Here is a 57,671-nt window from a genome sequence, read left to right on the forward strand (position 1 = left end):
ACTGGGTACTGCTTCAACGTGAAACCAAATTTCTCTGACAGAGTTTCCATAATCGGAATGGATTCCTTGCCATACGCGATATCCAGATAGACGAGCGCGATAGTTTTATCTTTCAGGTTGTCCAGACCACCGATTTGGTCACCAATATACTTAACGATACCTGTTGCCTGACCCCAGTAGTTGGTCATCAATGGGAAAACCCATGGGAAAGCAGTTCCGATACCCGCGTCAGCACGACCATAACCCATTGTCATCAATGGAATTTTATCTGTACGTGTACGATCTGCCAGCGCGTAGGTAACACCAGTAGAATATGGCTGATAAATCAACGCACCGTTGTTTTTGTTTTTGGTCCGCTCATAGCATTCCACACCACGGTCAGTGTTGTAACCGAACTCGCATTCCTCAACGATCACTTTGGCGCCATTCACACCGCCATCGCGCTCATTAATCATCGCCCAGTAATCAACCGCCCCATTGGCTGTCGGCACACCACCTGGTGCAAATGGACCTGTACGGTAAACCAGTTTTGGCAGATAAAGTGTATCTTCCGCAAAAGCTGGCGCTGGTGCAGTAAACGGTGCAGCCAAAACTGCTGCTCCCAAAGCACCGAGTACAAATTTCTTCAAACTCATATTTTCCTCCCAGAGTTACCCTTGTTAATTCACGGAATATTCCGCCAAGAGAGTGAATTCCATTACCACTAAGGCAATACAGATACTCTGACCGCCTTTTGGAAACAGATCAATATGGAAACGGCCAGGTTCTCAGTTTCTCCTTACCGATGGTCCATAGTCTTGCAAGCCCGTGCGGCTCCACAATCAAGAAAAAGATAATCAGGACACCAAACACCATGAATTCCAGGTGAGCAACCATGTCAACGCCAATATTCCAACCAATCATAGGGGGAACGTTATTCAGGAAAATTGGCAAAAGCATGATGAAAGCAGCCCCAATGAAGGACCCAAGGATACTGCCCATACCGCCAATAATCACCATGAACAGAATGGCGAAAGAACGATTGATGCCAAACGCCTCTGGCTCAACAGTGCCCAAATGCACGAAAGCCCAAAGTGCACCGGCTACGCCGCAGAAAAATGAACTCACCGCAAAGGCAGATAACTTTGTCTGAAGGGGTTTAAAGCCGATAATTTCAGCAGCAATATCCATATCGCGAATAGCCATCCAACCACGTCCGATGTGGCTTCTCACCAGATTCTTGGCTGCCAATGCAAGGATTGCAACAAACGTTAGGGTGAATAGGTACTTTTCAGCCGCTGTATCAAACTCATACCCCATAATGATGAGCGGAGGTGCTGTAATCACGCCTGAAGGACTGTAGTTTGTAAACCAGCCAACTTTAATAAACACCCACTCGATAAAGAACTGAGCCGCCAATGTCGCAACCGCCAGATAAAAGCCCTTAATGCGCAAACTGGGAATACCAAACATAATACCAACCAGCGCAGCCATGACACCAGACAGTAATATTGTAATGACCAGAGGCATTGTCCCTTCAAAGCCACCGAAAGTGAAGGTGAAGGTAGCAAATTTATAGGCAGCAAACGCACCAACCGCCATAAACCCGCCTGTACCCAATGAAATCTGCCCGGCATATCCTGTGAGGATATTCAGACCAATTGCAGCAAGAGCAAGGATAAGGAACGGCGTCATAATCGCGCCAATGAAATAATCTCCTGTGAACAGGGGAATTCCCACAAAGGCTATTAAAAGAATAATGCCCATGCCGATGCGATCCTGCAGGATCGGGAATATTGCCTGATCTTCCTTGTAGGAGGACTTGAACTGTCCAGCTTCACGATAAAACATATGCCCTAAACCCTCTCAATAATCTTTTCGCCGAACAATCCTTGAGGACGGAACAGCAGGAATACCATCGCCAACATATAGGCAAACCAGTTTTCAATCGCGCCGCCGACCAAGTCGCCAACGTAAATTTCCGCCAGCTTCTCACCAGCACCAATAATCAGTCCACCAACAATCGCACCGGGAATTGAAGTAAATCCACCCAGCATCAATACAGGCAACGCTTTCAAGGCAATCAGGCTCAAGCTGAACTGAACCCCGAGTTTGGATCCCCACATGATCCCGGCAACAAGACCCACGAGACCCGCAACAGTCCAGACAACGATCCAGATATAACGCAAGGAAATTCCAACGGACATGGCCGCCTGATGATCATCAGCAACAGCACGAAGCGCACGACCGATTTTGGTCTTATTGAAGAAGATAGCCAGAATGATAACCAGCGCACCTGCCGTCAGACCTGCCACCAGCTCCAATTGATCAATAAAAACGCCGCCGACATCAAATGCCCCATTTGGCAGTCCGATATCGAGGATTTTAATGTCACTTCCCCAAATTGTCTGGCCAAAACCATCTAGGAAGAACGTCACACCAATAGTGGCCATGAAAAGAATGATCGGCTCCTGATTGACCAGCTTACCAAGTACAAACTTCTCAACACACCAGGCGAGGGCGATCATAATACCCACGGTGATAATAAAGGCTATGGTCCAGTGAACGCCGAGCATTTCCTGCACACCCACAAGGCTGAGGGCCGCAAAAAGCATCATCGCGCCTTGCGCAAAGTTAAAAACGCCAGAGGCCTTGAAGATCAAAACAAAACCCAATGCTACCAGCGAATAAAGAGCACCTGTCAGCAATCCACTCAACAGGACCTCAACGAAGAACAAAAAGTCCAGCATAATAAAAACTCCTGTCTGGGATTAATGACCGCCGCCAAGATAGGCGTCGATAACTTTCTGATTGGATCGAACTTCTTCTGGAAGCCCATCCCCAATTTTCCCGCCATAATCCAGCACCATGACGCGATCAGAAATATCCATGACCACGCCCATATCGTGCTCGATCAGACAAATTGTGGTTCCAAATTCATCATTCACATCAAGAATGAAACGGCACATGTCTTCCTTTTCTTCAAGGTTCATGCCCGCCATAGGCTCATCAAGCAACAATAGCTCTGGTTCTGCAGCCAATGCTCTGCCAAGCTCAACACGTTTCTGAAGACCGTAAGGCAAGCGGCCAACCGGGGTCTTGCGAATTGCTTCAATCTCAAGAAAATCAATTATGTCTTCAACATAACGGCGATGCTCCAGCTCTTCTTTCTGGGCGCTCCCCCACCACAACATCGAAGAAAACAGGCCTGATTTCATTTTCAGATTACGGCCTGTCATAATGTTGTCGAGCGTGGTCATCCCCCGAAAGAGTGCAACGTTCTGAAACGTACGGGCAATACCCTGCGCCGCAGCCTCATAGGGCTTCATCTGGGATCGCTTCTGCCCTTTATAGGTAATCGTACCCTGCTGGGGGTGATAAAATCCGTTGATGCAATTCAGCATGGATGTCTTACCGGCACCGTTAGGCCCGATAATCGCCCGGATCTCCCCCTTCTTAATGTCAAAGCTTACATCCGAAATTGCCCGGACTGCACCGAAAGAGAGGCTGATATCCTCAACTTCCAGCAAAACCTCGCCCGGATTTACAGTTTGTTCAGTCATTTAAGTGTTACTCCCGGGTTTACGAAGCGGCACGCATTGCCGGATAGGTTGTCGCGTCTGCTATTTTAACTGTTGCTTTAAGTTGACCCTTACGGCCATCTTCAAATGTCATTTCAGACTGAATATCTGCAACCGACACATCACTAAACAGGGCAGTAATAAGGGGCTCATATCGCTCAGCAATAATGCGTCTGCGAACTTTCCGAGTCCTTGTCAGCTCACCATCATCCGCATCCAACGCTTTTGGCAGCACCAGAAAACGACTGATTTGAGCGCCCGCCAACTCGCTATCGATGGCAAGATCCTGGTTCACTTGCTCGACACACTCTTTGATTTGCGCATATACCTCGTCGCGGTTCGCCAGATCCTGATAGGATGCATAGGAAATACCGCGTCGTTCTGCCCAGTTGCCAACAGCCTCAAGATCGATGTTAATAAATGCTGTTACGGTTTCCTTGTCATTTCCATGACAAACTGCTTCCGAAATAAACGGGAAAAACTTCAGTTTATTTTCAATATATTGAGGCGCAAAAAGCGTTCCGTCCCGCAATTTGCCCACATCTTTCGCGCGATCAATGATTTTAAGCTGACCATCATCTGTCATAATACCGGCATCACCCGTGTGCACCCAGCCGGTTTCTGTCTTGGTTTCTTTAGTCGCTTCCTCATTCTTGTAATAGCCGACGAAAGCACCGGGGCTTTTGTACAGAACTTCACCGGTCGCTTCATCAATCATAATTTCACAACCTGGCGCTGGCGGCCCAACTGTATCAGGGCGAACGTCCTTGTCATTCTGTATGCAGACATACGCGCAACTTTCTGTTTGCCCATAAAGCTGCTTTAAGTTCACACCAAGAGAACGATAGAACTTGAACACCTCAGGCCCCATTGGCGCACCCGCAGTATAAGCAACACGAATTTGGCTAAACCCCAGAGTGTTTTTTAAAGGACCATAAATCAACGCATTACCCAGCGCATATTTAAGCCGATCCATCAGTGGAACTGGTTTACCTTCAAGGATTTCCACTCCACACTTCTTCGCGACGTCGATGAAATAATGGAAGAGCTTTTGTTTGATTTTGCTGGCATCCTCAATTCGGATCATCATCTGCGTCAGCATATTTTCAAATATTGCTGGTGGTGCGAAATAATATGTAGGTCCGATTTCACGCAAATCCGTCAAAACTGTTTCAGCATTCTCAGGGCAGTTTACTGAAAAACCAGCAGTTGCAGCTTGCGAATAAGAGAACAGGTGATCGCCCACCCATGCCATCGGCAGATAGGACAGCACCTTATCTTTTTCGGTCAAATTCTCGAACTCAACGGACAGGCGCCCGGCCTCCACCATGTTCCGAAAACTCAGCATCACACCTTTTGGGCGACCCGTCGTACCGGATGTGTACAACAGAGTCGCGATATCATCAGATACCGCCTTATCACACTCTGCATCGAAAAAATCAGGTGACTTGGCGTCTAAAGCCTGCCCAATTTCCTGCACCTCTGTGTAGGATTTGATAAATGGCTGCTTATAATGACGCATGCCTCTCGGCTCTTTATAAATGATATATTTGATCGTTGGGCATTGATCCATGATAGACAGGACCTTGTCCACCTGCTCCTGATCTTCAACTACAACAACCTTTGCCTCTGCGTGAGCCAACACATACTGGATTTCGTCAGCCACACCATCTTGATAAAGTGGGACCGGCAACGCGCCAATTGACTGGGTTGCGGAAAACACCCAATAAAGTTGCGGGCGATTTGATCCAATGATCGCAACGGCATCACCACGCGTGACCCCCAACTCGACCAGACCCAGACCAAATGACCGTGAATTATCATACACATCTTTCCAGCTATAAGTCTGCCAAATGCCAAACTCTTTTTCTCTGTAGGCTGGAACATCCGGACGCTCCTTAGCATTCCTGCGGATCAGCTTTGGAAACGTATCAAGCGCTGTATTTGTCATAGGCTCCCTGCATCCTTAACAAACGAGACATCAACCAAAACCGCTGACGCCTTAGTAAATATTATTAATTCAGGGAAATGAGCTTTTTATAGCCATACGACACCGGCTGCGCTCCAGACACACTTGTCCTTCACACTGTCACGCTTTTCTCCCTGTGATGCGGCCTTTTTGACCATCTTATTATTGGGCTTCTTTTTGAGCCGTTATTGATTGCATACCCACTTATCACATTAAAGGTCAAGTGAAAACGATTTTTGACTTAAAATTTATGGAAAAAATCAGGAAATACGTAAAATATAATAAATATAAGAAAAAAACAAACATTTGTATTGTAAGTAAAAATTACAAACAAATTCTCGCAAATGCAATAACAAAGTCAATTTAACTAAAACCAAAATTTCATTTCTTTGTATACTAACTTGTTTTTTATACGAGTATTTTTATATGTTCTATTTTTTACTTAAAATTACTTTATTTAAAAACAGGAAGAATGATCGGGAGAACGTTTTCATTAATTACTAAAAAATACTACTACAAGGTAACTATCCAAAAACGCTCTAAAATTTTGCGAAATTTTATTCCCGCCATAACATGCTCCCAATCTGGTCCAATGCATTTAAAGGGGAATTTCCCGCTATCGATAGTTTAAATTGCTGTTAGCGATTCACATAATTCAAATCACATTATTAAATAAGCTTGATCGAACTCTCTACTTCTGGAAAACAGGACAACACCGCATATATAGTGAATGCAAGCATTAGAAAAAGACGACAATTGAGACTAATTGAGCGTGAAGTGAGCGTTAAAAAATTGATCTGACCCCATAAGCCTTCATTTCACCCAGACACAAGGAGCGATATTTTGACGACAACCGGCCATGACAGTCTACAAACCCGGCGTTCTCTTGAAGTCGGAGGAAGAACATATGAGTACTACAGCATCCGGGCCGCCGAAGAAGCTGGCTTGGGGGACATGTCGAGACTGCCATTTTCACTAAAGGTGCTACTTGAAAATCTGCTTCGCCATGAAGATGGACGGTCAGTTACAACAGACGACATCAATGCGCTTGCCGGTTGGCTAAAAGCAAAAAAAGCAGACCGGGAAATTACATACCGCCCTGCCCGCGTACTCATGCAGGACTTTACCGGTGTTCCAGCCGTAGTTGACTTGGCTGCAATGCGCGATGCCATGGTCAAACTGGGTGGAGATCCAAACAAAATCAATCCACTCGCCCAGTGTGATCTGGTAATTGATCACTCCGTCATGGTAGACAAATTCGGATCTGCCAGCGCGTTTCGCGAAAATGTCGAACTGGAAATGGAACGTAATGAAGAACGATACGCTTTCCTTCGGTGGGGACAGAAGGCATTTAATAATTTCCGCGTTGTCCCGCCGGGAACCGGTATCTGCCATCAGGTCAACCTTGAATATCTGGCCCAGACTGTTTGGACTACGAAAGACCAGAACGGCAAGGATATCGCCTACCCCGACACACTAGTCGGCACCGACAGTCACACCACCATGATCAATGGATTAGCGGTTCTGGGATGGGGTGTTGGGGGCATTGAAGCAGAAGCGGTTATGCTCGGGCAGCCCATATCCATGCTTATTCCCGAAGTGGTCGGCTTCAGACTGGATGGCAAACTCAAAGAGGGCACAACAACAACTGATCTGGTACTCACCGTCACTCAGATGCTCCGCGAGCATGGTGTCGTTGGCAAATTTGTTGAGTTTTACGGGCCAGGGCTCGACCAATTGTCACTTGCAGATCGCGCGACGATTTCAAATATGGCTCCGGAGTACGGGGCTACATGTGGCTTTTTCCCGATTGACCGTGAGACAATAGATTTTCTATCCTTTACAGCCCGCAATCCAGAACGCGTTGCTCTGGTTGAAAGTTACGCTAAAGCCCAAGGCATGTGGCGCGATAGTGAAACACCAGACCCTGAATTCACTTCGACACTATCGCTGGACGTCTCAACAGTGGAACCCAGCCTTGCCGGCCCTAAACGTCCGCAGGATAGAGTGCTCCTCTCCAAGGCTTCCTCAGAATTCGTCAGCGCACTCCCCTCTCTTGCGGTAGAGACGACGAACTGGACAAACGAGTGCCGGTTAAAGGCGCTGATTATAGCCTAGGAAACGGTGATGTTATCATCGCTGCAATTACGTCCTGCACAAATACATCTAACCCCAGCGTGATGCTGGCTGCTGGACTGGTCGCTCGCAACGCACGTGCGCGAGGGCTGACCGTAAAACCATGGGTGAAAACTTCTCTGGCTCCAGGTTCAAAAGTTGTGACAGATTACCTTGTGAAAGCGGGACTGCAAGATGATCTTGATGCACTGGGCTTCAATCTTGTGGGTTATGGTTGCACAACCTGTATAGGCAACTCAGGTCCTGTAGCAGAACCTATTGCAAACGCCATCGCCGAAGGCGAACTTGTTGCCTGTTCAGTTCTTTCGGGAAATCGCAATTTTGAAGGGCGAGTTAGCCCAAATGCCAAGGCTAATTATCTTGCATCACCCCCTCTTGTTGTTGCCTATGCAATAGCAGGCTCCATGAATATCGACATTACAAAAGATCCCATCGCGCAGGATGCAGATGGCAAGGATGTTTATCTAAAGGATATCTGGCCAACTAATCAGGAAGTCACTGAAACCGTTCGGGCTACAGTCGATAGTCAAATGTTTGCGACCCAGTATGCAAACGTATTTTCAGGTGACGCCGATTGGCAGAATATCAAAACCGCAGAAGGACAAACTTACGCTTGGAATCCGGCTTCTACATACGTGCAACACCCGCCCTATTTTGAAGGAATGCAAAAAGAGGCTGGCGGGTTTAGCGACATTAAAGGAGCGCGAATTCTCGCATTATTGGGCGATTCCGTAACAACAGATCATATTTCACCTGCAGGCGCAATAAAAGCCGACAGCCCTGCTGGTGAATATCTGAAAAGTCATCAGGTTGAAGTCAAGGATTTCAATTCTTATGGCTCTCGCCGCGGCAATCATGAGGTTATGATGCGCGGTACATTTGCCAATATTCGATTACGCAATGAACTCGCTCCGGGAACAGAAGGTGGAGTTACGCGCCATATGCCGGATGGCAATCAGGTATGGATATTTGATGCCTCGATGAAATACCAACGCGAAGGTGTGCCACTTGTTGTCATTGCGGGAAAGGAGTATGGCACTGGCTCGAGCCGCGACTGGGCAGCTAAAGGAACCCGCTTGCTCGGGATAAAAGCAGTTATTGCCGAAAGCTTTGAACGAATTCACAGGTCCAATCTGGTCGGTATGGGCATACTACCTTTGCAATTTCCAGAGGGTGTGACCCGTAAGACCCTGAAACTTGATGGGTCAGAAAAAGTGAGCATTACGAGCATAGCGAACGGAATATCACCGCGCATGACTATTCCGTGTTCAATCACACGACAGGATGGAAGCATTGAAAACATCAGCCTGCTGTGCCGTATAGATACGGAAGATGAAGTGGAATATTACCGACACGAAGGTATCTTGCAGTATGTCTTGAGAAATCTCTCTGCTTAAAGCTTTAATCAAGCAGGGATCTACGAATAACGCTTGCGAACAAACTGGCGCTCAATACTGATCACTGAAGCTTGAATTGCGTGTGAGCGCAGTGCTCGGTATTGTTCAGGAATGCAGTCACATCTATTTTCCATATGCTTAGCCACGAGCCTTGTGCTATTTGCCGCAATTGGTCAGGCTCGTGATGCCAGGCAAGTGGACACAGTCATCGAACTTTATACTTCCCAAGGATGCTCATCTTGCCCCCCCGCTGACCAGCTTATGGGAACACTTACTGAAAACACAAGCGTTCTTGGACTTTCGTTCTCCGTTACTTACTGGGATTACATAGGCTGGAAAGATACTTTTGCCGACCCTGAAAACGACTTGCGTCAAACACTATATCGGGATCAAATGAATGAACGGTACGTTTACACTCCTCAGATGATTGTGGGAGGCATTTCTCATTTTGTTGGTTCCAGTAGTGAGCAACTTGAAACCCATCTGAAAACATTAAAAGGTCATGCCCGTAAAATTAATTTGAGCTGGCGCTTTATAGATGGCGACATAGAAATCATTCTTCCCCAAACCTCCACTGGGGCGACTCTATGGCAAATGGATGTCGATTATCGCAAGAAAGTGGACATAGGCCGCGGAGAGAACTCTGGGCGAAGTGTTACGTACCACAATATTGTTCGCAACATCGATAAACTGGGTGAGTGGGATGGCTCACCAACTACGTTGAGATTAAAACTCGACGATCTGCAGGCAAAGGGAAGAGATGCCTGCGCGCTCCTTGTTCAGGAACAAAATCATGGCCCGATCATTGGCGCTTTGATGATTGACCTTTAACATCCCTGGAACAGCTTAGGCAAAATTATGGTTGATTGCCTTTTGCGATTACCGCAATCTAGTATTTACGCACAAAAGCAAAAAGGAAAAGCGTAATGACTAAAGATGCTGTGCCTCTAAAGCCCGCCGCCACCGTTCTTCTTGTTCGCGATAACATTACCGAACTTGACAGGCTCGAGGTTTTTATGGTGGTTCGCCATCACCAAATTGATTTCGCCTCCGGCGCCCTTGTTTTTCCTGGTGGAAAGGTTGACAAAGCTGATCTTAAAAAAGAACTGGCCGACCACCTGCCTGCTGCACAACCACTAGATGATCCGCTATTGTCATTTAAGATTGCCGCCATCCGCGAAGCTTTTGAAGAATGTCATGTTCTCCTCGCACGTGACCGCAGTACCGGCCAATTGGTAAGTCCTGAAAAATTGGAGACTCTTACTGAAAAATATCGAAAAGACATGCAGGCAGGAGATATTGATATCCTTAAAATGGCTGATGCTGAAGATTTGGAATTAGCGACAGAAATGCTCGCTCATTATTCACATTGGCTCACCCCAACTTTTATGCCCAAACGTTTTGACACCCATTTCTTTATCGCTAAAGCTCCCCCGGAACAGTTGGCTGTCCACGATGGCGAAGAATCTGTCGATTCCGTCTGGATCGGCCCGCATGCCGCCATGGAAGGGGCAAAAAACGGAAAATACACAGTCATTTTTCCAACACTGATGAATATCGAATATCTGGCAAAATACTCGAGTGCCGACGAAGCAATCACAGATGCAAATCGCACCAAGACCGTTACAGTGTTGCCAAAACTTGAAAATACAGATGACGGGAAATTTCTGAACATTCCTGCAGAAGCGGGTTACAGCCTCACTCGCAGGAAAATTGACCCTATGATGGACCCAGATCAGAAAAGGAAGGCATAAATCAGAACTATATTATCGCGAGAACTGTTCTTAACCCCTTGAGGAGACCTTCCACAAACTCCCCGTTGCGTTGAGCAGACTTCGCCCAAGCTTCAATGATTTCAAAACTTGATCGGCTACGAGCAAGGTGCTCAGATAAAACTTTATACTCCTGACTACGCTGGTGAAAAGGACTTGCCTGTAGTGCCTGAATTTCACTGTATATTGCCTGCTGGGCCTCAACAAGCTGCAGCTGCAAGTGTTTTGGCAGTTGAGGTGAATTTTTATCATCAATCAGGCGCTCTGCGTACCGAAGTTTCTCCAATGCCGTCATTTGATCAATTGTCATGGATTTCTCCTCTCGTTAAATCTTTAAGCTTCGATCGCAACGCAGAAATATTCTTAACAAGATGTCGCTGGTTAGCTGGCAAATAGGTTGTCGCAACATTGGGAGACGGAAAGGAAAGATAGTCTTCACTTTTTTGAACTCTATCACTTGAAGAAGCAAGTAACCGTTTGAATTCGCTATGTAAAACTGCAAATTGCAGATATGAATCCCGTAGCTGCAGGAAGATCTGCTCAACCTCCTCTTGAAATCTCTCTAACCTATAAATTCGATCTAGAAGAAGCGGTCTGTTCGGCGACTCTTTCAGCTCTTTTGGAAGAGCCAGATTTATGCGTGTTCGCCATGTCTTGTTTATATGAAGAAGTGATTCATTGACCAACGCCCGCAAACCCGCTCGACAGGCTGGGATGGTGTTTAGTTTGATGGGAATGCTCGGATTAATTCTCGAAGTGTCACAGGATTTAGTGTCGCTCCGGACATCCCCTACATCTAAATACAACAAAAACACGATCCGCTGAATATCAGGATTTGCCTCGGACACAAGTTCCGCCAGTTTCGCAATTGTTTTTGGATAGTAAAAATATGAAGAAAATTGACCAATTTTATTCCCGATTATATCCAGATGCTCTTCTGACAGATTCCCAAAACCCTTTAGATCAATATCTTTCATCCCTCCCAAATCCAGTGCTTTCGTCGGTTCGCTCAACTCACCCTCAAGCTGCAATGCGTTCAAAATATTTAAAGAATAGACTTGCAAGCTGTGGACCAACTGCCGTCGGAGACGTATATCATTCGCGGTAAACAGTGCTGGAAAGTTCGTATTTGGACGACCGCCCAGATCAAATTGCAAATTAAGATTGGTTTGCAGGGCGAGCCGGTTTGCCTCTTCAGAAAACTCCAACGAAATCTCGTGTAATTCACCAATCAACTGCGCCGACTGCGAGAGATTTACCGCCATTTTTTGTAATTTCGGATCCGGAATATAACTGCAGGCTCCGGTCTGAAAGCAAATCAGTAATCCAACGACTAGTTTTATGTAAAGGCCAGGCATTTGAGACGATCCAGCTAAAAAGTGTTTCTTCTAACAGACGTCTGGAATAATAGTTTGTGCCAAACAAAAAGGGGCGGCTAAGGCCACCCCTAATTATCCATATGCTGTTAGATTTATAATCCTTTAGCCATAAAGTTAGCCATTCGCTGCGAAAACGCTACGGGATCGACAAGCTGTTCGCCTTCAATAATATACGCCTGGTCTAACAACAAGAGCGCAGCTTCACTCAACAGGTCCGATGTGCCTTTTTTCTCCGCCTTGCTCATAAGCTTTTTGATCAGATCATGCTTTGGATTGATTTCCAGAATCCGCTGAGATGCACTACCCCCTAATTGTTTGTGAGCTTTGAGAATTTTCTCCAGATGCATATCCATATCCCCTTCATCTGCGACAAGACAAACCGGGCTGTCTGTCAAGCGAGAAGAAGCGCGGATATCTTTTACCTTGTCTTTAAGCGACTGCCGAAAAGCACCGATTAGCAAATCCAACTTTGGTGCATCTGCTTTTTCCTCTTCTGTTTCCTCTTCAGCTTTGTCTTTGATGGCATCCAACTCCGCCGATCCTTGCGTGACAGATTTAAAGGACTTACCTTCAAATTCGCTCTGACGGCTCAGCCAGAAATTATCAACTGGATCGCTCAGCAACAAAACCTCAATTCCCTTCGCTTTGAAACCCTCAAGTTGCGGGCTTTTGCGAATGGCTTCCGCACTGTCACCTGTAATATAATAAATGTGCTTTTGATCTTCAGGCATTCTGCCAGGTAATCTGCCAAAGATGAGTAACTTTCGGAGTTGGTCGTTTTAAATACGGCCAATTTCAACAGCCGTTCTCCATACTCCATGTCCTCATAAATGCCTTCTTTGAGTACAGCGCCAAAGTTATCCCAGAATATATGAAAAGCTTCCGCATCATCTTTGGCTTTCTTTTCAATCTCGGAAATAACTTTTTTGACAAGTCCTGATCGAATTTTTCTAAGAACAGGATTGTTTTGCAGCATTTCCCGGCTAACATTCAGCGGTAAATCCTCTGAATCCACAATACCTTTCACGAAACGAAGATAAGCAGGAACCAGTTCCTCACAATCGTCCGTAATAAAAACACGCTTTACATATAACTTGAGTGACGATTTACGATCAGGATTAAACAGATCGAAAGGCTGTTGGGATGGCAAAAACAGCAACATGCTGTATTCTAGAACACCTTCAACCTTGCTATGAATAATGCTCCAGGGTTCATCATACGCTTGACCAACATGGTGATAAAACTCTATATATTGCTCATCCGTAATCTCAGATTTTGGTCGCGTCCACAATGCACTCGCAGTATTAAGAGTCTCGTCTTCTGCCCCATCTTCTGTTGACGACAAAATAACAGGTAGTGCAATGTGATCTGCATACGTTCTTATAACTGACCGAATGCGATGCGCTTCCAAATACTCGCTGGCATCTTCTTTCAAGTGCAATGTTATAGTTGTACCCCGCCCTTCACGAGAAGCCTCCGAAATCGTATAGCTGCCAGCGCCGTCAGAAGTCCATTTATGAGCTTCACTCTCACCTGCTTTGCGACTAACAACTTCAACCTTGTGGGCGACCATGAAAGAAGAATAGAAACCAACACCGAATTGACCGATTACACTGACCGCCTTGTTATCATCTTCGGAAAGTTGTTCTACAAAATTTGATGTGCCCGAGCGAGCGATGGTGCCGAGGTTTTCAACCATCTCCTGCTTGGACATGCCAATACCGTTATCCGCGATGGTCAGGGTTTTCGCCTCTTTATCCACCGATAAGCGAACATCAAAGTCGCTATCACCCTCGGTCAGTGATGGTTCCGTCAAGGCCGCATATCGCAGCCTGTCGCATGCATCAGAAGCGTTTGACACTAGCTCCCGCAGGAAAATCTCTTTTTCGCTGTAAAGTGAATGAGCAACAATATGCAATAGTTTGGCAACCTCTGCCTGAAACTCATGCTTAGTCTCTGTCATTTTTCCGCAACCTCGTGGCTATCTGAATTTTGTAGCCTCTATATGACGGCAACATCACAGATGATCAAGGTCTAGGACTTAAAAATACTATTGGGTGGTATTAAGTCAGGAACATCAAAAATAAAAAGGCCCGCTCCGAGGGGCGCAAAAAATTCGAAGCAGGCCCTAATGATCAGTAACCGATGTGTGTAGATGGTTTCGATCAATGAAGTTAAGTATATTTATTTGGAATGGTCATTCAAGTAAAAATTATACTTGAATTATTGATCCCAGTGATCTTGCTCACAAAAACAATACTCCATGCGTCCTGTAGGTATCGAAAATCGCGCAGGGCAATAAAATGGTAAAAACTGTATTTTCATCTCGACCAGCATCGGAATCCACCACCCCCAAACCCCTGTATGAGCAGGTTAAATCGTATGTTATGGACAATATTCTTTCTGGCAATTGGCAAATCCATAGCCAGATTCCGTCGGAGCATACTTTGGTAAGAGAACTTCGGATGTCTCGTATGACCATTCATCGAGCATTGCGTGAACTGACCGCAAATGGTTTTCTGAATAGAATTCAAGGTGTTGGGACCTTTGTTGCCAACCCCAAAGAGGAAAAAACCTCTCTAAAACTAGCTGACATTAAGGATATGATTATCGCTCGGGGAAACCGATATGCTAGTGAGGTTAAGTTCCTACAGAGTGAACCGATTGAACCCGACATGGCTCCTCTCCTACAACTTGACACAGGCAGTACCGTATTCAGGTCTTATATAATCCATTGTCAAAATGACCTGCCAGTTATACTTGAAGACAGGTTCACGAGTCCGGCGCTTGCGCCTGAATTGTTAAATCAGGATTTTTCCAAGCAGACAACTGAACACTACTTTAGGGAACAGTACAATTTACTGACCCACCAACACCAAATCTCTGCACAGCCTTCGACACCAGAGCACCACCATTTCTTAAGACTTGAACAGCCCGTCGCATGTGTTCAAATCATTCGCAAAAGCTGGATCGGCACCCAATTACTCTCCTATGCCAAATACACGCTTGCCGCGAACAGATTCCAACTTCACTGTTAAGACGCAACTAAAACTTGAAACCATGCTTCAAAAGTTAACAAAAGGTTAATTTACGATAATTCCATCTATGCAAATTTAACTAATTGTGGTACGTTAAGAAACCTTTTATATATATTGTACTAATATAATAGTTATGAAAATTTTTTTAGCCGACGATCACCCACTATACAGAATGGCTTTGTCAGGATTACTGGCACAGCTGGATAACGAAGTAGAAGTCGTAGACTGCTGCGATTACCGGGAGTTAGGTGACGCATTGTCGGCCGCTACAATCAGGCCAGACCTCATTTTGCTGGATCTTTCCATGCCGGGGATGGACTATGAAATAGCTATTCCTGAATTGAAAAGAAGCTACCCAGATGTATCTCTGATTGTTGTCTCAGGAACAGAAGACACATCTGACATGTCACAAGTTTTAAACCTTGGTGCTGAAGGCTTTATCCCCAAATCATCAACTCGTGAAGTACTCTTGAGTGCAATACGTCTTGTACTCTCTGGCGGGAAATACATCCCGTCGCAAATATTTAGCAAAGACGAAAGCACTGAAACAAAGTCCGGTGCTTTGAGCTCAACGCAAATTTTAGGCAAGGGCGATGTATCTACAAGTGCACTTACAAAGCGTCAGAGGAATGTACTGGATTTAATGGCGGAAGGTCTTTCCAATAGAGAAATAGCAAATGCCTTGAACCTTGCTGAAAGCACAGTCAAGGTGCACATTACGGCCATTTTCAGAATCTTGGGTGTATCCAATAGAACTCAAGCTGTCCTTCTTCTAAAAGAATACGCTTAAGTGTGCTATTAGGCATCATCAAATTCATTATCCAATAGCAGCGACATTTTCACTCCGAGGCTTAAGTGATTTTGCGGATGTAGCGCCTGTACCCGCCGCGTCAGAAGTATAAAGATTCTTAAGCGCATCGATGACCAATTCAACAGTAAAATGGGGCGGCTCACCCGTATATTTACAAGCCGAAACCACCTGATCAACAATAAATTTCGGTTGGTAGCAGGCAAGTTCGAAACTGTTTTTAACTTGTAATTCCTCAATCACGATATCCAGAATCTCCCGCGTCATTTCAAGGCCACGCGCACCAGCAACTGCCTTGAAAATTTCAAAATACTGCTCCTTGTTCGGACCGATTGTCTCAAGCTTATAGGGAATGCGTCGCAAGAAAGCAGGATCCATCAAATCATCAGGCGATAAATTTGTGGAGAAAATGACGAGCTCATCAAAGGGGAGCTGGAAACTTTTACCGGTGTGCAACTTCAAAAAATCTATGCGGCTCTCTAACGGAACAATCCAGCGGTTCAACAGCTCTTCGGGACTGACTAGCTGACGCCCGAAATCGTCAATAATAAATGTACCGTTTGAAGCTTTTACATGCAGCGGAGCTTCATAATAACGCGCGTTAGAATTATAGCTCAAGTCAAGCATTTCAAGGGTGAGTTCACCACCTGTAATAACAACTGGACGCTCGCAAGGCACCCACCTTCCATCAAACTCTTCGCGCCGCAGACCAGCACGGACCAATTCAGAGTCATCTGGCAGTACCGGTTTATGAATAGCAGGGTCGAATACTTTGATAATTTGACCATCTACTTCAAAGCAGTAGGGGATATAAATGATATTTGCAAAAATGTCGGCGACCTTCTCGGCAACCGTAGTCTTCCCGTTTCCCGGAGGCCATACAGCAAAATGCTTTTCCCTGAATTTATGCCAGGCCCCAGTCGACGGACAAAGTCATCAGCAATGACAAGGTTTTCGAAACTACTGGCAATTTTGTCAGGTGACACACGCTCGTTAGTTATTTTTTGTTGCGATATCCGCTCTTGATAACTCTCAAGCGAAACAGGCGCAGGGCCCACATACTGATTTTGTTGCAGTGATTCCAAAGCAAAGCGCCTGCCCGTTTCCGTCATCACATAACGATTTTCAGAAAAGCTTGTTTGATCAGCAGTTCCCAAGGCTTCCAGGTATTTTCGATCTGCAGCATCCTGTATCAGACGATTGATTACAGGGATCGGCAATTTTATCGCAGCAGAAAATTGTGACGCTGTTTCAAGACTATTTGTATAGATTGCCTTAAATAGAATTTTAAGAAGGTTGGATGTCGGAATACCGGTATCTGCTATTGTTTTAGGCGCATGCGGAGCTTCATAGATGACTTTTTCCACATCATCCTGACTCACAATGCCCAATGCAACCAAATTATCCCCCAGCTTGCCTCCATACTCCTTCTGACGGGCAAGCGCGAGTTCAATATCATCCTTGGTCACCAGCCCGTGGGCCATCAACAGGTCGCCGATTAACATCCTTCTGGTCTCCAGCGGAAATTGGGTATGTTGCAACCCTGAATTTAAAACTAGCCTCAAAAGGTACGCCTGTTTCGTTAACACGTGGTTAGAAACTGCAAAAATTTTGATCTTTCTCTACTTCACGAAAACCACAAATATATGCTAATTCTGATATATCAAGTTACGCATAAAGCTGGAATATCATCATGGCAACTTACAAAGCGCTCTTAACTGTCTTCTCACCTGATCGAGTTGGTCTGATTTCAGAAGTAACTGGTTTGCTTTTTGATCATGGTGTTAATATTGGGGACACCAGCTTTTCCATTTTGGGAAAAGGCGGCGGTTTCAACAGTATTGTTGAGATACCTCAAGATTTATCCGAACAGGATTTAATCAATGCCCTTAAGTCTCTCGCATCATTGATCGACGCTGATATTGATCTGAAACGGTTCAGCCTTCCTGATCAAGAAGCACCTCCTAAATCAGTTACTCACCAGATTTGGTTTGAAGGAAGTGATCAGCCGGTTTGCTAGCCCGTATTTCAGAGGTATTTACGGATTTTGGTGGCAATATTATCAGCCTTAAATCTGAACAGCGCCATAATCAAGATGAGCGCCTGTATATTACTCAGATTGATGCCAACATTCCGCCGGAGCGTGCCTCCAACTGTCTCGCAACCCTTGCCAACACAGCCGCGGGGCTCGGCCAAAAAATATCAGCGCAACAACTGTAGCGGTACAATAGCACCGCTACATAGTTTAATAATTATGCGGAACGAACATTCCTGAGGAAGCTTGAAACCTCTTCACTCAATTCCGCAGACCTCTGCGCAAGGTTTGACGACTGCTCCAGAATTTGGCCTGCGGCGGCGCCAGTTTCTTCCGCTGAACGAGTCACATTGGAAATATTAGCCGTTACTTCACTAGTTCCGGTAGATGCATCCCCAGCACCTCTAGAAATTTCCTCAGTTGACGCAGATTGTTCTTCAATAGCAGCAGCAATCGCTGCAGAAATCTCATCCATCTGACTTATAGTGGATGAAATTCCCTGAATTGCGTCTACAGATTGCTGTGTGGCCCCCTGAATTCCACTAATTTGGCTACTGATTTCGTCTGTAGCCTTAGCGGTTTGATTGGCAAGATTTTTCACTTCAGCTGCCACAACCGCAAATCCTTTACCCGCATCTCCAGCGCGCGCTGCTTCGATCGTCGCGTTTAGCGCAAGCAGGTTTGTTTGCTCAGCGATATCAGTGATCAGCTCTACGACTTCGCCAATTTTCTGGGCAGAATCTACAAGAAACTTGATTTGCTGATGGGTATCTTCCGCCTGACGTACAGCATCACCTGCAACTCTGGTCGAATGTGACACTTGCGAACTGATCTCGCGAATTGAACTTGACATCTCATCAGCCGCAGCGGCCACAGCACGCACGTTTTCAGAGGCCTGCTCCGCCGACCCCAACGCGCTAGATGTTTGAGAGTTGGTCTCTTCAACAACTTTCAACATTTGCTCAGATGACGAATGCATGTCTCTCGCTGCTGTATCCACGGCGCCTGCAATACTGCCGACAGTTTTTTCGAACTCATCAGCAAGACGCATCAGATTTGCGCGGTTCTCTTCTTCCTGACGTTTACGCTCCTCAGCCGCTTGAGCTTCACGCCTACTTTCTTCTTCAGCTCGTTCTGCAGCCCGTTTCTGCTGTTCTGCTTCTGCTTTTGCTGCTTCTTCACGTAGTCTTTCAGCTTCAGTTGCATTCTCTTTAAAGACACGCATAGCTTTAGCCATTTCCCCGATTTCATCTTTTGTATCAGCTGATGGAACATCCGCATCAAGCTTACCATTGGCAAGCTCGTTCATCGCTGTTGTCATTTTACGTATAGGATTAGCAATGCCATTTCCGATACCAAGGGCCAGGAACAGGCCAATTACCACAGCGCCCAGCACACAAAGCGCGATAATGATGTAGGTATTTAACACTGTAGACTGCGCTGCTTCGCTCTTTTCAGCCATAACCTGCTGCTCTACGCCCGTAAACTCACCCATCACGCTCAGAAATTCGTTGAAATATTTTTGGCCGCGGGCTTCACCCACCAAATCAGCCATATCATCCATAGTCTTCGCGTCGCCAATGCTGCGACGCAAATCAATCATGCCCGAAACCACATCTTTTTGCCACGCCGCAACAGTTGCAGCCGCTTCTTCAAGCTTTTTAGCCTGTCCAGCATCGTCTTCCTTTACACGAGCAACCAGATCTGAAACCGCTTTTTTGAAAACTTTTTCACCTTCGGTATATGGCACGAGAAAGCTGTCCTGACCTGACAGAAGATACCCGCGCATACCGGTTTCCATATCCGTTGCTGCGGACAAAATATTCAAAGCAGCAGCAATGATCTCATAGCTTTCACTCACTTTTTCTTCATTAACGATCATCACAGCGATACCTGCATCGACCTTCTGTTCGGCCGCCAGTGCATCTGCTTTTCTAAAATGTATCCGTTCAGTTTCCGCCTGGGATACGCTGCCAATCGCTTCTTTGAATGCTTTTAGTGGCTCGTCCCTTTTCTTGCTTCCAATAAAGCCGTTTAGTTGCAGCAGGTTACCGGTGCCATTATCCAGCGCTTCTCTAAATCCAATTGCCGGTTTAATGGATTCCTCAACCCAAGTATAAAGATGCTCTTCAGCTTCCAGTATCTTTTCAACGTGCTTTTCGTCCTGCTCAACCTCCAGACCAAGCACTTCAACTTCGGCAAATACTAAATCCTCAGCGCTTTTGTAGTTTTCAAGAAATTTACGGTTTCCACCAATCAGATACCCCCGCAATTCTGCTTGCATCTTTACAATCAAATTATCTACACGCGACACTGCTGTTAAAATATTTTGTGTGTATTCAACGGCAGATGCTGTTTCCTGAACAACCTTGAACTGCTCACGCACAGCGTCTTTCGCACTGGCAAACTCAACCTGCCGTTCTTGCAAGCGAGTGCGTTCCGCAGCAATAAACTCATTGATTTGTTTGCGGAATTTCTCGAAAAATACTTTACCTTTCGCTTCTCCCACCAACTTCGCCATATCATTCATGGTTGGTGCATCACCAATTTGACGGCGCAATTCTATTGATGGCTCCGTCACATTCTCTTGCCATTCACGAAGGATCTGCTCCGTTCTGTTCAAGCGCTCAAGCTGTTCAGGGTTAGACGTGCCAATTGAGTCCCGAAGCCCCTGAATAAGTTCGTAGGTTTCAACTTCACCTTTTTTATATGGTTCTAGAAAACTCTCCCGACCTGCTAGCAGATAGCCGCGCATACCGGTTTCCATATTCAAGGCAGACGTTTCAATTGCGGTGGCACGTTCTGTAATGTCTCTCGATTGGTTCAACGTTACGCTTGTTTCAACAAGGCCGTTCACATTAAAGCCAGCAACCAGCCCCAAAACCAACAGCAGTACCAGCGGCGAACAGATACCGATCAGGATTTTTGTCTTGGTTTTCAGATTGGCAAATTTTCTTTCGATACCTTTTACAAAGGCAGGCTTCATAGATTTGAGCTTTTTTTCTGCTCCCATAACACTTCCACGTCCTTATGCTACCGCATCACATGCCACACACCAGCATGTGCCTGCTTTCCATAAACTGGTCATTATCCAAGGCTGAAAAGAGACCAGGCCCCAATTTGTGGTTAATTTTTATCGCAATTAATTAATATGACCTTAAACGCATAAAAATTTTACCTGATGTAACAGCTCCACAACATCAAACTACACGTAAGTTATTGTTTTATATATTTTATTTATTAACTTTGATTGGGTAGTGGTCGATTGCTATTGTATATGCGCCAGAAAAAAATAAAAAAATGAAAGGCATCAGCATTCACCTGATGAAGCGGATACATGAACAAAACTGATTACAAAACACTCAGGCTTGAGATCCAGGATGGAATTGCTCAAATTATTCTCAGCAGACCACCCGCAAACCTGATCGACTATGATCTGACCCACGAATATCTTTCCGCATTGGATGCCGCTGATAACGATCATTCCGTTCGCGTAATCATATTGCGCGGTGAAGGAAAAGGACTGTCAGGGGGGGTAGACATACGGTTTCTAGAAAAATTCGGTCCAACCGAAATGAAAGAGTTTCTCTCTCTTTTTTATATCAAAACAGTGGAACGGGTTCGCGCATTGAATAAACCAATCATTGCGGCTGTGCACGGTTACGCCCGTGAGGGAGCCTGCACTCTGGCCTTTGCATGCGATATGATCATCGCATCTGATGACGCAGATTTTGGATACCCCGGCGTTCCAAACCTTGCATCGCCTCCGGGAATGCATGTCTGGTTCCTACAAAAGTTAATTGGGCGGATGAAAGCAGCAAAACTGATTCTGACTGGGGATCCTATCTCCGCCAATGAAGCAAACACACTTGGCCTTGTTACAGATGTCGTACCGAAAGAGCGGCTGCTCCAGCACACCATTACACTTTCGAAACGAATAGCTGAACACTCACCCCATGCGTTAAAAATTACCAGAGAGCTGATGTATCGCGTGGAGGATATGAGCTTTAATCAGGTCCCGCCCACAGCTTTGGATGCGATGGCGGTTGCATTCGGATCAGAAGACAGCATCGAAGCTCGCAAAGCCTTCAACGAAAAAAGAAAACCGGTCTGGAAAAATACGTAATCCACCTAGATTAGCCTGAGCTTTGAAAGCTGAAAATGCGGTTTAAAAATGTGACGTATGTACACAAAACGCGGGAAGCCACATCTGTAACATGAAAGCTTGTGTTCACGGTCACACAACCAACCTTGTCCATTCAAATCATGTGTATATTTATGGAGTTCTCTCTTTGCAGAGAACTTCGAAATTTAGTCAATCCTCTTTAGAAATTGATTGGACTGCATATAGATTTATCAAAAGCCACCCACCTTTGGATATGCCAAAATACATGGATCTTTTGTAAATTCTGTCACAGACGCCACATCAATTTATCACTAAAAAGTCGTTAAATTATTTTATTACACTAATCAGGTGGTAATTATGCTTTCCGCTAAAAACAAAATTCTGCTATCTGTTGGCGCGCTAGTCGCCGTAATTGGTGGTGTTTCGGGTGTACGTAGTTATTTTGTCCAACCTGCTTTAGCGGAGACAACCACACAACAAGCGGCAGTACCTTTACGTCAAGTTTCAGTCAGCATCGCAAAAGTCAGTGACGTTCAAATCTGGAATGAATTCTCGGCCCGACTTGAGCCCGTAGATTATGTTGAAATCAAACCGCAGGTAGGCGGTACAATCACCGAAGTAAATGTAACCGACGGACAGCGGGTTAATAAAGGCGATGTACTTTTTGTAATTGACCCACGGCCCTTCATTGCACAAGTCAATCAGGCAACCGCTGAAGTGCAGGCTGCAAAAAGTACTGTTACCTACTCCGAAAAAGAAGTGGAGCGGGCCGCGGGACTGATTAAACGCAAAAATATCTCCGAGCGGGTCTTCGATGAGCGCGCAAACGCACTTGCTCGTGCAAAAGCAGAACTGGAACGGTCGAAAGCCCGCTTAATGCAGCTCAGATAAATCTGGATCACGCCTATGTTAAAGCACCGATCTCAGGGCGCATCAGCCGCGCTGAAATCACCCTTGGCAATACTGTCGCAGCGGGCCCCTCTGCTCCTGTACTGACTTCAATTGTCTCCGATGCCGGAGTCTATGCAGACTTTGCTGTTGACGAGAATACATACCTAAAATTCATCCGTCCCGCCGCCCGTGATGTGCAAGGCGAGCGCACAATTCCTGTCAAATTGGCTTTGCGAAACGGAAACCGTCAATTTTCCGGTTTTGTACACAGTTTTGATAATCGATTGGATGTCACCACAGGAACTATTCGCGCTCGCGCATTCTTTAAAAATGAAAACAATGATCTGGTTCCGGGCATGTATGGCACCGTCCAGCTTGGTAGCGCAGTCAATCAACAAAACATCCTCATCAACGAAAAAGCCATAGGTACAAATCAGGATCGGAAATTTGTCTATGTGCTGAGTGAAACCAACACGGTTACCTATCGAGAAGTCAAGCTGGGTGCCCGAGTTGGCGATCAGCGTGTTATTCTCGAGGGATTAAAAATTGGCGATGTCGTAATTAATGAAGGAACGATTACGCTTCGCCCTGGAATGCAAGTTTCTCCTCAAGTGACTGCGAAAGTGGCTTCGTCCTCCTGACGCTTGATTTTCTCTTTTGAAAGTATACTGAAATGAATATCGCCGGATATTTTATAAATCGGCCAATCATGGCGTCTGTTCTGTCCATTCTTATTTTTCTCTCAGGCCTTATCGCCCTAACACGGCTTCCTGTATCTGAATATCCCGAAGTATCACCACCTTCTATTGTCGTGAATGCACGTTTTCCAGGTGCCAATCCAGCTGTAGTCGCAGAGACTGTTGCCACTCCCCTTGAGGAGCAAATCAATGGCGTGGAAAACATGCTCTATTTGAACTCACTTGCCAGTTCGGACGGCACCTTGCAACTGCGTGTGACGTTTGCGATCGGAACAGACCCTGATTTGGCCCAACAACTTGTTCAAAACCGCGTCTCGCAAGCCCTTCCAAGACTTCCCGCCGTGACTCGTAATCTTGGGGTAACCGTCACAAAAAGCTCACCAGACCTGACAATGGTGGTTCATCTACGCTCACCTAACAACAGTTATGACATGCTGTATTTGCGAAACTACGCCACGCTGAACGTCAAAGATGAGTTGGCGAAAATTCAAGGTGTAGGCGAGGTCGGCCTGTTTGGCTCGGGTGACTATGCGATGCGGATTTGGCTTAACCCAAACCTTGCGGCGGAACGCAACCTGACCGCCAGAGAGATCGTTGAGGCCATTCGCCGGCAGAATGTACAAGTGGCCGCAGGTGTCGTTGGTGGCCCGCCATATGATACGGGTGTGCAGGTTCAAATGCCATTAAATGTTCAAGGGCGGCTTTCTAATCCGGAAGAATTTGCAAACATCATCGTCAAGCGCGATGAAAATGGCACCATCACTCGCCTTTCTGACATTGCCCGTATAGAGCTCGACGCACAGACATACTCTTTACGGTCTTTATTGAATAATCAGCAAGCAGTAGCCATACCGATTTTCGCATCCCCCGGGGCCAATGCGCTGGATATATCCTCAAACGTTCGGCAGACAATGGCTGAATTAAAGGAAAACATGCCCGCGGACGTTGACTACTCCATCGTCTATGATCCAACAGTATTTGTAAGCGATTCCATCAAAGCAGTGATCAAAACGCTCCTTGAAGCTGTGGCACTTGTCGTTTTGGTCGTGATCATTTTCCTGCAAACATGGAGGGCTTCAATCATTCCGCTGCTGGCGGTGCCCGTGTCCATCGTTGGCACCTTTGCTTTTATGTATTTGTTCGGATTTTCTATCAATGTTCTGTCCCTATTCGGTTTAATTCTGGCAATCGGGATCGTTGTCGATGATGCAATCGTTGTTGTAGAAAATGTGGAACGAAACGTTGAAGAAGGCAAAACTCCGCGTGAAGCAACTATTCAAGCTATGAAAGAAGTAACCGGCCCGATCATTGCCACGTCTCTCGTCTTGGTTGGTGTCTTTGTCCCGATCGCTTTTGTAAGCGGCTTAACGGGACAGTTTTATTTGCAATTTGCCCTTACAATTGCAATCGCTACGGTCATTTCAACAATCAATTCCCTTACACTAAGTCCTGCCATGGCGGCAATTTTATTAAAACCGAAGCATGAGCAGAAAGACTGGTTAACCAGACTAGTAAACCTCATCATGGGACGTTTTTTCAGTCTGTTTAACCGGGGATTTAATCGAAGCCAAAATGGTTACGCCGGATCTGTTAAAATATTCGCTAGCCGTAAATTTATGATGATGCTTGTGTTTGGCGGCTTGCTCGCACTGACCGGCCATATATTTAACCTTGTCCCTAAGGGGTTCGTACCTGCACAGGACAAAGGTTACCTGATCAGTTTCGCCCAACTCCCCCCGGGAGCTACCCTTGAGCGTACTGAGAATGTTATTCGGAAAATGGCTAGCATCGCAGTCAAACAAGAAGGTGTTTCCGATGCAGTGCAATTTCCGGGACTATCGATCAATGGTTTCGTAGACAGCCCTGCTTCTGGCATTGTTTTTGTACCGCTGGATGATTTTAGTGAAAGAACTGAACCCCACTTGAACGGCTTTGCAATTGCCCAGCAACTGCAACAGAAATATGCAGCAATTGACGAAGCCTTTATCGCCATTTTTCCAGCACCTCCCGTAAGTGGTCTTGGAAATACTGGTGGCTTTAAACTACAAATTCAGGATCGCACAGATCAGGGATATGAGGCCCTTGCAACTGCTGTCCAGAAAGTCTTGCAAAAAGCTCAGTCATCGCCAGAGCTTATGAGCGTCTATTCCAATTATAATATCAGCTACCCACAACTATTTGCCAATATTGATCGAACGAAGGCCGAACAGCTGGGTGTATCTGTAGACGAAATCTTCACAGCTTTGCAAACGTATCTGGGGTCGATGTATGTGAATGACTTCAATCGCTTTGGAAGAACCTATCAAGTGGTTGCGCAAGCAGATAAGGAATTTCGCGCTGAGCCATCCGATATAGGAAATTTGCAGGTTCGCAATCTGAACGGTCAAATGATCCCGCTTGGGACCATGCTAAGTGTGGAAGAGACTTTTGGCCCTGAAATCGCGTCTCGATACAATGCGTTCCGTGCCGCGGATATTAATGGCGACGCTGCGCCAGGTTACTCTTCGGTACAGGCACAGGAAGCGATTACAAAAATCCTGAAGGAAAATCTCCCCCCCGGGATTGACTTCTCATGGACTGAACTCACCTATCAGCAGATTTTGGCAGGAAATACAGCAATCTATATTTTTCCGCTCTGTCTTCTGCTGGTATTCCTGGTTCTCGCAGCCCAATACGAAAGCCTGACATTACCGTTAGCAATTATATCAATTGTACCAATGGCCATTCTATCGGCGTTGCTGGGTATCTATTTATCCGGGGGAGATAACAATATCTTTACTCAAATATCACTGTTTGTTTTAGCGGGACTAGCGTCAAAAAATGCAATTCTGATTGTTGAATTTGCCAAAGAGTTGGAAAAGAATGGCAAAACTATTGTTGCCGCTGCTGTTGAAGCTTCACGCTTGCGTCTGCGGCCAATCTTGATGACCTCGATTGCGTTCATCATGGGAGTTTTGCCTCTCGTTCTCAGTCAGGGAGCCGGTGCTGAAATGCGGCAGGCTATCGGTATTGCCGTTTTTTATGGAATGATCGGCGTCACATTCTTTGGCCTGATTTTCACGCCGGTTTTCTACGTACTTTTCCGAACTCTTGAAGCAAAACTGAGCACGAAAGCAGTTTAATTTCTACGCTGAATACCACCAATTCCAATAAAACCCAGCGCCCATTAGTCGATAGATGGGAGTTGGGTTTTCGATACACAACAGCATTTCAGTACCATTAAAGGTATCTCTCAACCCACAACCTCAAAAGTTTTTACCCTCACACTCTAAATTAACCCTCTTAAAAGAATTTAACAGTATTCTATAGTTTGAGAGGGGAAATCATTGAATAATCCAAAGCCCGAAATATCCGTGAGGCTAATAAGGCCCATTGATTGCTCAGCGCAACTGATTGACGCGTATAAAACGCTATTGCTAGCTCATACGAGCGTAAAAGATAGTCATTTCAGGCAAGGGCTTGCAGGGGTCGAACAGTTCGTAATCGCGGTTGCTGATAATGCAAAACTCGTTGGGACGGCGTGCCTTAAATATCAATCACGTAAATACCAACAATATCTGTTCAAACAAGCTGGTGTTCCTGAAATGTACAACCCCGATAGCATCGAGTCCGCATGGGTCTGCGTTCACCCAGATTTCAGGGGTATGGGGATCTGGAATAAAATGCATGAAATAAGGTCTTCCTACTTGGGAAATCGCCCCTATCACGCGACCCACAGAGTTGAAAACCATCCGGTATCAAAACGAACTGAGCGCAGAGATGGTTACCGCCAGGCTGGCAAAGATTTCAATTCAGTGACAAGCGAGTACAAATTGCGCCTGGTAGTTGCTAATCATGATCTAGTATATGATCCTGTAAAAAAACTCATTTATGGCACCCTTCCCGAAAAAGGAAATTAGCATGAGCGAAGAAAACGAAAAATTTCACGCATCCATGTTTCGACCAATAGATTGTTCCGACAAAACACTCAACGCATTTGCCAAAATTGTACTCGCAAATGGCGAAGTGCCTGCAGAAAATCTCCAACGAGGAATACCAACAGCGGAAATGCTGTTTTTTTGCAGCATTGGTAGAAAACTTGTGGGCGTCAGTTGTGCTCGTTTTCAAAACACCTCATTTCATAAATTATTATTTGACCGAGCTGGTGTTCCCCAAATGTATAACCCGTTCAGCGTTGAAATCTGCTGGCTATCGGTACTTCCTAAATATCAGGGAAAAGGAGCATGGTCAGCAATCTATGAAATTCGCCGAAAATATTTAAAGGACCGTCCAGCGCACGGCATTACTCGCGTAGAAAACAAACGCGTTGCTGACGTTGCACGGTATGGATACCAACAAGTCGGAGAGCCTTTCAAATTGGATAATGAGGATCACTTCATCCGACTTGTCGTGAAGGACCATGACCCTGTTTTTAATCCTTCAAAACGACTGAGATATTGCTAGTTCAACAAGAAAAGTACAAGGAGTTTGAAGTGCCAAAAACTACCTCAAACCTAAGGGTCGTTATGCGAAGACCCATCGACTGTTCGCCCGAAATGCTCAATAACTTCGGCCGAGTTGTGCTTGCAAATGGGGAAGTACCCATTGCCAATCTGAAACGCGGCATTCCGCGCTCAGATATGCTCTTCTATTGCATCAAAGACGACCAAGTTGTTGGCGTCAGTGCTGTCAGGTACCAGAATAGGGTTTTTCACAAACACCTTTTTGAAAAAGCCGGTGTTCCAGAAATGTATAACCCTCATAGTTTAGAATGGTGTTGGCTGTCAGTGTTACCTGAATTTCAGCGGGGAGGTGTGTTAAGAGCGATACATTTAGCGCGAGAAGACTATATGGCTGACAGACCCTGCCATGGTATAACCCGAGCTGATAACGAAAAAGTCGATGATGATAAAAAATTCGGATTTGAATATATAGGCAAGCCATTTAAAGCTGAAACCAGCGATAATTTTATTCGTCTTGGTGTGAGCAACCACGATCCGGTTTTTGATCCCAACAAGAAACTTCGCTATTGCTAATCAACAAATTTATGAATTATTCGGCATAAAAGCCCATGAATAGGCAGCAACAATGAGGAGTTGAAGCCAAATTTATTTCGCATCCAATATAAATTCCGCTTGACGATCTAAGCCTCAGAGCCACCGACGACAGCCACTTGTTAAACAATAAGTGGCTGTAATATTTTTTGCCCATCGGCACTACTTGCTGAAATCAGAGTAACACTCTCAAATAATTGCTCAAGCCCAACCTTTCGGCGGCTTTCACTAAACTGATCACATCCTTGATACATTAATGCGGCTCGAATAACTTCATCAATTTGTCCAAGAGGTTTCTCATATTTTTCGAGCAACGATCGTACAAACAAAATTCGCTCAGACGGTTGAAGTTTCACCTCCGGATTTCGAGCAACCCTTTTTATGGGGTCCCATAGGTTTTTGTTTCGGAACCGTTTTATTTCTTTCTGAGTATATTGTTGCAAAAACTCGTCTGTCAGATTGTATTCTTGAGCTAATACCTCGCCAATCAAGCTCACAAGAACAAAAACAAGTGACTCAATCGCTTCATCGCGGGCGGCTTGGTGAATGTAGTCATATCCCTTTTGCGCCCCCAAATACGCAAGCGCTGCATGAGGTGTATTATGCAAGTATTTTTTAGCCAGCCAATGCTGTCTCACATATTCATCATCATATTGGAACTCATTGAGTGTAAGCAATTGCCCTTCCAGATAAATCTCTCCAACCTCTGAGGCCACACAGGCGCGATCAATATCCAGTAATTCTGCAGGTGCAGACGAACTTGTGATGACATCAGGTACGCAGAAAAAGCATGGGCCCGCTTCACCTAAAATCTCCTTAAGAACTTCCACAGTTTTTGGCTCATTTTCCAGTGAATAAATCGCCTTCAACTTCACCCCTTCAGGTAATTGATCCCTGACAGAACACGCAGCGCTGGCGACTTCTTTAACCCCAACACAGAAAAACAGAAGATCGGGTATCTGATCTTCAAAATTAAGCTCGTTGATGTGACAACAGCAGCTATAGGGGACTTCAAGCATTTCATAACCATCTTCCAGCGCGGTCGCCGTCTGATAGGTTCTTTTCCGCCGCGAACCCAGTAGTTCCACCAAACTTGAACTGGCATCTGCGAATGAAATTTCTATACCATTTTCAACCAACCTTGGCGCCAGAAACCCCCTGCCGATTGCACCTGCTCCGATAATAAGTGCCTTCATTGTTGGTTGATTATTGGCCGCCATGCAACTTTCGCTCATTGTTTAAACGCTCACTGGCGATCCTGTTTACTGTTTCAATGTCTTCTGGATACGTTACTTTTATATTGCTAAGTTCTCCGGGAACAGGGAACACATTAACGCCAGCTTTTTTGGCAAGAGCAACGTGACTGTTTTCAACCCACCCCTGTTCACGGGCTTTATGCATCATCGCCTGTAACACGGGTAACTTGAAGGCTTGTGGTGTTTGCAACAGTACCAATTTGTCTCTTGGCAGGATTTCTCCAATCTCTTGCTCCGCCTGCAACGCAACTGAATCCCTCACAGGAATGGAAACAGTACTAACAACCACATCATGATCTTTGACAGCAGCCAAAATCCGACTAATCAGTTCTTCACTTACTAGTGGACGAGCGACTTCATGGAGCAGAACAGTCTGCACATCCCTTGGTATAGCCGCCATCGCCTGCTCAAACGACGCCTGTCTTGTCTCACCCCCCACAACATATGTGCAGTGCAGCGCCCTTTGCTCGTCCGTTAATATCTCCAGATCGGAGTTGGAGATAGCAACAACTATGTGCGGTGAAAATCTCGACAACAGCGTCACAATATGATCCAGGTAACGCACTCCGTTTATTCGTAAATCAAGTTTGCGCTGCCCCCCTAGCCTCACCCCTTGACCCGCAGCAAGCAGAATTATTGCTAAATCTTGATCAGCCTGCATGATGGCCCCCACGTCGCGCCAATAAAGCTTCTACTTCTTTGCGAATATAGAACCCCGTGCGCCCTTCAGTTCTCGTACCAAAAAGACGTTGGGCATATTTGGCTCTGATTTCCTGCTTTTCTTGAGGGTTGCGAAGGCATTGATCCAGAACGTTAGGTAATTCTTCAATGACGTCCACTTCGTGCGTCATGTTACGCCATCGCCATTCAATACCGTCAACATCATATCGGGGAGAGTCAAAACGCTGAGGGTTATTAATTGCGATCACAGGCCGATCCAACGCCAGATATTCAAACATGACACTTGATGCATCTGAGATCAACACATCAGCCAATTGCAAATATGGTGTCACGTCCTCTCCGGGATTATCAACAAAATGCACATTTTCCCGACTGTTGGCATATTCTTTTAGACGCGCCATAAAAACTTTTTGTGTTCGAAAACTCAAAGGATGTGGCTTAATAACAAATTCCCGTCCTTGGTCGAGCTTTCCACTTTCGATAAGTGGTGTCATTTCGGGAACCGAAGAAATCCCGTCTGTAAATGTTGGCGCATAAAGCACCCGCGCCGCGCCTTCAGACAAAACTAAAGAGTGGCGCAATGGATTCCCGTTAAACAGTGGATCCATTTGAGAATAGCCTGTTACCCACAACTGCCTCGAAGAGAATCCCCCCTCTTCAATATACTGTTGGCGAATATCCTCGCTCGGCATACACACGTAGTCACATGTTCTAGCTGCGTCATACGCAAAATTTTTACTTATCAGCCCGTGGCGAGTGTAAATAAACATCGCCGAAGGAAAAATATCACGCAACCTTTTCGCCTGTGAATTGGCAACGAAGATCACGTCTGGTTTGAACCAGCTTAAATAAGTAGGTGAGTCACAAATCAATACCGGATAATCGTCTTTGAACTCATCAAATATGGGTTTCATAATGCTATAGTGAAACCTTCATTCATATGGAAGGCAATTCGCGGCCGATCTGAAGCTGAATGATCAAACCCCAAAGCCTGCAACGCCCGCATTGATTCAAACACCGCCTTGATATACTTGTTTTTTGGCTCTTTTCGGCGCGCGCGGGTAATACTGGCGGCGCAACGTTGATGGTTGCCTCTCATATGAAAATAAATGGCGCAGACAAGGTCATATTGCGCATTTGTACCCTTCAGATCCGCGTATTTTTCCACAAGGGCACTAAATTCTTTATGATTTTCAGTTCGTGAAAGAGCCAGAACCAGTTTATTTATCAACTTGACGGATCGACGGCCGAGCATGAAGGCGTTCTTCAAATACTTAGCCGCTTTATCAAATTGGCTAATTTGCAGATAGACACTTCCGATACCTTCATGAAGATAGGCATTTCTCGGCATTTCGGATAGCGCCGCTTGATACAGCTTGATTGCCTCGTCTACACGACCATTGCGCATCAGATGATTTCCAGACTGAACTATTTTTTCTGTCTTTTGTTTTATATCAATTGATGAAATGGACGACATAAACACGGGCCCCCGCCCCGATTCCCATATTTGCAATTCGCTGCACAGACAGTTAATAATATAGCTTCTGAAAATATGGTTAATCCACAACTATTCCCTCGTGAATTTTTCACGCACGAGAACTGCAGTCACTCTCAATACCCAATCAGAATATTTGGATCAAAACATGAATGAACTTGAAAATAGCGTCGCGCTTATTACAGGCGCCAGTAAAGGCATTGGTGCCGCCACGGCGAGAGAATTTGCTCGTCAGGGTGCGAAAGTTGTCCTAGCCGCTCGAAGTGAAGATAGCCTCAAAACTCTTGCTGAAGAAATTAACTCATCCGGCGGGCAAGCAATTGCCATCGCTTGTGACGTAGCAGACTTTGACAATGTTTCCAAGGCTGTAGAACTGGCGGTCAAAACATATGGCCGAATTGACATTCTTATCAACAATGCAGGGTTAATCGACCCTATTGCAACAATTGCGAATTCTGACCCTCAAGAATGGGCAAAGGCGGCGGACGTTAATTACAAAGGGGTTTATTTTGGATTACGCGCCGCAATACCCAAAATGCTGGAGCAAGGCAAAGGCACTATTGTTAATGTTAGTTCAGGCGCAGCTACTGGCGCACTTGAAGGATGGAGTCATTATTGTTCTTCGAAAGCCGCCGCTCTATCCCTTACCAAATGCGCTCATGTTGAATATGCGGACAAAGGTATAACCGTTGTGGGGATGAGCCCGGGAACTGTTGCAACAGGAATGCAGATCAGCATCAAGGCATCAGGCATAAACCCTGTTAGTCAACTGGATCCATCCGTTCACATCCCTGCGGAGTGGCCAGCAAAAGCAATTTCTTTTCTCTGTACCGAGCGAGGCAAGGATTATGCTGGGACTGATTTTTCACTCAAAACCGAAGAAGGACGAAGGGTTGTTGGCTTGATAGATTAACAGTATCCTCGCTGGAGTGACCCAAAAATGGATCGCTCCAGCTCTCCGATCTTTGAAGTGCCATGAAGGGTACACAGCAGCTCAAAGATGCACATATCAAGCAAGACTGCCGTTCCTTCAATTTCGACAAGCGCCTCATCTTCCATCAGCGCAGATACCTGAACAACTGCCATCGCTGGAAAATGGCGGCCCATAACACGTCGATAAGCCTGACCACATTCTTTTTGGCGCGCCAGATATTCCTTCTTGTCGGTTATATACCAGGTTAAACGTGTAATATGGCTGGCTTGACCACCAGCTTCTTCAACCACCGCCAATACATTTTTCAATGTCTGTTCAAATTGACCGATGAAGTCATCCGTTTCAAACACCTGTTCTGCATTCCAGCCAATTTGACCGCCGATATAAACGGTTCGACTACCACTTGCGATCATGCCGTTGGCATATCCTTTGGCCGCTTTCCAGCCTTTTGGGTGAATTGTTTCAATTGTCATGGGGTTTCTTTCACAAGTTTTTCAACAGTCTCACGAACCCCTTGGGGCCAGCGAGTTGGTTTGATTTCCTGTTTTGAGACACATACAAGCGTCACATCTGCTTCAAATCGAATTTCTTCACGGCAAAGCGCCTTAACTTTCAGGTTCAGACTACTCCCACCCAGCTTTTGAACATCAAGGGTAAGAGACAACATCTCTCCCAATCGGCTGGGGGCACGAAAGTCCGTCTTGATACTAACCGTTGGCACAGCCAAGTTATGCTCAAAATGAAGCTGGGCAAACGACAGGTCCAGCTCTTCTTCAAACCAGCTTTCCACAACCGCATTTACCATTTCGAAATATCGAGGATAAAATACAATTCCGGCTGGGTCACAATGCTGAAAGAGCACCTTTTGCTTCATTACAAACTGGGCCAATGTTTAGACTCCCAGATATCTATCTTCCAGATCGCTGGTAAGTTCACCCGGAGGCCCCTGCCAAACAGTAAGACCTTTCTCCAAAATGACACAGCGATCTGCAATGGGCAAAAGCTCGGACAGTGTTTTGTCTACAATCAGAATGGATTGGCCAGCTTCTTTCAGGCCACGCACGGCTTGCCAGATTTCCTGTCTGATTACCGGAGCCAATCCTTCAGTTGCTTCATCCAGCAGAACAAGCTCTGGATTTGTCATGAGCGCTCTTGCAATTGACAGCATTTGTTGCTCACCACCTGACAAAGTATTCGCATACTGGTCCCGGCGCTCTTCAAGACGGGGAAAGAAGTCAAAAACCCGTTGTAATGTCCAATCGCCATCACGCGCTGCTGCGATCAGATTTTCATATACAGTCAGGTTTGGAAAACATCGGCGTCCCTCTGGAACCAGACCCAACCCAAGTCGCGCTATCTTGAAGGACGGCATACCAGTCAGGTCTTGTCCCTTGAAACTGACGCGCCCTTTGGCATAAGGGACCAAGCCGCAAATGGAAGAAATGGTCGTTGTTTTACCCATTCCGTTGCGCCCCATCAAGCAACAACCTGCCCTTCGCCAACAGATAAATCGACTCCAAACAAGGCTTGGGACGGACCATAGAAAGTCTCCAGCGCCGAAACTTCAAGTAGCAGGCTCATGCTTCCTCTCCCAAATAGGCTTCGCGCACAAGAGGATTATTACGAATTTCCTCAACAGTGCCCGTCGCAACCACTTGCCCATAAACCAGTACTGAAATTCTGTCAGCGAGCGCAAAAACAGCATCCATATCATGTTCCACAAGCAAGATGGGTGCCTCCACTTTCAAGGTATTGAGAAAGCCGGTCAAATTTCGGGATCCTTCAGGTCCCATGCCAGCCATTGGCTCATCCAGCAAGAACGCTTTGGGTTTCAGTGCAAGTGCAATGGCGATTTCCAACTGACGCCTTTCGCCATGCGATAGCTCCGCGGCGGGTACATGCTGCCTGTCCAGCAATCCCACACGATCAAGCATCGTTCTTGCCCCTTCCAGTAACTCCTGATCCTTCATCACAGGTTTAAAAAACCGAAAACTACTTCCCGATTTCGCCTGAACAGCCAGCATGACATTCCTAAGTGCCGAAAACTCTAGCGCCAAAGAAGAGATTTGAAACGTACGCCCCAATCCTTTTTGCGCGCGATCCGCCACGCCTAGCCCCTTCATGTTTTCACCCATGAAATGAATTTCACCGGAATCCTGCTCATACTCACCGCAAATCTGTTTGATCAGGGTGGATTTTCCAGCGCCATTTGGACCAATCAATGCATGGATTTCACCTGAATACAGGTCCAGTGAAACATTGTCTGTAGCCTTCAGTGCGCCGAATGATTTGTTGAGATTGCGAATTTGCAAAACCACTGAATTCTGATCAACCATGCCGTTCCTTTCCGGCTATAAATCCAATTAGCCCCCCTCTTGCAAATAACACTACAGCAAGCAGAACAAGCCCCAGGAAAAACATCCAGTGTTCGGTAAGGCCGCCAAATAAAAACTCAAATAAAATAAACATGGCCGCACCGGCAACAGGCCCGAACAATCGTCCGACCCCTCCCAAAATGATGAAGATCATTATCTCACCTGAAGTGTGCCAGGAGAGCATACTAGGGCTGACAAATCGGTTGAGATCAGCGAACAGTGCACCGGCAAAACCTGTAATCATTGCCGAAATCACGAAAGCGGTTAATTGAATATTGAACGGCTTGATACCAACCGTGGATAAGCGATCCATATTCTGCCGTGCCGCTTGTAAAGCTGCGCCGAAGCGACTGTTTTTTAGAACTGCGACAAGTGCTATTCCGGCTACCAGCGCGCCGAAACATATCAGGAAGAAATTAATTGGAATAAGAGTATTCACTCCGGGAAACTGGCTTCTCACATAAATGCTGAGCCCGTCCTCACCGCCATATGCGGGCCACGAAATACTGAAATAATACAGCATTTGGGCAAAGGCGAGTGTAATCATGATAAAATACACACCGCTGGTGCGCAGCGAGAAAAACCCGATGATCAAAGCGACAAGACCACTGGAAATTATGGCAACCGGCCATAAAATCAACATTTGCGTGGTCCCGTTAAGCTCAAACGGTGAGGTCATCAATGGCTCATAGGTAAGAGCATGACTGGCCAAAATACCAAGGCATATCCACCAATTCCAAAGAAGGCCGCATGACCGAATGAAACCAGACCGCCTAATCCAAGCGCCAGATTAAGGCCAACGCCTGCCAATGCAAGAATGGCAACTCGTGTTGCTAACGTAATGTAAAACGGCTCATCAATTGCCAAGGCAATGAAAGGCACCACAAGCAATGCAAGCAACAATCCCCCGTTGAGGATATTTTCAGCAGATAACTTAACCATTTGCGGGGAACAATCCTCTTGGTTTAACCACCAGGATGATGGCCATCAGGATATAGATCAACATGGACGCGAGCGCAGAACCAACAGATGTAGCTGCGGAATTTTCCATGAATAGTTTAAAGGCGGCTGGCAATAGGAAGCGGCCCATAGTATCAACAACACCCACCAAAATAGCACCGATTAATGCCCCTTTGATAGATCCGATACCACCGATCACAATCACTACAAAGGCTAGAATAAGAACGGGCTCTCCCATGCCCACCTGAACAGATTGAATTGCTCCAACCAGTGCGCCTGCAAATCCGGCTAACGCCGCACCCAACGCGAATACCACCGTATAGAGCATTCGAATATCAATACCCAATGCAGCGATCATTTCACGATCAGATTCACCGGCTCTGATCCGCACCCCAAGACGTGTTTTCGAAATCAGCAGATAAAGACCAATGGCCACAAGGAAACCGATCACTATTAATGCGAAACGGTACATCGGATATTGCAAACCACCGGGCAGCGTAATTGGGCCCGCCAATATCTCGGGTACATTCAGATACAGGGGAAAAGACCCAAACACCCAACGTGTCCCTTCTGAAAAAATCAGAATGAGTGCAAATGTTGCCAGCACCTGATCAAGATGATCTCGCTTATAGAGCCGCCGAATGACCAGCATTTCAACAAGAGTTCCGGCGAAAGCCGCGGCGATCAGGCTTGCAACTATACCAATCCAGAAAGAGCCGGTTGCAGTTGCAACTGTGGCGCAGGCAAAAGCTCCGACCATATAAAGCGCACCATGCGCCAGATTGATCAGACCCATCACCCCAAAAACCAGTGTCAGGCCTGCAGCCATCAGGAACAGCATAACACCGAACTGCAAGCCGTTCAGCAACTGCTCGATCAGAAGTGTTGACGTCATTAAATTTACTTTCGGAAAAATAACGGGTGCGAACCATCCCGGCTCAACACCCGTCAATACATCACTTACATTTTACAATCAGACGCGTAAGCATCCTGATGGTTTTCAAGGGCAGCACCAACAATCTTGTTGGTATAAACATCACCTTCCTTGATCACTTCACGGACGTAAATGGTCTGGATAGGGTGCTGGTTATTTCCAAATTTGAATGAACCGCGAGGAGAAGCAATATCTCCTGCTTTCAACGCAGCACGGAATGCATCAGCATCTTTTACACTGGCCTTGCCCATCGCAGACAGGATCAGATTTGCAGTGTCAAATCCCTGAACGGCATAGAGCGAGGGAAGACGGCCGTATTCAGCCTGGAAGCTTTCCACAAATGCCTTGTTGGCCGCGTTGTCCAGATCTTTTGACCAATGTGAAGAGTTCTTAACCCCAACCGCAGTTGGCCCGACAGCTTTCAGAATTCCCTGATCGAAGGAAAAAGCTGGCCCCATAACCGGCACATCAACACCTGATTGGGCATATTGCTTCATAAACGCAATTCCCATACCACCGGGTAAGAACACAAACACGCTATCAGCACCGGATGCGCGAATTTGTGCAATCTCAGCCGCATAATCTTTTTGGCCAAGTTTAGTGTAAACCTCACCCGCCAAGTCACCTTTATAGAAGCGCTTGTAACCTGTCAGTGCGTCTTTACCTGCAGGATAGTTTGGCGCCATGATGAAGGATTTTTTAAAGCCTGCTTTAGTTGCATATGCGCCCATTCCCTCATGTAAATTATCATTCTGGAAAGCCGCATTGAAATAGTTAGCGTTGCATCCCTTGCCAGCTAACGCTGAAGGGCCTGCATTTGGCGAAATATAGAATTTCCCTTGCGCAACAGTGCTTGGTACCACAGCCATTGCCAAATTTGACCAGATAATTCCGGTCAAGATATCAACTTTTTCACTCTGTATCATCTTGTCAGCAATCTGCACGGCCAGATCTGGTTTACGTGCATCATCTTCGATGACGACTTCCAGATCCTTGTTCCCCGCCTGTTTGACAGCAAGCATAAAGCCATCACGAACATCAATGCCCAAACCTGAACCACCACCGGTCAAAGTGGTAATCATGCCGACCTTGACAGGTTCCGCTGTCGCTGCACCCGCCAGACACATACCAAGCCAACCAGCCCCGCTTTAATTAAATTCCGTGTTTTCACAATACGTCTCCCATTGTTATACTTAACTGGCAGCAAAAAACATGCTGCGCTTCCTGTACTGTACTCTTCCCAAAGCGAACTCACGATACCCTTTACGCGCCTCCATCACGCAAGCGAAACCGCTGAATTTTTCCCGTCTGGGTTTTGGGCAGTTCTGCCACAAACTTCACTCGGCGCGGATATTTATATGGCGCCAGTGTTGCCTTCACATGATCCTGCAGGATTTTCACTGTCTCATCAACAGCTTCATGAGTGTCTGCCAAAACTACATGCGCTTCAACGATTTGTCCGCGCTCTTCATCGGGTGAGCCGATAACCGCACATTCAACCACGGCAGGGTGTGCCAGCAAAGCGGCCTCAACTTCGGGTCCGGCGATGTTATATCCTGATGATATGATCATATCGTCTGAGCGGGCTGCGAAATGATAGTATCCCTGTTCATCCTGATAGAAGGAATCTCCTGTCAGGTTCCAACCATCGCGAACATATTTTTTTTGTCTCTCATCAGCCAGATACCTGCATCCGGTAGGCCCACGAACCGCAAGATATCCAATCTCCCCAACCGCAACATCCTTCATGTTTTCATCGACAATGCGCGCCACATATCCGGTAACCGGCTTCCCGGTGCAAGCTGCCTTGGAATCCCCAAACCGGTTGGAGATGAAAATATGCAGCATTTCCGTTGCACCAATGCCATCAAGCATGGGTTTTCCGGTTTTGGCTAACCACTCTTCATATACCGGGGCAGGAAGCGTTTCTCCCGCGGACACAGCAGCGCGCAAAGACGTCAAATCAGCCCCTTCATCCATAGCACGCAGCATTACTCTGTACGCGGTTGGAGCTGTAAAACAAATGGTAGCCTTATATTTTTCAATAATCTTGATCATTTCGGGTGGTGATGCGCTTTCAAGAAGCGTAGCCGCTGCGCCAAACCGAAGGGGGAAAATCGCCAAACCACCCAGCCCAAAGGTAAAGGCAAGAGGCGGGGAGCCAACGAACACATCCTCAGACGTGACCCCCAAGACCTCTTTAGCATAGCCATCTGCAATGGCCAGTAAATCGCGATGAAAATGCATTGTAGCTTTTGGCTCACCTGTTGTACCTGATGTGAAACCCAACAAAGCGACATCATCACGCCCCGTCTTGACTGCATCAAAACGAACAGGCTTATCCAGTGCGATCCGGTCCAGCTCCGCGTCGAAATTAGCTGTTCCATCGAAACCGACAACTTTTTCCAGAAATTTATTGGCCTTTGATGCGGTGATTAACTCATCCATAAGTCTGGTATCACAAAGCGCAACAGAAATTTCAGCTTTATCAATAATCTTGGTAAGCTCTGCTGCGCGCAGCATAGGCATTGTATTGACCACAACAGCGCCAGCTTTAGTGGCTGCAAGCCAGCAAGCAACCATAGCCGGATTATTTGCTGACCTGATCAAAACTCGGTTTCCGGGCTTGACGCCATAATCCTCAACCAGCGCATGAGCCAGACGATTGCTCCAGTCTGCAAGCTCTTTATATGTTCTGCGACGTCCGTTGCCGATCAAAGCTGTATGATCACCAAACCCCTTTTCAACCATGACGTCCGTCAATTCAACAGCCGCATTTAAATATTCAGGATACTCAAATCCTTCCAAATTCATATCCGGCCACTGATCAAACGGGGGCAGGTTATCCCTCGTAAAACTGTCACTATGTGCAGTTGGTCCCAGCATTTCCATCTCCACTCCTGTTAGCTGGCAGGTAACGGTTATCCTCCGTTTAAAGCCTGCCGGGCAATGACTACTTTTTGTACGTCTGAAGCCCCTTCATAAATACGAAGTGCCCGTATCTCCCTATACAGGCCCTCAACAACCGATCCTCTGCGAACTCCATCACCACCATGAATTTGGACCGCTTTATCGATGACTTCCTGCGCCTTGTCAGTTGCATATAATTTTGCCATCGCGGCTTCTCGGGTGACACGTGCGGCTCCAGTATCCTTTGTCCATGCGGCCCGGTAAACTAGAAGGGCCGCAGCGTCCACATCCAGCGCCATATCCGCCACGTGCCCCTGCACCATCTGCAGGTCAAAAAGAGGCGCTCCAAACAACTCCCGGCTCTGAACCCTGTTCAGGGTTTCATCCAACGCGCGACGCGCAAATCCAAGTGCCGCTGCGCCAACAGTGGATCTAAATACATCCAGAACAGACATGGACAGTTTAAATCCGGCGCCTGCATCACCAATTAGAGCGGATTTCGGCAAACGTACATTTTCAAACTTCAATGTCGCCAACGGATGGGGCGCAATTACCTCCAACCTCTCGCTGATGCTTAAACCTTTAACCGTAGCGGGAACAACAAAGGCTGAAATTCCTTTTGCACCCGGTGCCTCTCCGGTACGGGCGAAAACACAGTAAACATCCGCAATTCCACCGTTAGAAATCCAGGTTTTTTCACCATTGAGTATATATTCCTCGCCATCCAGCACTGCCGTCATATCCATGTTCGCAACATCTGAGCCAGAACGAGGCTCAGAAAGTGCGAAAGCAGATAATGCCTCTCCTTTACGGGTTTTAAGCAGCCATTTTTGCTGTTCAGGTGTTCCAAACAGGCTCAATGCACCGGTACCAAGGCCTTGCATGGCAAAAGAAAAATCTGCCAGTCCATCGTGCCGTGCCAGTGTTTCGCGGATTAAACATAATGACCTGACATCCAGCGCCTTGGGATCATCCGGATCAATTGCTGAATAAGTCAGAAAACCGGCGGCTCCCAGGTCGCGCACAAGCTTGACGCAGGCTGCATCCACATCACTATGATCAACTGGTAAATTCTTTGAACACCATGCTTCCAGCTGATCAGCCAGTTCACGGTGCTTGGTTTCAAAAAATGGCCAATTTAAAAAGCTCTTATCGGCCATAATCAATCCCCCTTGAAATCAGGTTTTTCTTTAGCCACGAAAGCATGATAAGCACGATGAAAATCCTGCGTCTGCATGCAGATAGCCTGCGCTTGCGCCTCTGCTTCGATGGCCTGATCAAGGCTCATTGACCATTCGTGATTTAGTTGTGTCTTGGTGATGGAATGGGCGAAATTCGGTCCAGCCGCAATTCGCTGTGCCATGTTCAACGCCTCGTCGCGGAGTTTATCGGTGTCAATCAGTCGGCTATAATAGCCCCAACGCTCTCCTTCTTCAGCGCTCATGACGCGCCCGGTATAAAGCAGGTCAGCTGCCCGGCCTTGCCCGATGATACGCGGCAACATGGCACAAGCCCCCATATCGCACCCTGCTAAACCAACACGGGTAAATAGAAATGCTGTTTTTGCATCCGGTGTCGCAATCCGCATATCAGATGCCATTGTTATTATGGCTCCGGCACCGACGGCCACACCATCCACAGCAGACAGAACTGGTTTGCCGCAAGCAAGCATGGCCTTAACCAAATCTCCAGTCATTCGTGTGAAACGCAATAGCCCTTTCATGTCCATTTTTGTAAGGGGCCCAATAATGTCATGGACATCACCACCTGAACAGAAATTGCCTCCATTCGGTAAAAACACGACCGCATCTACATCTTCGGCATAATGTAGATCCCGGAAAGTATCCCTTAGCTCTGCATAGCTTTCGAATGTGAGTGGATTTTTACGGTCAGGATTGTCGAGTTGAATAATTGCGACGCTCCCAGCCATTTCCCATTTAAAATGCGTTGGCTTTAATCCTGCCATTTCTGTCATTTATTTTCTCCATCTTTGGGGCCACCATCGCTCACTAACCCCATGTCCAATAGCTGACTGATTAGCTCTGCATCCGCTGCATCAATTCCAGCCAGTAATTCATTAATCCATCCTCGATGGACTTCCGCCATATGGGAAAAGTCAGAACGCCCTTCTTTGGTCAGCTTCACCCGCATGGCTCGCCTGTCACCCGGAATTGCTTCACGCTCTACCAACCCTTCACCAACCAGCCGTTCGATAATTCCAGTTACATTCCCATTTGAAACCCGGAGCGCTGATGAAAGCTCACTCATTTTCAATCCAGTATCGCTTCTAAATAGCGCAGCCAAAACATCGAACCGTGGCAGAGTAGACCCGAATTGCCGCCTCAATCTTTCACGAAGTTCGCCCTCAATATGTCTCGATACTTTCAACAAGCGTAACCACAAGCGAAGGCGTTGTTTCTCATCACTGTCAATCGCTTCGCTTTCTGAGATTCCGGCGTGCAGATCAATCATACCTCACCTCCAGAAACCGAAATGGCTTGTCCGGTGATAGATTGCGAATTCGGACCGATTAACCACTTTATGGTCTGTACTATCTCGGCAGGCTGAATAAAACGGCCCATGGGGTTGGATTGGCTCAACGCGGCTCTTGCCGCTTCGCGGTCCATTCCTGTTTTAGCCTGTATATTTTCAATTGACCTCTCAAGCATGGGTGTCTCTGTAAAGCCGGGGCATATCGCATTTACCGTTACACCTGTCCTCGCGCATTCAAGCGCCAACGACTTTGTCAGACCAACAACCCCATGCTTTGCTGCAGTATAATGGCTGACATAGGCATAGCCTTTCAGCCCGGCCGTCGACGCAATAGCGATCAGACGCCCCCAACCGGCCTTGGTCATATCTTCCAGACTGGCTTTGTAGCAGTGAAACACACCACTTAGATTCACATCAATTGAGTGCTGCCATTGATCTGCGGTCATTTTTGAAAAAGGATAACCGTCTGCTGTACCCGCATTCGCAATTGTAATAGCGACAGGACCAAATTCGTCGCGGGCTTTTTCAAAAGCCTCATGTACCGACACGCTGCTTGCAACATCACACACGACTGCACGTATATTCGAGTGCCCAGCCGTCACCTGCTCCAAAGCCTCAAGGCGACGTCCCATTACTGTCACCCGATACCCTGCAACAGCCAGTTCCTGCGCAATTGCCGCGCCGACACCAGAGCCTCCTCCTGTTACGACAACATGCTTTGCTTCTTTTTCGTCCATAGCCGTTAGACCTTCAAACCCTGAACATCGCCGCGCTCCGCTAGACGTTTCATCTGCTCAGCGCCAGCCTCATATGGTAGCGGCCACTGTTCATGTTGATCCTGCAAAGTTACCGCCGCATGCAAGGTCCAATACGGATTAGAAAGATGTGGACGCGCCAAGCAGACCAAGTCAGCCCGACCCGCCAGAAGAATTGAGTTCACATGATCAGGCTCGTAAATATTCCCAACTGCCATTGTAGCATATCAGCCTCGTTTCGAATTCTGTCAGAAAAAGGGGTCTGAAACATTCGACCATATACAGGTTTCGCATCAGGTGTTGTCTGCCCTGCAGACACATCACAAATATCCACACCAGCCTGTTTGAAAGCACGCGCTATCTCCACAGCTTCTTCTGGTGTCACACCTTCGTCACCCATCCAGTCGTTAGCTGATACGCGTACTGACATTGGCTTGTTTTCCGGCCATACATTCCGCATGGCTTTAAACACTTCTAATGGATAGCGAAGCCTGTTTTCAAGCGAACCGCCATATTCATCCTTCCGCTTGTTCGTCACCGGACTAATAAAGGACGAAATCAGATAGCCGTGAGCCGCATGTAGCTCGACCATATCGAAACCCGCATCTATTGCCCGTTTAGTGGCGCTCACAAACTGCTGCAGCACCATTTCCATATCGTCAACGGTCATGGCTTTTGGCGTTTGATTTTCAGCCTTCCACGGAATAGCGGAAGCTGACATGATTGGCCAATTCCCTTCCGTAAGCGGCGCATCCATTTCATCCCAGCCAAGCTGGGTAGATCCCTTTCGACCAGAATGACCTAACTGGGCACAAACTTTTGCGTCAGTTTCAGCGTGAATGAAGTCTGTGATCCGCTTCCAGGCTGCGACCTGCTCATCATTATACAACCCCGGACAACCCGGTGTTATCCGCCCTTCAGGACTTACGCAGGTCATTTCAACATAGACAAGTCCAGCGCCCCCCTTGGCACGCTCAGCGTAGTGCACCAAATGCCAATCAGTCGGACAGCCGTCGACCGCCTTGTATTGCGCCATCGGGGAGACAACAATCCGGTTTTTCAACGTCATATCCCGCAACTTATACGGTGCAAACATTGGGGCGCGATCCCGCAAATCTGCAGGAGCACCCGCTTTTTTCTGAAACCACTTTTCGGCTCCCTTAAGCCAATCGGGATCCCTAAGACGCAAGTTTTCATGGGAAATTCGCTGAGATCTGGTCAACAGAGAATAGTTAAACTGCACCGGATCCAAATCCAGATACCTCTCCACCTCCTCAAACCATTCGAGCGAGTTGCGGGCCGCCGATTGAAGCTTCAAGACTTCAAGTCGCCGCGCGTCCTCGTACTTAGCGAATGCCGCCTGCATACTCGGCTCACTATGAAGATAATCAGCAAGTGCGATTGCGCTTTCCAATGCCAGTTTGGTACCTGAACCAATGGAAAAATGCGCGCTGGCAGCAGCATCACCCATCAATACCAGATTTTCGTGAGACCATCGCTCACATAACACTCTGGGGAAATTGATCCAGGCTGATCCGCGAATATGATTTGCATTACTCATCAGGCCATGACCGCCCAGATACTTTTCAAATATCTTCTCGCAGGTTGCCATGCTTTCCTGTTGACTCATTTCGCCAAAGCCAAACTTCTCATAAGTCTCTTCGGAGCACTCAACGATAAAAGTCGCCGTATCATCATCAAACTGATAGGCGTGCACCCAAATCCAGCCTTTATCAGTTTTTTCAAAAATAAACGTAAAGGCGTCATCAAACTTCTGATGCGTTCCCAGCCAGACAAACTTACACTTTCTCGTATCGATATCTGGGCGGAACTCGCTCTCAAAGCGCGTCCTTGATTTTGAATTAAGTCCATCAGACGCCAGCACCAGATCATAGTCGCGCATTAAGGCGTCAATATCATCTACTTCCGTTTCGAACTGCAGCTTAACTCCAAGCTCTTTAGCACGCTCCTGCAGCAATAAAAGGAACTGTTTCCGGCCGATACCGCAAAAACCATGTCCCGTAGACAGTGTCCGCTGCCCCTTGTGGAATACAGCAATGTCGTCCCAATATGCGAAATGCTCACGCACCTTTTCCGCACTGACGGGATCGTTTGCCTGAAGGTTTTCGAGGGTTTCATCAGACAGCACCACTCCCCATCCAAAGGTATCATCCGCGCGATTTCGCTCAATCACGGTGATATCATGCTCTGGATTGCGCAGCTTCATACTGATCGCAAAATATAGCCCTGAAGGGCCGCCCCCTAGACAGACAATCTTCATAACTGTCCCTTTGTTTTTAAATTCCCTAATAAAAACTATGGCACAGTAAAAATTTATTTCAAGCATAAAATTTTAAGCTTAAAACATTTATGGATAAAACCTTTTCCTGTTGCATGTCTTATCGTCTAGGCTTCTTAAGAAAGAAAAAGCCAGCTTTTACACCGGCTTCTCCAAATCATACTTTTAATAAGACGTTAGTTTGAACGCGTACCTTCATCAGCGTCCTGCCATGCGGTTTTCAAATCACGCCAAGCCTGTGCAAAACCATCCTTGATTTCTTCCCAGGCACTGTCGCTACTTTGTTGCAGAGCGCCGAACTTTTCTGCCAACGCATTTCGCTGGCTACGCACCTCACTTAAGGCGGCAGCAGTTTGCTCACGGGTTTCCACTTTCATTTCCGCCCAATTTTCACGGGTCCGAGCTTCAAGCGCCTCGATCTCTTCATCGATCTCATTGAGCGCTTCTCTGGTGCTCGCAATCGCTTCGTCACGCTGTTCAGCGCTATAATCAGCGATGCTGTTAAAGGTTTTATTCAGTTTTTTCTGGACCTGCTCTACAGTGATTGCATCATCGCTCGATCCAGATGTACTATTTGAAGCGAGCGCCATAGCTGGTGTAGATGCAAGAATTGCAGCCACAGTACCTGTCAAAAGCTTTTTACGTAATACAGTCATTTTTCTACTCCTGTTCAGAATTTTCAAATCATTCTCGTGAGTTACCCACCGTCTCATCAGCACTGGTGGGCGAACTGTATTTGGCTCTAGTGAACAGACCCGCTTTTCTCATCTGCACTCCGCCATGCGGACTTTAGCTGTTTGAACGCAGTTTCAAATCCGGATTTAATTTCATCCCAGCTTTTTCGCCGCCTGCTTTCATTGCGCCCAACTTTTCACCCATTTCGTTACGACGATCTTTCAACTGCCGTAGCGAACTTGAGGTTGCCTGCTTTGTCTCATCGCTCATGGTATTCCAATTTTCGCGAACACGGTTTTCCATGCGATCAATTTCTGCATCAAGTTCATCCAAAGCGTTTTGAAATTCCTTGATTGCCTGATCCCGTTGATGCGCGGAATAGTTGCCAACCGCTTCAAAAGCATCTGCAAATTTCTTCTGTACCTGTTCCATTGAAGTTACTGGATTTGTCATCTCTACCTCCATTAACAGTTTAACGAAGACGCACCTGAACAACCGCCAAAATTGACAGTATTTTCAATGCATTTGGTGATTGATCTATCGGAAGGAACTGATACTTGCTACAACTTCCGATGCGGCTGGTCCTCAGCCGTACCCGACCTCGAGCCTGTCACATTGAATGGGTCACATTCTTCAATTTTCGTTTCCAACGCATTATCATGTAGGTTGAAAATTCAGATTGTTAACCCCCATGCCAAAATTTTTTATACTTTCGCAAAATTCCAATCGCGAATTAGTGATAACAATTCGTCTAGCGACTGCGCTTCTGCTTTACCAGTCGTATCCAGTATTGCGTCAGCCTGAGCATACATAGCCTCACGGCTTTTCAACAACGACTTCAAATGTTCCATCGCCTCAGGATAGCCGTTCATGGGACGCTCATCCCCTTGCGCGCGGACCCGCGACATATGTTCATCCGGTGCCGCTTTAACCCAAATGGTATTAAAGTTATGCATTAGGGTATTAAAGGTACCCGGATCGGAGACAATTCCGCCCGCAACCGCCAGAATTACATTATCATAAGTCGCCACAATCTGTTCAATTGCCTGAGCTTCAAGCTTGCGATAGCCTTCCTGCCCATAAAGAGCAATAACCTCAGAGACAGGCATGCCACTTTGATCCTCAATCGCACTATTCAGCTCTACGAATGGCAATCCCAGCTCACGGCCAGCCTTTCGCCCCAGTGTGGACTTTCCGGCACCGCGCAATCCAATCAAACAAATTCGACTGGCTTTTTGCTCTCGGCGAGATTCTGGATTTAGCAGTCGTAAAACAGCCTGCTGGACATCTGCGGTTGCAGATCTATACATATCTGCGATCCGAATACTGTCTGAATCCCACGGATCTTCTTCGCCAACAAACCATTCAATTTTATAATCAAGCGCCAACGCCACACGCTTGAGCAACCCGATAGAGATATTTCCTGAACCTGTTTCGAGCTGAGCCAGATAACGTGGAGATACACCAGACATTTCAGACAGGACCCGTCTTGGGATCCCCTTGCTCTCACGCGCTTTTCGGACCCGCTCACCAACAACAGAAATCAAATCATCGACAGCCTGTTCTGCCAATTGTTCTTTTTCCGTGACCCGGACATCGCCCCTAAAATTGGTAATTTCTGCCATTCAGTTCTTCCGTTGAGAAATATAGTGCACAATTTACCCTGCACACTGGAGAAACTCAATCAAGGATGCAAACTTGCCGTGCGCCAGATAGCTAATAGGTTTCCACATGATAGCGACCCTCTTCACGCATGGCATCTCGCAATGTTGTCCACTGCAAGCCGATGCTTTCGGCTATGCTGGTGAAAGAGCGCTCAATCCCCTCCTCCATTCCGCGGAGCCCGCAGATATAGATGTAACAATTGGGATCGCTTAGTAACTCCGCGACATCTTCCTGTTCTGAAAGAAGTCGATCCTGGACATACTCTTTCGCTTGTCCCGGGACGCGGCTAAAAACCATATGCTTCTTTAAGAGTTTCTCAGGAACTTTATTCAGGGGTCCAAAATACGGTAAAGTGTCGGACGAACGCGCCCCAAAAAACAGCGTCATCCCCCCAGACTTTTCACCAACTGTTCGTTGACGTCGCATCGTAAAAGCACGCATGGGGGCAGATCCGGTTCCAGTACAGATCATTAGAAGCCGAGCCTGCGGGTCTTCCGGCAACAAAAAAGTTGCCCCAAATGGCCCCGTCACATCAACAGTATCACCCGACTTTAGATCACAGACATAGTTTGAACAGACACCGCCGTCTTCACGCTTCACTGTCAGAGAAATATTATTAAAATTGGGTCTCTCACCGTCACGAGGGGAAGATACTGAGTAAAGACGCGGCAAATAAGGGTTCCCCTGCTCATCCAGCCCCGGCGGAATAATACCCACACTTTGCCCTTCCAATACTGGAAACTTATCGCTTTCAAAGCTCAAAATAATATGCCGTACATCGGAATCACTATCTTGTGCTGTTAACCGATAGTTTCCTTGCACAGTCGCTTTTGCCGGCTTGCCAATTGTATGCAAATTGATAACTGGCTTTGCCGCGCTGGCAGGAGCAACGGCCTTGCCCCCAGCACCCTTATGCGCTTCTGCCAACAAGGCCGCCATTTCCGGATCAAGTGCCTCAATTCCTGTTTCACTCTCATTTGCAGAAGAAGGAAAGTCTTCCTGCGCAGGAAGTTCAGTCCACTCATATTGATCTTCAAGACTGTAAGGAGTTGAGACAACACGCCACTCATCAATCGAACCTGTTGGACAAACAGGAATACAATCCATACAGAAATTACATATGTCGGCATTTACAACTACGTTGTTATCATCATGCTCAATGGCCCCAATGGGGCATGTCATCTCGCAGGTATAACAGCGAATACAAATTTCGGGATCAATCAAATGCTGCTTGCTCGCAACTGTCATAAGACAACTCCTTCACGGGTTGGCTCTTTCGGGCGAACATATTTGCCCGAAGGGTACATACACGTTAAATAGACAGTGTATTATGCCATATGGAGCTTAACATACTCAAAGTCACCGGGCTTGCTGTCAATGCCAACCTTGGGTGGTGATATCCAGCCTGCATATTTACCGGGTTCGCTAACGGGTACCATTAGTGACTGAATAAAATCACCATCAGATTTATTGGGCAGCCATTGAGGTACGCCCGCCTTATACTCTTCATCAGACAGCAGATTGCCTTCGGGATCAAAATTCAGATTGGCGAACACACCAATTTTACGATTGAAGGCTTCATGAGGAAGCTTCATTTCGAACTCAATTCCCGCTTTTTCAATAATTTTGTTCCAGCGACCAATACCACCGGCAGCATCACGAACATAATCATCGCGAAGACGCATATTTATAGCTGTAAGAGCCGGCACTTCATGGTGAGTAAGTTTACCATCAACCAGATCCCAGACCTTGTATGTATCGTTCGTCAATTGATGATCATCGTCAATCCGCGGCTCCATATACCGACCCTTGATACCGGCATTAAACGCATTGGCAGCGTTTGTAGAAACTTCCTGACCGAACAAATCAAGCGAAAGGGTGTAGTGCAGGTTCAGTTTCTTTTGCATGGTTGGAAGGTCGATAACGCCCAATTCGCGAATGCGATTAATGTCATACGGGTCCGTAATGCCATTTTCATTCATGACCTGGCAGGTTCTATCGATCGTACGTCCGATCCCGGTTTCACCCACAAACATGTGATGGGCTTCTTCTGTCAGCATGAAACGGCAAGTTCTGGACAATGGATCAAACCCAGACTGAGCCAATGATTCCAGCTGCATTTTCCCATCACGGTCAGTGAAATAGGTAAACATGAAGAACGACAACCAGTCGGGCGTTTCCTCATTAAACGCACCTAACATACGCGGCGCTTCGTCACTGCCTGAGCTTCTTCTCAACAAATCATCGGCTTCTTCACGACCATCCTTGCCAAAATATTTATGAAGAAGATAAACCATAGCCCATAAATGGCGCCCCTCCTCCACATTCACCTGAAACAGATTCCTAAGATCGTAAAGCGAAGGTGCTGTAAGACCCAGAAATCTTTGTTGTTCAACGGAACCCGGTTCCGTATCCCCTTGAATGACAATGAGTCTTTTGAGCATATTTCGATATTCACCGGGAACTTCTTGCCACGCAGGTTCCCCTTTATGCTCACCAAACGGAATTTTTCGGTCTTCTACTTGAGGAGCCAGCAGGACACCCCAACGATATTCAGGCATATTTACATAACCAAAACTCGCCCAACCCTTAGGGTCAACACTTACTGCTGTTCTCAGATAGACCTGTGATTTTTGAAACTGTTCCGGGATCAGGCCATTCCACCAATTAATATACCCCGGATGCCATTTTTCCAGCGCTTTTAAAACCTTGCGATCTTCGCTTAACCCAACATTGTTGGGGATCTGGGTATCGTAGCTTACATTAATGAGATCAACCATTTATCTCTCCTATTTTATCTGGCCCAGAGTTACACGCGCTCTTTGTTGTAAACACCACGCTTGCCTGTTCCGTAGCGCTGCAAAGCGCCGTCTTCCCCAACTGCGTTCGGACGATTGAAAATCCAGTTCTGCCATGCTGTAAGCCTGCCAAATATGCGTGTTTCCATAGTTTCCGGCCCCGCAAAGCGTAAATTCGCCTCCATACCGGTCATCGCGTCTGGTGAGAAGGACACTCTCTCTTCCATAAAAATGCGAATTTCATCGTCCCAATCGATATCATCCAATATCATCGTCACAAGCCCAAGCTCTTCCGCTTCTGCAGCTTCAAGAGCTTCTCCAACCCGATCTTTGGCACTATCAATTGATGCTGGATCTCCCAAAAACCTGGTTTCCAGGCGAGTCAGATCATTGCTCATGGGGAACAGGCCAAAATTTGACTGACTGAGGGTAATTGTCGCAAGCGGCCGGTTGTCTCCTTCGAATTCGTCTTCCATCATGTAACTACGGTCGACTGAAAACAAAAGCTCGGCAAGAACGCCCGCAAAACAGGATCCATGTTCCACCAGAGCAATCATTGAACGGGAAGTTAAATCAACGCGCTTCAATACCCGCTTCCAGTAGCAAAGAATCTCATTGGCAAGCCAGTGGTTCTGATTTTCGTTAAGTAGTTTTTCGTGAGCCAGCAAACAGTCAGGATCACCTTGACTTTTGAACACCAGAAGACCTATTTCCATCTCATTCAAACGCAGATGTAAAATTGCATCATCCAGTTCACGAGCGAGTTTCAACAGGTATGCTTGATCGCCCTGTTCAACCAGCTCGTCAATTGTTGTCGGTGCATCTGCATCCGGCCCACTGATTGAAATATATGCAACTTGAGCTTCCCGATCGATTGTAACCTCAACTAGTGAGTAACTGACGGATCCATCTTCGCTAAATGTCCTTGAAAGCGGACCAAGATGGATGCCTTTTTCCACATCAGACTTTTGCGACTGCTCTGCAAACTGCTTTGCCCGTTCCTCAACCACATCATCAAACTTTGAATTGGGAACAACCTCATCCACCAACTTCCAGTCTTTTGCTTTCTTACCTTTAACACCCTCTTCGGTGGAGCAGAAAACGTCCGCCAAATCACGCCGAACTTTGCGTTTATCGGTTACTCTGGTAAGACCACCAGTCCCGGGCAGCACAGCCAGCAACGGCACTTCGGGAAGCGCTACAGAAGATGTGCTATCATCGGTTAAAATAATATAATTGCAGGCAAGTGCCAGCTCATACCCGCCACCAGCACAGGCACCTTTCACAGCAGCAATATATTTTTGTCCGCTATCTTTTTCAGCGGCTTCAAATGTGTTGCGTGTTTCATTTGTGAATTTGCAGAAATTGACCTTGTGACTATGCGCTGCTCCACCCAGCATACGAATATTGGCTCCAGCGCAAAAAACATTCTCTTTGGCTGAACGCATCACAACTGTCTTCACTTCCGGGTGCTCAAAGCGCATACGCTGCACAATATCAGCCAGCTCAATATCTACACCAAGATCATAGGAATTCAGCTTCAGCTCATATCCGTCAAAGAGACCGCCTTTTTCATCAACGTCCATATACAAATTGGCAATCGCCCCATCATAAGTCACTTTCCAGTGCCGATATTTTGAAGGATCAGTTTGAAAATCGATCAGCTTGCTCATAAAAAGGTCTCCTCATCCTATAAATCGGAAAATAGTGCACTATAATTCATTTGTAAAGCCAGAAAATGCACGATTATGCATTATTGTGCTTATTTTATCTGCTCACTTGCAACTAGAGCTGACAATTTGGTGAAGTGATGTAATGCATAATCAGGAAGTTGGTTTACGACACATGCTTGTCCATGCAACTCCTGAGAAATTAAAAGTAAACGTCTGACAGCGTTTTCCCTACCCATTCTTGCTTTCAGGCCCGCATTCGCGAGCTGAATAAGGGACTGCAAATGCAGCTTTTCCGAGCTCCCCTGTTTAGACACCATCCATAGCGGCTCCAATAATTCGTGGCACTCCCAAAAATATCTATGAAGCCCAATACGCACTGCAGTAGTGTAAAGATTACTGTTTTGTAAATCTGCAAAACTAATGTGCTGCGGGCAAGTGCTGGTCAGAAACTCAAAATACCCCTCTTCATGCCGCGGCGTTTCCCCCGGAATATGAGCGAATTCTGGCAGCCAGCGATCAATATCCATTATTGCCCTGCCCGGTTAGCTTTATTTGTGAAGCTATAAAGTCTCTGATCATCGTCAGAACTTTGTCCGGCTCTTCCAAAAATGGTGAATGTCCACAATTTTCCAAAACCTGAAGAGAGACTGAATTTTGGCATCTATTCATAATCTCACCAAGCTGGATCAAGCTGCCATAACTATCACTTCTCCCTTGAATAGCTAAAACAGGCACATTAATAGAGTTTAGACATTCCGCTACATTCCAATTCCTGAAATCCGGATGCAGCCAACTGTCCGACCACCCATAGAAAGCAACGTCTGGATCCTTGTGGTACCTCCCAAGTCGGCTTTTTAGGTCGGTGCATTTATAGTCTTTGGTAATTTTCTCGATTTCCGACAACCCGCATTCTTCGGCAAAAAAATGGGGTGCCATCAACACTGCTCCCATCAACCGATCGTCGGCTCTATGTCCGCTAAAGAGGGCGGCGATTGTCGCCCCATCAGAGTGACCAACCAAAATGAATTGATCGATACCTGCTTTAGCCAACAGTTCTGGAAAAATCTCATTCGCCTCAATACTCATATAATCAAGTGGCCGAGGGAGATTTATGGAACTGGATTGGCCATAGCCTGCGCGCGAATACGCAAAAACACCCAAACCTGTCGCTTGCGCCAGCCGAAGTGGAAAGTCCCTCCACAACCGAACACAACCAAGGCCCTCATGCAGCAAAATCAATGTTGGCGCCTCCTGCGGGGGCGGACCCAGACATATATATTCGAGCTCATGCACACCAACCTTGAGCGGTTTTACAGGATTGTCAGTCCAATCCAGCGTCAATTCAAGCCCCCTGCCTTAGTTTAAAGCGCTGAATTTTACCTGTTGCAGTCTTGGGAAGCTCCCGTACCGTCTCAATCCAACGGGGATATTTCCATTTACCAATTTTGTCCTGAACATGCTGTTTCAATTCATGTTCATCGACGGAAACTACTGTCTCTTTCAAAACGATATAGGCTTTCGGTTTCTCAAGGCCATCCTCATCAGCCCAAGGCACCACAGCCGCCTCAAGAACAGCAGAATGTTCGATCAAAGCCTGCTCAACCTCAAATGGGGAAACCCAAATTCCAGAAACCTTGAACATGTCATCTGTTCGCCCACAATAAATGTAGCGGCCGCTATCGGTTCGCTCATATTTATCACCTGTTCGCGTCCAGTGCCCTTGAAACGTATCCAGTGATTTCTGGCGCCGGTTCCAATAACCTTCTGCAGCTGATGGCCCCTTGACCAACAACTCACCAATTTCACCAACGGTCACCTCCTGATCATTTTCGTCCACCAGGCGAACTTCATACCCCGGCACAGCAACCCCGGACGTGCCATAAACTACGTCACCAGGCCGGTTAGAAAGGAAGATATGCAACATTTCGGTTGAACCGACACCGTCAATAATCTCAACCTTTCGCGTGCGATACCACGCCTCACCAATTTCTTTGGGCAGCGCCTCTCCTGCAGACAAGCAAATTCTTAAACTTTTACTTTGCCCTCTCTCAGGATTGGCATCCTGCGCCGCAACCAAAGCCGCATATAACGTCGGAACACCACAAAAAACAGTTGGATCTTCAGCCTCAAAAACGTCAAATACAACATCTGGCGTAGGCCTGCCTGAGTACAATATTGTTGTCGCACCTACCGACAATGGGAAAGACATGGCGTTTCCCAAACCATATGCAAAGAAAATTTTGGCAACTGAGAAAACAACATCTTCTTCGCGAATACCCAGCACCTGTTGACCAAACGTATCAGCAGTCGCCTTCAAACTCGAATGGATGTGCTTCACACCTTTTGGCTGCCCTGTGGAGCCTGAAGAATATAACCAGAATGCCATCTCATCTTCACTGACTTGCACGGCAGGATTGACCGGCGCACCATCCATGAATTCCTCGAAGGTGACTGCTCCGTCTTCTTTGCCGCCGACCATCACAACTGTTTTGATGAAATCATTACCCGCTAAGGCCGGCTCAACTACGGGCCACAATGCCTTCGATACAAATAAAATGCTTGCCCGACTATCGCTTAGGATGGTTTTGTACACATCAGTTGAAAGCAAAGTGTTAATGGGTACGGGAACCACTCCCTGTTTTAACGCACCCCAAAAAGCGACTGGATATTCAATCTGATCCAGCAAAATCATTGCGGCTCGCTCTTCCCGTCGCAATCCAGCGCGCTGCAAGGCGCCAGCAAACTGACTGGACTGCTCCGCCAGCCGGGCGTATGTCAGTTCGCGCCTTTCGCCATCTGCTTCACGAAAGGCAACTTTGCCAGCCCTGCCCTCATCAATATGTCGATCGACAAAATACGTTGCGGCATTTCCCGATAGAGCCATCACATCCTCCTTCACTCCACCCTTAGCGTCCAGCCCACCAATCCTGTTGGCGGTCTGAAACTTAGCTGGCTTACAGAGGTGCTTTTCTTTTTATATCAGTCCCTCACCAGCATTTATGTTTTATAATGCATAAGCCTGCCGAATGACGCAACGATTTTGTCCTACAATGTGCATTTTTTTGCATATTTATGTAGGTAAAAGAAACAAAGTGATTGCTGGAAACGCAACAAGCAGGACAACACGAACCAAGTCAGATGTTACAAAATACACAACTGCTTTATAGGTTTCCAGAATGGGTGTCTCTTTCTCCATTGCGTTTATAATGAAGAGGTTCATTCCAACGGGTGGCGTAATCAAGCCACTTCCACTACGATAAGAACCAGAATACCAAACCAGATAGCGACATGCTCGGCACTCATTCCAAAATCCAGAACACTAATCACCGGAAAAAAGATTGGTATCGTGAGCAAAATCATGGAAACACTATCCATAAGACAGCCAAACACCAGGTAGAATACAAGGATTAGGGACAGCACTAACCAAGGGCTAAAGCCTTGACTAACAACAAAGTTCGACAGCTCCTGCGGCACCTGTGTGAGGGCTAGAAATCCGTTATAAAAAGCCGCGCCCAAAATGATGAAAAATACCATCCCGGTAGATTTTCCTGCGACCAGAAAACTGTCTATTAACGTGTTCCAAGTCAGCCCTTTATTCAGGTAAGCGATCAACCCGGTTCCAAAAGCCCCAACAGCAGCCGCTTCAGTCGGTGTAAACCAACCCAAATAAATGCCTCCAACCACAAGGGCGAACACTACAAGAACTGGCCACACATCCTTAAGCAGCATAAAGCGTTCCCGATAAGGAACAACAGGACGCGTTCCTGCAGAACCGGGATTCAAACGTACATAAATTGAAACGGCAATTACATAGCCCAATGCGGCCAACAGGCCCGGAATAAAAGCTGCCAAAAAGAGTTTTGCAATATTTTGCTCAGTCAAAATAGCATAAATCACCAAAACGACAGACGGTGGTATCAAAATACCAAGGGTTCCGCCAGCCGCCAGTGTTGCGGTCGAAAAGCCACCAGCATAGCCATATTGCTTCAATTCCGGCAATGCCACGCGGCCCATGGTTGCGGCCGTCGCTAGTGAGCTACCACAAATAGCACCAAAACCGGCACAAGCCCCAATCGCAGCCATAGCAACACCACCCTTGCGGTGTCCTAAAAATCCCTCTGCAGCCTTAAACAGGGCCGAGCTCATTCCACCAAGACTGGCGAATTGCCCCATGAGCAAAAACATCGGAATGATGGATAAAGAATAGGATGAAAAAGTGGTGTAAGTTTCATTTTTAAGGCGAGCAAAAGCAATATTGGTGTTTCCAGTAACCAGTATCAAGCCAACAAGCCCCACTAAAAACATCGCAAGACCAATTGGGACTCTCAAAAAAATGAGAACCATTAGCGCAGGAAAGGATGCTATTCCAATTTCAAGGGCACTCATAACTCTGCCTCCGCGCCTTCACTCACGTAAATTCTTCGGGTAAAAAATTCGAGTATCCGAATACCCGCCATGTAACAACCGACTAAAGCCGCTGTAATTGCGCCTATCAGGCTTGCCAAATAGGCCCACCAGATCGGGAACTGCAACAGGAATGTGGTTTCTCCGTATCGCATTTTGGACTGCAGACCCTCGAACAAACGCCAAGCAATAAGTACAAGAACTGCCGCGAACACAATTTCAATAACCATGCGCAGGAACCGGTTTACGCTTTTAGGAAACATGTTCGTAAAAATATCGACGGAAGCGTGACCTGCTGTCATTTGACAAATGGGGATAAAAGCAAAAATGGCGAAAGCGACCCCGGCTTCTACAACTTCAAAATCACCATTAACAGGTCCGACACCAAGCTCAATCATCCAGTTGGAAAAACCAGGTGCAATATCTTGCAACAGAGAGCTGTGAAAAACGCCGTTCAACAATCGTCCCAATATTGAGACACACGTCAGCAGGATCAGTAATGTAAGAACAATCCCCCCAAGA

45 protein-coding genes and 8 pseudogenes (2 of these 53 running past the window's edge) are annotated in these 57,671 nt (G+C 46.6%); 14 read left to right on the plus strand and 39 right to left on the minus strand.

What is annotated here, in order from left to right; all coding sequences use genetic code 11:
- From JCM23214_RS00575 to JCM23214_RS00595, 5 genes are all read right to left on the minus strand, one after another.
- Positions 1-635 carry the start of an ABC transporter substrate-binding protein gene (locus JCM23214_RS00575; protein WP_025896956.1) on the minus strand. It extends 682 nt beyond the left edge of the window, so 635 of the gene's 1,317 nt are visible here — the first part of the coding sequence; it begins with the start codon at positions 633-635; its stop codon lies off the left edge, out of view.
- Positions 636-744: 109 nt separating this feature from the next.
- On the minus strand, positions 745-1,830 hold the full coding sequence (locus JCM23214_RS00580; protein WP_025896958.1) for a branched-chain amino acid ABC transporter permease: 1,086 nt from the start codon (positions 1,828-1,830) through the stop codon (positions 745-747).
- A gap of 5 nt (positions 1,831-1,835) precedes the next feature.
- Positions 1,836-2,729 carry a branched-chain amino acid ABC transporter permease gene (locus JCM23214_RS00585; RefSeq protein WP_025896960.1) on the minus strand — a complete coding sequence of 298 codons (894 nt, stop codon included), beginning with the start codon at positions 2,727-2,729 and terminating at the stop codon, positions 1,836-1,838.
- A 21-nt stretch (positions 2,730-2,750) separates the two neighbouring features.
- Entirely contained in the window at positions 2,751-3,542 is a 792-nt protein-coding gene (locus tag JCM23214_RS00590) for an ABC transporter ATP-binding protein (RefSeq protein WP_025896961.1), read from the minus strand.
- A 19-nt stretch (positions 3,543-3,561) separates the two neighbouring features.
- Complete coding sequence (locus JCM23214_RS00595) at positions 3,562-5,511, minus strand: AMP-binding protein (protein WP_025896962.1); 1,950 nt, start codon at positions 5,509-5,511, stop codon at positions 3,562-3,564.
- 858 nt (positions 5,512-6,369) lie between these two features.
- On the opposite strand from JCM23214_RS00595, the pseudogene acnA reads away from it, so the two are divergent.
- The 3 genes and pseudogenes from acnA (at position 6,370) to JCM23214_RS00615 (ending at position 10,816) form a co-directional block, all read left to right on the plus strand.
- Positions 6,370-9,062 (plus strand): annotated as a pseudogene (acnA, locus tag JCM23214_RS26365) (aconitate hydratase AcnA).
- Positions 9,063-9,173: 111 nt separating this feature from the next.
- Complete coding sequence (locus JCM23214_RS00610) at positions 9,174-9,893, plus strand: DUF1223 domain-containing protein (RefSeq protein ID WP_025896963.1); 720 nt, start codon at positions 9,174-9,176, stop codon at positions 9,891-9,893.
- Between the two features lie 95 nt (positions 9,894-9,988).
- The gene (locus JCM23214_RS00615; protein WP_025896964.1) at positions 9,989-10,816 is read left to right on the plus strand and encodes an NUDIX hydrolase; all 828 of its coding nucleotides are present in this window, start codon (positions 9,989-9,991) and stop codon (positions 10,814-10,816) included.
- 7 nt (positions 10,817-10,823) lie between these two features.
- Here the strand turns inward: JCM23214_RS00615 and JCM23214_RS00620 are convergent, their stop codons facing one another.
- The 3 genes and pseudogenes from JCM23214_RS00620 to htpG form a co-directional block, all read right to left on the minus strand.
- The gene (locus JCM23214_RS00620; protein WP_025896966.1) at positions 10,824-11,144 is read right to left on the minus strand and encodes a hypothetical protein; all 321 of its coding nucleotides are present in this window, start codon (positions 11,142-11,144) and stop codon (positions 10,824-10,826) included.
- Positions 11,134-12,192, minus strand: a complete 1,059-nt coding sequence (locus tag JCM23214_RS00625) for a hypothetical protein (RefSeq protein ID WP_025896968.1) — start codon at positions 12,190-12,192, stop codon at positions 11,134-11,136. The genes JCM23214_RS00620 and JCM23214_RS00625 overlap by 11 nt, the downstream gene beginning before the upstream one ends.
- A 113-nt stretch (positions 12,193-12,305) precedes the next feature.
- Positions 12,306-14,176 (minus strand): annotated as a pseudogene (gene htpG, locus JCM23214_RS18385) (molecular chaperone HtpG).
- 340 nt (positions 14,177-14,516) lie between these two features.
- Between htpG and JCM23214_RS00635 the strand changes: the two are divergent.
- Both JCM23214_RS00635 and JCM23214_RS00640 read left to right on the plus strand, forming a co-directional pair.
- Positions 14,517-15,251: a UTRA domain-containing protein gene (locus JCM23214_RS00635; protein ID WP_025896969.1), complete on the plus strand. Its 735-nt coding sequence runs from the start codon at positions 14,517-14,519 to the stop codon at positions 15,249-15,251.
- A gap of 133 nt (positions 15,252-15,384) precedes the next feature.
- Positions 15,385-16,041 carry a LuxR C-terminal-related transcriptional regulator gene (locus tag JCM23214_RS00640; protein ID WP_025896971.1) on the plus strand — a complete coding sequence of 219 codons (657 nt, stop codon included), beginning with the start codon at positions 15,385-15,387 and terminating at the stop codon, positions 16,039-16,041.
- 27 nt (positions 16,042-16,068) lie between these two features.
- Here the strand turns inward: JCM23214_RS00640 and JCM23214_RS21865 are convergent, their stop codons facing one another.
- Both JCM23214_RS21865 and JCM23214_RS21870 read right to left on the minus strand, forming a co-directional pair.
- Positions 16,069-16,782: a DUF8689 domain-containing protein gene (locus JCM23214_RS21865; protein WP_051547971.1), complete on the minus strand. Its 714-nt coding sequence runs from the start codon at positions 16,780-16,782 to the stop codon at positions 16,069-16,071.
- Between the two features lie 65 nt (positions 16,783-16,847).
- Positions 16,848-17,564: a cyclic di-GMP-binding domain-containing protein, MshE-related gene (locus JCM23214_RS21870; protein ID WP_051547972.1), complete on the minus strand. Its 717-nt coding sequence runs from the start codon at positions 17,562-17,564 to the stop codon at positions 16,848-16,850.
- Between the two features lie 188 nt (positions 17,565-17,752).
- On the opposite strand from JCM23214_RS21870, the gene JCM23214_RS00650 reads away from it, so the two are divergent.
- Together JCM23214_RS00650 and JCM23214_RS00655 are read left to right on the plus strand one after the other, a co-directional pair.
- Positions 17,753-18,079 carry an ACT domain-containing protein gene (locus JCM23214_RS00650; RefSeq protein ID WP_025896972.1) on the plus strand — a complete coding sequence of 109 codons (327 nt, stop codon included), beginning with the start codon at positions 17,753-17,755 and terminating at the stop codon, positions 18,077-18,079.
- The gene (locus JCM23214_RS00655; RefSeq protein ID WP_025896973.1) at positions 18,073-18,279 is read left to right on the plus strand and encodes a hypothetical protein; all 207 of its coding nucleotides are present in this window, start codon (positions 18,073-18,075) and stop codon (positions 18,277-18,279) included. Before JCM23214_RS00650 ends, JCM23214_RS00655 begins: the two co-directional genes overlap by 7 nt.
- A gap of 32 nt (positions 18,280-18,311) precedes the next feature.
- On the opposite strand, the gene JCM23214_RS21875 is transcribed toward JCM23214_RS00655, so the two are convergent.
- Positions 18,312-21,107 (minus strand): CHASE3 domain-containing protein, encoded by a 2,796-nt coding sequence (locus tag JCM23214_RS21875; RefSeq protein ID WP_025896974.1) that lies wholly within the window; start codon positions 21,105-21,107, stop codon positions 18,312-18,314.
- A gap of 324 nt (positions 21,108-21,431) precedes the next feature.
- On the opposite strand from JCM23214_RS21875, the gene JCM23214_RS00665 reads away from it, so the two are divergent.
- The 6 genes and pseudogenes from JCM23214_RS00665 (at position 21,432) to JCM23214_RS00690 (ending at position 28,824) form a co-directional block, all read left to right on the plus strand.
- The gene (locus JCM23214_RS00665; RefSeq protein WP_025896976.1) at positions 21,432-22,220 is read left to right on the plus strand and encodes an enoyl-CoA hydratase/isomerase family protein; all 789 of its coding nucleotides are present in this window, start codon (positions 21,432-21,434) and stop codon (positions 22,218-22,220) included.
- Positions 22,221-22,577: 357 nt separating this feature from the next.
- A pseudogene (locus JCM23214_RS25170) lies at positions 22,578-23,752 on the plus strand (efflux RND transporter periplasmic adaptor subunit).
- A 32-nt stretch (positions 23,753-23,784) separates the two neighbouring features.
- Positions 23,785-26,931, plus strand: coding sequence for an efflux RND transporter permease subunit (locus tag JCM23214_RS00675; RefSeq protein WP_025896977.1), 3,147 nt, complete (start codon positions 23,785-23,787; stop codon positions 26,929-26,931).
- Positions 26,932-27,135: 204 nt separating this feature from the next.
- A complete protein-coding gene (locus tag JCM23214_RS00680) occupies positions 27,136-27,708 on the plus strand; it encodes a hypothetical protein (RefSeq protein ID WP_025896978.1) in 573 nt (190 codons plus the stop codon).
- Position 27,709: 1 nt separating this feature from the next.
- A complete protein-coding gene (locus JCM23214_RS00685; protein ID WP_025896980.1) occupies positions 27,710-28,252 on the plus strand; it encodes a hypothetical protein in 543 nt (180 codons plus the stop codon).
- A gap of 29 nt (positions 28,253-28,281) precedes the next feature.
- Positions 28,282-28,824, plus strand: a complete 543-nt coding sequence (locus tag JCM23214_RS00690) for a hypothetical protein (protein ID WP_148301733.1) — start codon at positions 28,282-28,284, stop codon at positions 28,822-28,824.
- A 140-nt stretch (positions 28,825-28,964) separates the two neighbouring features.
- On the opposite strand, the gene JCM23214_RS00695 is transcribed toward JCM23214_RS00690, so the two are convergent.
- From JCM23214_RS00695 to JCM23214_RS00710, 4 genes are read right to left on the minus strand one after another with little or no spacing between them, the layout of a single operon-like run.
- Positions 28,965-30,077: a mannitol dehydrogenase family protein gene (locus JCM23214_RS00695; protein WP_084264481.1), complete on the minus strand. Its 1,113-nt coding sequence runs from the start codon at positions 30,075-30,077 to the stop codon at positions 28,965-28,967.
- Positions 30,049-30,759: an IspD/TarI family cytidylyltransferase gene (locus JCM23214_RS00700; protein ID WP_025896984.1), complete on the minus strand. Its 711-nt coding sequence runs from the start codon at positions 30,757-30,759 to the stop codon at positions 30,049-30,051. Before JCM23214_RS00700 ends, JCM23214_RS00695 begins: the two co-directional genes overlap by 29 nt.
- Positions 30,749-31,693 (minus strand): CDP-glycerol glycerophosphotransferase family protein, encoded by a 945-nt coding sequence (locus tag JCM23214_RS00705; RefSeq protein WP_025896985.1) that lies wholly within the window; start codon positions 31,691-31,693, stop codon positions 30,749-30,751. The genes JCM23214_RS00700 and JCM23214_RS00705 overlap by 11 nt, the downstream gene beginning before the upstream one ends.
- A complete protein-coding gene (locus tag JCM23214_RS00710; RefSeq protein ID WP_025896986.1) occupies positions 31,690-32,256 on the minus strand; it encodes a tetratricopeptide repeat protein in 567 nt (188 codons plus the stop codon). The genes JCM23214_RS00705 and JCM23214_RS00710 overlap by 4 nt, the downstream gene beginning before the upstream one ends.
- Before the next feature lie 166 nt (positions 32,257-32,422).
- On the opposite strand from JCM23214_RS00710, the gene JCM23214_RS00715 reads away from it, so the two are divergent.
- Positions 32,423-33,187, plus strand: coding sequence for an SDR family oxidoreductase (locus JCM23214_RS00715; protein ID WP_025896987.1), 765 nt, complete (start codon positions 32,423-32,425; stop codon positions 33,185-33,187).
- Positions 33,188-33,288: 101 nt separating this feature from the next.
- On the opposite strand, the pseudogene JCM23214_RS18410 reads toward JCM23214_RS00715, so the two are convergent.
- From JCM23214_RS18410 to JCM23214_RS00835, 24 genes and pseudogenes are all read right to left on the minus strand, one after another.
- Positions 33,289-33,681, minus strand: a pseudogene (locus tag JCM23214_RS18410) (RidA family protein); the annotation flags it as partial.
- Positions 33,678-34,097, minus strand: coding sequence for an acyl-CoA thioesterase (locus JCM23214_RS00725; protein ID WP_025896989.1), 420 nt, complete (start codon positions 34,095-34,097; stop codon positions 33,678-33,680). The pseudogene JCM23214_RS18410 and the gene JCM23214_RS00725, both read right to left, overlap by 4 nt.
- Positions 34,098-34,100: 3 nt before the next feature.
- A pseudogene (locus JCM23214_RS18415) lies at positions 34,101-34,789 on the minus strand (ABC transporter ATP-binding protein).
- The gene (locus JCM23214_RS00735; RefSeq protein WP_025896991.1) at positions 34,786-35,544 is read right to left on the minus strand and encodes an ABC transporter ATP-binding protein; all 759 of its coding nucleotides are present in this window, start codon (positions 35,542-35,544) and stop codon (positions 34,786-34,788) included. The pseudogene JCM23214_RS18415 and the gene JCM23214_RS00735 overlap by 4 nt, the downstream one beginning before the upstream one ends.
- Positions 35,537-36,525: pseudogene (locus JCM23214_RS18420) on the minus strand (branched-chain amino acid ABC transporter permease). The gene JCM23214_RS00735 and the pseudogene JCM23214_RS18420 overlap by 8 nt, the downstream one beginning before the upstream one ends.
- Positions 36,518-37,438, minus strand: a complete 921-nt coding sequence (locus JCM23214_RS00745) for a branched-chain amino acid ABC transporter permease (RefSeq protein WP_025896993.1) — start codon at positions 37,436-37,438, stop codon at positions 36,518-36,520. The pseudogene JCM23214_RS18420 and the gene JCM23214_RS00745 overlap by 8 nt, the downstream one beginning before the upstream one ends.
- 65 nt (positions 37,439-37,503) lie before the next feature.
- The gene (locus JCM23214_RS00750) at positions 37,504-38,604 is read right to left on the minus strand and encodes an ABC transporter substrate-binding protein (protein WP_025896994.1); all 1,101 of its coding nucleotides are present in this window, start codon (positions 38,602-38,604) and stop codon (positions 37,504-37,506) included.
- A gap of 136 nt (positions 38,605-38,740) precedes the next feature.
- Positions 38,741-40,363: an AMP-binding protein gene (locus JCM23214_RS00755; protein ID WP_025896995.1), complete on the minus strand. Its 1,623-nt coding sequence runs from the start codon at positions 40,361-40,363 to the stop codon at positions 38,741-38,743.
- Positions 40,364-40,398: 35 nt separating this feature from the next.
- The gene (locus JCM23214_RS00760) at positions 40,399-41,547 is read right to left on the minus strand and encodes an acyl-CoA dehydrogenase family protein (protein WP_025896996.1); all 1,149 of its coding nucleotides are present in this window, start codon (positions 41,545-41,547) and stop codon (positions 40,399-40,401) included.
- A gap of 2 nt (positions 41,548-41,549) precedes the next feature.
- Entirely contained in the window at positions 41,550-42,362 is an 813-nt protein-coding gene (locus tag JCM23214_RS00765; RefSeq protein ID WP_025896997.1) for an enoyl-CoA hydratase family protein, read from the minus strand.
- The gene (locus JCM23214_RS00770; protein ID WP_051547975.1) at positions 42,359-42,859 is read right to left on the minus strand and encodes a MarR family winged helix-turn-helix transcriptional regulator; all 501 of its coding nucleotides are present in this window, start codon (positions 42,857-42,859) and stop codon (positions 42,359-42,361) included. The genes JCM23214_RS00765 and JCM23214_RS00770 overlap by 4 nt, the downstream gene beginning before the upstream one ends.
- Positions 42,856-43,617, minus strand: coding sequence for an SDR family NAD(P)-dependent oxidoreductase (locus JCM23214_RS00775; RefSeq protein WP_025897000.1), 762 nt, complete (start codon positions 43,615-43,617; stop codon positions 42,856-42,858). Before JCM23214_RS00775 ends, JCM23214_RS00770 begins: the two co-directional genes overlap by 4 nt.
- Positions 43,618-43,622: 5 nt before the next feature.
- Positions 43,623-45,916 (minus strand): annotated as a pseudogene (locus JCM23214_RS18425) (bifunctional salicylyl-CoA 5-hydroxylase/oxidoreductase).
- Between the two features lie 194 nt (positions 45,917-46,110).
- A complete protein-coding gene (locus tag JCM23214_RS18430; protein ID WP_025897001.1) occupies positions 46,111-46,590 on the minus strand; it encodes a sll1863 family stress response protein in 480 nt (159 codons plus the stop codon).
- A gap of 133 nt (positions 46,591-46,723) precedes the next feature.
- On the minus strand, positions 46,724-47,062 hold the full coding sequence (locus JCM23214_RS00790; RefSeq protein WP_159104276.1) for a v-SNARE N-terminal domain-containing protein: 339 nt from the start codon (positions 47,060-47,062) through the stop codon (positions 46,724-46,726).
- Positions 47,063-47,313: 251 nt separating this feature from the next.
- A complete protein-coding gene (locus tag JCM23214_RS00795) occupies positions 47,314-48,234 on the minus strand; it encodes a helix-turn-helix transcriptional regulator (RefSeq protein WP_025897004.1) in 921 nt (306 codons plus the stop codon).
- Between the two features lie 91 nt (positions 48,235-48,325).
- On the minus strand, positions 48,326-49,522 hold the full coding sequence (gene boxA / locus JCM23214_RS00800) for a benzoyl-CoA 2,3-epoxidase subunit BoxA (protein ID WP_025897005.1): 1,197 nt from the start codon (positions 49,520-49,522) through the stop codon (positions 48,326-48,328).
- Positions 49,523-49,602: 80 nt separating this feature from the next.
- Complete coding sequence (gene boxB / locus JCM23214_RS00805) at positions 49,603-51,054, minus strand: benzoyl-CoA 2,3-epoxidase subunit BoxB (RefSeq protein WP_025897006.1); 1,452 nt, start codon at positions 51,052-51,054, stop codon at positions 49,603-49,605.
- 29 nt (positions 51,055-51,083) lie between these two features.
- Positions 51,084-52,745 carry a 2,3-epoxybenzoyl-CoA dihydrolase gene (gene boxC, locus JCM23214_RS00810; RefSeq protein ID WP_025897007.1) on the minus strand — a complete coding sequence of 554 codons (1,662 nt, stop codon included), beginning with the start codon at positions 52,743-52,745 and terminating at the stop codon, positions 51,084-51,086.
- A gap of 89 nt (positions 52,746-52,834) precedes the next feature.
- A complete protein-coding gene (locus JCM23214_RS21890; RefSeq protein ID WP_025897008.1) occupies positions 52,835-53,272 on the minus strand; it encodes a DUF309 domain-containing protein in 438 nt (145 codons plus the stop codon).
- Positions 53,262-54,086: an alpha/beta fold hydrolase gene (locus JCM23214_RS00820; RefSeq protein WP_051547976.1), complete on the minus strand. Its 825-nt coding sequence runs from the start codon at positions 54,084-54,086 to the stop codon at positions 53,262-53,264. Before JCM23214_RS00820 ends, JCM23214_RS21890 begins: the two co-directional genes overlap by 11 nt.
- 1 nt (position 54,087) lies before the next feature.
- Positions 54,088-55,629 (minus strand): benzoate-CoA ligase family protein, encoded by a 1,542-nt coding sequence (locus tag JCM23214_RS00825; protein ID WP_025897010.1) that lies wholly within the window; start codon positions 55,627-55,629, stop codon positions 54,088-54,090.
- Positions 55,630-55,815: 186 nt separating this feature from the next.
- Positions 55,816-57,131: pseudogene (locus JCM23214_RS18440) on the minus strand (TRAP transporter large permease).
- On the minus strand, positions 57,128-57,671 hold the 3' portion of the coding sequence (locus tag JCM23214_RS00835) for a TRAP transporter small permease (RefSeq protein WP_025897012.1). Its footprint extends 41 nt past the window's final position; the window shows 544 of its 585 coding nt (coding positions 42-585); its start codon lies off the right edge, out of view — the gene reads right to left on this strand; it ends in the stop codon at positions 57,128-57,130. The pseudogene JCM23214_RS18440 and the gene JCM23214_RS00835 overlap by 4 nt, the downstream one beginning before the upstream one ends.

Origin of the sequence: Sneathiella glossodoripedis JCM 23214 (assembly GCF_000616095.1) — a bacterium.
Classification (GTDB): Bacteria; Pseudomonadota; Alphaproteobacteria; order Sneathiellales; family Sneathiellaceae; genus Sneathiella; species Sneathiella glossodoripedis.

What these genes read in the sequence shown, in the direction of transcription:
- JCM23214_RS00580 (WP_025896958.1), bottom strand. Translation starts at nt 1,830, where the DNA reads ATGTTTTATCGTGAAGCTGGACAGTTCAAGTCCTCCTACAAGGAAGAT.
- JCM23214_RS00585 (WP_025896960.1), bottom strand. Translation starts at nt 2,729, where the DNA reads ATGCTGGACTTTTTGTTCTTCGTTGAGGTCCTGTTGAGTGGATTGCTG.
- JCM23214_RS00590 (WP_025896961.1), bottom strand. Translation starts at nt 3,542, where the DNA reads ATGACTGAACAAACTGTAAATCCGGGCGAGGTTTTGCTGGAAGTTGAG.
- JCM23214_RS00595 (WP_025896962.1), bottom strand. Translation starts at nt 5,511, where the DNA reads ATGACAAATACAGCGCTTGATACGTTTCCAAAGCTGATCCGCAGGAAT.
- JCM23214_RS00610 (WP_025896963.1), top strand. Translation starts at nt 9,174, where the DNA reads ATGCAGTCACATCTATTTTCCATATGCTTAGCCACGAGCCTTGTGCTA.
- JCM23214_RS00615 (WP_025896964.1), top strand. Translation starts at nt 9,989, where the DNA reads ATGACTAAAGATGCTGTGCCTCTAAAGCCCGCCGCCACCGTTCTTCTT.
- JCM23214_RS00620 (WP_025896966.1), bottom strand. Translation starts at nt 11,144, where the DNA reads ATGACAATTGATCAAATGACGGCATTGGAGAAACTTCGGTACGCAGAG.
- JCM23214_RS00625 (WP_025896968.1), bottom strand. Translation starts at nt 12,192, where the DNA reads ATGCCTGGCCTTTACATAAAACTAGTCGTTGGATTACTGATTTGCTTT.
- JCM23214_RS00635 (WP_025896969.1), top strand. Translation starts at nt 14,517, where the DNA reads ATGGTAAAAACTGTATTTTCATCTCGACCAGCATCGGAATCCACCACC.
- JCM23214_RS00640 (WP_025896971.1), top strand. Translation starts at nt 15,385, where the DNA reads ATGAAAATTTTTTTAGCCGACGATCACCCACTATACAGAATGGCTTTG.
- JCM23214_RS21870 (WP_051547972.1), bottom strand. Translation starts at nt 17,564, where the DNA reads ATGTTAATCGGCGACCTGTTGATGGCCCACGGGCTGGTGACCAAGGAT.
- JCM23214_RS00650 (WP_025896972.1), top strand. Translation starts at nt 17,753, where the DNA reads ATGGCAACTTACAAAGCGCTCTTAACTGTCTTCTCACCTGATCGAGTT.
- JCM23214_RS21875 (WP_025896974.1), bottom strand. Translation starts at nt 21,107, where the DNA reads ATGGGAGCAGAAAAAAAGCTCAAATCTATGAAGCCTGCCTTTGTAAAA.
- JCM23214_RS00665 (WP_025896976.1), top strand. Translation starts at nt 21,432, where the DNA reads ATGAACAAAACTGATTACAAAACACTCAGGCTTGAGATCCAGGATGGA.
- JCM23214_RS00675 (WP_025896977.1), top strand. Translation starts at nt 23,785, where the DNA reads ATGAATATCGCCGGATATTTTATAAATCGGCCAATCATGGCGTCTGTT.
- JCM23214_RS00685 (WP_025896980.1), top strand. Translation starts at nt 27,710, where the DNA reads ATGAGCGAAGAAAACGAAAAATTTCACGCATCCATGTTTCGACCAATA.
- JCM23214_RS00695 (WP_084264481.1), bottom strand. Translation starts at nt 30,077, where the DNA reads ATGAGCGAAAGTTGCATGGCGGCCAATAATCAACCAACAATGAAGGCA.
- JCM23214_RS00700 (WP_025896984.1), bottom strand. Translation starts at nt 30,759, where the DNA reads ATGCAGGCTGATCAAGATTTAGCAATAATTCTGCTTGCTGCGGGTCAA.
- JCM23214_RS00705 (WP_025896985.1), bottom strand. Translation starts at nt 31,693, where the DNA reads ATGAAACCCATATTTGATGAGTTCAAAGACGATTATCCGGTATTGATT.
- JCM23214_RS00710 (WP_025896986.1), bottom strand. Translation starts at nt 32,256, where the DNA reads ATGTCGTCCATTTCATCAATTGATATAAAACAAAAGACAGAAAAAATA.
- JCM23214_RS00715 (WP_025896987.1), top strand. Translation starts at nt 32,423, where the DNA reads ATGAATGAACTTGAAAATAGCGTCGCGCTTATTACAGGCGCCAGTAAA.
- JCM23214_RS00735 (WP_025896991.1), bottom strand. Translation starts at nt 35,544, where the DNA reads ATGGTTGATCAGAATTCAGTGGTTTTGCAAATTCGCAATCTCAACAAA.
- JCM23214_RS00745 (WP_025896993.1), bottom strand. Translation starts at nt 37,438, where the DNA reads ATGACGTCAACACTTCTGATCGAGCAGTTGCTGAACGGCTTGCAGTTC.
- JCM23214_RS00750 (WP_025896994.1), bottom strand. Translation starts at nt 38,604, where the DNA reads ATGTGTCTGGCGGGTGCAGCGACAGCGGAACCTGTCAAGGTCGGCATG.
- JCM23214_RS00755 (WP_025896995.1), bottom strand. Translation starts at nt 40,363, where the DNA reads ATGCTGGGACCAACTGCACATAGTGACAGTTTTACGAGGGATAACCTG.
- JCM23214_RS00760 (WP_025896996.1), bottom strand. Translation starts at nt 41,547, where the DNA reads ATGGCCGATAAGAGCTTTTTAAATTGGCCATTTTTTGAAACCAAGCAC.
- JCM23214_RS00765 (WP_025896997.1), bottom strand. Translation starts at nt 42,362, where the DNA reads ATGACAGAAATGGCAGGATTAAAGCCAACGCATTTTAAATGGGAAATG.
- JCM23214_RS00770 (WP_051547975.1), bottom strand. Translation starts at nt 42,859, where the DNA reads ATGATTGATCTGCACGCCGGAATCTCAGAAAGCGAAGCGATTGACAGT.
- JCM23214_RS00775 (WP_025897000.1), bottom strand. Translation starts at nt 43,617, where the DNA reads ATGGACGAAAAAGAAGCAAAGCATGTTGTCGTAACAGGAGGAGGCTCT.
- JCM23214_RS18430 (WP_025897001.1), bottom strand. Translation starts at nt 46,590, where the DNA reads ATGACTGTATTACGTAAAAAGCTTTTGACAGGTACTGTGGCTGCAATT.
- JCM23214_RS00790 (WP_159104276.1), bottom strand. Translation starts at nt 47,062, where the DNA reads ATGACAAATCCAGTAACTTCAATGGAACAGGTACAGAAGAAATTTGCA.
- JCM23214_RS00795 (WP_025897004.1), bottom strand. Translation starts at nt 48,234, where the DNA reads ATGGCAGAAATTACCAATTTTAGGGGCGATGTCCGGGTCACGGAAAAA.
- boxA (WP_025897005.1), bottom strand. Translation starts at nt 49,522, where the DNA reads ATGACAGTTGCGAGCAAGCAGCATTTGATTGATCCCGAAATTTGTATT.
- boxB (WP_025897006.1), bottom strand. Translation starts at nt 51,054, where the DNA reads ATGGTTGATCTCATTAATGTAAGCTACGATACCCAGATCCCCAACAAT.
- boxC (WP_025897007.1), bottom strand. Translation starts at nt 52,745, where the DNA reads ATGAGCAAGCTGATCGATTTTCAAACTGATCCTTCAAAATATCGGCAC.
- JCM23214_RS21890 (WP_025897008.1), bottom strand. Translation starts at nt 53,272, where the DNA reads ATGGATATTGATCGCTGGCTGCCAGAATTCGCTCATATTCCGGGGGAA.
- JCM23214_RS00825 (WP_025897010.1), bottom strand. Translation starts at nt 55,629, where the DNA reads ATGGCTCTATCGGGAAATGCCGCAACGTATTTTGTCGATCGACATATT.